The sequence below is a fragment of the Desulfobacterales bacterium genome (assembly GCA_034003325.1).
GTDB lineage: Bacteria > Desulfobacterota > Desulfobacteria > Desulfobacterales > JAFDDL01 > JAVEYW01.
Genome location: JAVEYW010000001.1, coordinates 91,509 through 149,179, shown reverse-complemented (window position 1 = coordinate 149,179; position 57,671 = coordinate 91,509). Strand labels below are relative to the sequence as shown.

The window sequence follows — 57,671 nt, the reverse complement described above, 5'->3', positions numbered from 1 at the left end:
TACCATCAACTTTTTTTTCAGCAAGACGATTCATGGTATTAAAGATGTCGCCGTGCATTTTTTGCAGGATCAATACGACCATGATAAGAACCGGCAGGCGGCCTATGCGAGCCTGAAAAATGATCAATGCCTGAAATGTCACCGGAACATATTATATATTCCGAACCGTCGGGGGGCGATGCTGGCCCATAAGACTGTGTTGTACCCCCGGCCCGGGTATGAGAAGAAATGTGTCGATTGTCATCGAGACCTTGTACATAATGAAAGTCCCACATACCGGTATAAGCAATACTGGAACAGTTACCGGGCGCAGCGGCTTTGATCCGCCGATAAAATAGAAAATCGGGTTAGGTCGGGTTACCCGTGAAATCAGGGTTTTTTTGATGCTTACCATATCGAAGAAGGGAATGGAAAAAATGAACCGTTGGATTGTAAGGGCGATGATAATCAGCGTCGTGTTTGGCATTTATGCGGCAGTTTCCCTGTTCTCGAATGAAGCGTTGGCGGAGAATTTGCCGAAAGAAAAAGCGTTTCGAATCGAGCGAAGCATGCCCAAGGAGGCCATGGCCTGCATCGCTTGCCATCGCCAGGAACACCCGGGGCTGTTTTCGGACTGGGCCAAGAGCCGTCATGCCAATGCCAATGTGACTTGCCTGGATTGCCATATGGCTGAGTCCTTTGACAAGGATGTCAGCGTTTCCCATTATAAGCAATACGAACGGGCGGACGCGCCTTACGGTACCGCCGAGTACAAGGTGCCGGTGACCGCCGTGGTGACACCGAAGGACTGCTCCCGGTGCCATCCGGATGAAGCCGCCCAATATGCCCGAAGCAAACATGCCAACACCATGGAGATCATCTGGAAAATCGATCCATGGCTGAACCAGGGAATGAACAGTGATTTTGAGCGGGCATCCGGGTGCTATCACTGTCATGGCACCATTTTGAGCATGAAAGACGGGATGCTTGATCCGGAAACATGGCCCAATGTGGGGGTGGGACGAATCAATATGGACGGCAGCAAGGGATCTTGCACAAGTTGCCACACCCGGCACATGTTTTCAGTGATGGAAGCTCGAAAGCCCGAAGCCTGCGGGCAGTGTCACCTGGGGCCGGATCACCCGCAGATAGAAATATTCATGGAATCAAAGCACGGCGATATCTACACGGCCCATGGGGATGACTATAACTGGACCGCCGCAGCCGGCACCTGGACGCCCGGGGTGGATTTCAGAGGCCCCACCTGTGCTTCCTGCCATATGTCGGGCGCGGGTACGGTGTTGACGTCTCATGACGTGACCGAGCGGCTTTCCTGGGAAACTCAGGCGCCCCTGACCATTCGGCCGGAAGAATTCAAGCCCTTTCCGGCCAAAACCAATTGGCAGGTGGAGCGCGATAAAATGAAGGAAGTCTGCATGCAATGCCACGGCAAAACCTGGGTGGATGCGCATTATGTGCAACTGGATAAAACGATTTCGGAATATAACGAGATTTACTACAAGCCGGCCAAACAGATATTTGACGCGCTCAACGAAAAAGGGCTGCTGGATAACACGCGCATGTTTGACGAGGCGCTCGAAGTTGAATTTTATGAGCTTTGGCATCATGAGGGCCGTCGCGCCCGGTTCGGCGCGGCCATGATGGCGCCGGATTATGCCTGGTGGCACGGCTTTTATGAATGTAAAAAACGGTATGTCGGGTTTATGGAAGAAGCAAACGAGCTGATCAAACACAACCAAAAGGCATACAAGGCGGAAGATTTCCCCAATGCCACCGGAAAGACGACCAAGCCGGCCATGCTTTTTCCGGCTAACCAGCAGTAGAATATAACATGCTACACCTCATGAAATGGCCCGCTTGCTGTCGGTTACCATCAAGCGGGCTTTTTTAGGGAGGGCATGGCGTAAGCGTGTTGAGGTTATTTTCTCTCAGGTATTAAACAAAATAAATCAATGAATTTAATATGAAAAGAAAAATTTTGTTTTTATGCCTATCCATTTTATGGATAAGCAACTTTAATTCAGCCTTGGGTTCGATGACTGCGCCGGGGCATCCCTTGGCGGTTGGAGAATTTTTTCCCGATATTTCCCTATCGCCGTTATTCGAAGAGAACGACCGGGCCTATCTGGGTATTGCAAAAGGTCAGTATTTTACGGTCAACGATATTCAGGCGGATTTGGTGTTGGTGGAGATCATGAACGTTCATTGTGCCAGCTGTAAAAAGCAGGCGCCTGTTCTCAATGAGCTATTTGCACTGATAGATGCGGATCAGCAGGTTCGCTCAAAAATTAGAATACTGGCCGTTGCAGTGGGAAACACCGATAAGGAGATAGCCGTATTTAAAAAACGTTTTAAGGTGCCGTTTCCCCTTGTCGGAGATCCAAATTATATGGTTTGGGACGCGACCGGAAGAAGCGGCACGCCACTGAGTATTTATGTGAGGCGAAACCGAGACGCAAAAACTGCCGTAGTGGTCGGATCCCATTTGGGCTTTCAAGCGCAGGCCAAGTTGCTGTTTGACGAAGTTCTCCCCTTGTTGAAAACAGAGCCGTCCGCATTTATCAAAAGCACCGGGATTGACTCAATAGCCAAGACGGAGCCCACCCCCCTTTTTTCCGAACAAAAGATGATGGAACTGATGGTAATGGCTATCTTTAAAACAGGTGTCGCTTTCGATGAGATCAAGAGCGTTGCGTTAGAGGACGGAGGTGCCATTTATATCAGCAACGGGAAAAAAGACGGCAAGCCGGTTCGGTTGTTTATCAAGCCGGTTTATCGATTTTTGCCCTGCGATGCCTGTCATGATGCACAGTTTTTTTATATTTTTCAGAGTGATGGAAAAATTGTGGATTTCGTACCCATCCAATTGACCAAATACGGAAATCAGCCGTTTACGGAAAAAGACACGAACAAGCTTCGCGGTCGGTTTGTCGGAAAGAACATTTCCGACCTGTTTGTGTTTGACCCGGCTGTGGATGCCGTTTCCGCCGCCACAATCACCTCATCGGTCGTGTATAAAGCGTTTAGCGAGGGGAAAGCGTTGTACGAGGAATTAAAAAAACAAGGGCAATACTAGAATACGCCAAATGTCAGCCTATCTAACATCGTCCGTCAAAACCGGTTCTTTTAATAGAAGCGTCACCGCTTCCGCAGCGGCTTGTGCGGTTTCCGGAAAGGCTTGCGTCAGGGTTCGAATGTGGCGCAAATGGTCTGCGGTTCTTAGAATCAGCATGGCCAGGTCCCCTTCCTCCATTTCCGCGGTTGGCGCCAGTTTGTCCCATGGGTAATGACGAGCCCAGGCATACACCGCCGCTGCCGGTTTGATCAGCAACGGGCGGACTGAAAATCCGAGTGCCGTCATTTCCGCAGCCAGCGGCGTAAGCCCCCGCTTGACCGACAGAAACGCGCTAATCAGCTTTTTGGGCAAAAGCGGGCGAATCATTCGATCCTCGGTTTCCCGGTCATACACCAACGCCGCGATGAGCCCCGCCAGCAGGGCAGGATCAGATGCGGGCAACAGGCCCAGTTGAAGGCCCTCGGCAATCAACAATGGCTGATCGACCCGCAGTTGGGACGCCCAGATTCCGTCCTCGGTCAGCATGCCGTTTTCCGTGACATAGCCCTTGTCCGACAACAAACTCAGGTGGCGAAGAAAATCCTGCCACAGAAGGTTTTCCGTGCTGTCCGCGGTTGGCGAAAACCGTGCCTTTCTTCGGCGGCTTTGATAATCGGCAAAGGAGCGGGTCAACAGGTTCCGAATTTCTTCAGGCGTGTGGGAAAGCAGAAGGTTCAGCGTCATGGAGAAGTTAATCCGAATCTGGCTGTCCACATCGGACGGCGGCGAGGCCAGCAGATCGGCGGTGAGGGGAATGTCCAGAAATTTGCTCGGTGCCGCCAGGGCGAACCCGATGTGATCGATGCCGCGCCTGCCCGCCCGCCCGGTCATTTGATGAAACTCCGTGGCGCTCAGCGGCATGAACTCCTTGCCGTTAAACCGGTCCGTATTAAAAAAAACAACCGTTCGGGCCGGAAAGTTCATTCCGGCCGCCACCGTCGAGGTGGCAAAGACCGCATCGAGCAACCCTTGTGTCATGAGATTTTCAACGAGAATTTTCCAGATGGGCAACTGACCGGCATGATGCGCCCCCACGGCCAGGTTTTCCAGATGGCTTCGCTGGCGGTGGTGCGCGATGCGGGGGCTTTGGGCGGCAAACTGCTCGATCACATCGCTGATGGCGAATTTGCGTTCCGGTTCGGGAAGCGGATTTTCCAGGCATTTTTCAAGCGCCGCATCGCAGTCCGCCCGGGATTTGAGAAAAAAAATTGCCGGCAGCAGGTTATATTTGCGCAACACCCGAAGCATGGCGCCAAACGGCGGCAGTTTGCCGCGAGGGGATAGCTGCGGCCGGGGTTTTTCCGTTAAATATTCCCGAACCTTTTTATGAAGCCGCTGTTTTTTTCCCTTGGCGCTTTGACCGAAAAAGGGCAACAGCTCACCGGAAGGGTGGAAAAACAGCGGATACAGCGGAACCGGCCGGTCGTTTGACTGAACGATTTCACACGGTTTTTTCCGGATCGATTGCAGCCAGCCGGCAATCTGATCCGCATTTCCGATGGTGGCCGAGAGCATTAGCAGCGAGATTCTTTGCGGAAGATAGATCATCACCTCTTCCCAGACGACACCGCGCTCTTGATCGCCCAGAAAATGGGCTTCATCGAGAATTACCAGATCCGTACTCAGGGTGGCACCCTGGCTCATGGCATCGTAAAGCTGATTTCTCAGAATTTCCGTTGTGCCGACAATCATGGGAGCGCCCGGGTTTTCTTTTCGATCCCCGGTGAGAATGCCGACATTTTCGGAGCCGAAAATCCGGCTGAATTCAGCATATTTTGAGTTGCTGAGTGCTTTGAGCGGCGAGGCGTACCAGGATTGACCGCCGATCTTGTGAATCCGCTCCATGGCTTTTTGAGCGATCCAGGTTTTCCCGGCTCCCGTGGGCACAGAAACCAGGCAATCGGAACGCTCGATTGCGGCCAGGGCCGCGAGTTGAAATGGATCGGGTTGAAACGGCCGTTGTTCCGGTGTGCCGATCTCAGCGAACACCTTTTTCAGACCGGCATCCGCTGCCGGCTTTAAGGGGTGAGGCGCGGGTGTGTCCGGTGGTTCGTTTCGATAACGGTGGCGGCGCGGATCGCGCTTCTTGATGCCACTTCGCACCCTCGGCGGCCTGTTTTCGTGCGATTTATAATTTGGCAATGATCTCTTTCACGCGCATTTTTGCCGTTGAGTCCACGTCAAACGGTGAAATCCCTTTCACATCTGCCTCGATCAGCGCATCATCATACGGAAGAAAGGCCAAAAATTCAAAATCCGGCAAGCCTGCCCGCAAAAAGGCCTCATCGCTTGCATTTCGAATTTTATTGCCGATCAAAGCGATATTTTTCAGGCCGATATCATCGGCCAGATGGCGAATATGTCCTGCGGTTTCAATGCTTCTGCGACCGGGTTCCACCACGACCAGCAACTTATCGACGGCCCGGGCTGTTCCCCGCCCGAGATGCTCGATGCCGGCTTCCATGTCCATGATAACGACTTCATCCCGGGATAGCACCACATGCGTTACCAACATTTTAAGCAAGGTGCTTTCCGGGCAGATACAGCCCGTGCCGCCTTTTTTAACGCCGCCCAGCCGCATCAATTTAATGTTACCGAGCCGTGCGGACAGGGCATCCGGCAAATCGTCCACCTTGGGGTTTAATTTGAAAAACCCGCCGATGCTGCCGGGTTGCGCCTCGGTTCGCTCATAAATAAGCTCTTTCATTTCGGATATGGGGGTGATGGCCTCGGCATTTTTGATGCCTACGGCCGCGGCCAGATTGGCGTCCGGGTCCGCATCGATCGCCAGCACATGTTTGCCCGCCTCATCGAGGGTTCGTATGAGTAAGGAGGAAAACGTCGTTTTCCCGACGCCGCCTTTTCCGCTGATGGCTATTTTCATTTAAATTCCCTTTCGCTAAAGAATATGGGCGAAACCGCCGTGCTACCATAGCACAGGTTTGGTTTCCGTAAAACATTGGTTATGGTATTGGAAAATATAATGGTCTATAACAGCCTTGTCGAGCCGGGCGCGTGGAGAAATAAATCGTACGCTGAATTCAACGACGGATAGGCCTGTAACCCGGCCGGGACGATGAACAGGGCCTCATGCCCCAACGGGGCTATGTAACATAGCCCAGGGTTGCGGCGAAGCCGCTACCCTGGGAAACGAGATATGAACCGGTTTGTCAACAACCCCAACGGGGTTGTGTCGGTGGAAGGACGTTGATATGCCGCAGTTGTTGTCCGCCGTTCATATTCATTTGGTGTTTTCAACGAAAGGCCGCGAGCCGTTCTTGCGGAATGCGCAAGTGCGGAAGGAAATGCATGCGTATTTGGGTGGGATTTCGAAGGAACTGGATAGTCCACCGGTTATCGTGGGGGGCACGGAAGATCATGTACATCTCTTGTGCCGGTTGGCCAGAACCCTTTCACAAGCCGATTGGGTAAAAGAAATCAAACGGGTGTCAAGCATCTGGATTAAACAAAGAGAGCCAGCATTGGCGGATTTCGCGTGGCAGGGAGGATATGGCGCGTTTTCAGTCAGCCCATCAGCCATGGACCCTACACGCGCATACATATCCAACCAGCGGGAACATCATAAAAAGCGAACATTTCAGGAGGAATATGGCGCACTTCTCCGTAAAAACGGTTTGCAATGGGATGAACGGTTTATCTGGGACTGACACAACCCCCGTTGGGGTTGATGGTTAATTGGTTGGTTCATCGTTTCCCCAGGGTAGCGGCTTTGCCGCAACCCTGGGCTAGTTGACAGAGCCCCCTCGGGGCAGGGGGGTAAAGCCGGGATTGTCCATAACAAATAGAATTTTAATGTGATTTATATCATGACAAAATCACAGTGGGCGGTTCGGTCCCGGGAATTGATTCGAAATCGGCGGCAGGGTATTCAAAATAATTTTGTCTTTTTCACCCAAAAAGAAGAGAACACAGAATAAAAATCATGGCGCAACATCAGATTCAACCGGCTGTCCCCCTGATTCTGGCGCCGGCGGGCAACAGACCGGCCTTTCTGGCGGCCATTGCAGCCGGCGCGGATGCCGTTTATTGCGGCCTCAAAGAGCTGAGCGCCCGCATGGGAGCGGTCAATTTCACGCTGGAAGAACTGGCGGCGCTGGCGGGGCTGGCCCGTGATAACGGGGTAAAGGTCCATGTCACCCTCAACAGCATGCTGCGCCCCACGGAAATAGCGGCAGCCGGTAATCTGGTGGCGCGTTTAAGTCACCATGTGCGGCCGGATGCGTTGATTATTCAGGATCTGGCGTTTGTGCCGCTGGCCCGTCAGGCGGGGTTTAAGGGGCAGTTGCACCTGTCCACACTGGCCAATGTCAGCTTCGGCCGTGCACTGGCGATGGTTCACCGGCAACTCGGTGTGGACCGGGTCGTGTTGCCGCGTGAACTCAACATCGATGAAATAAAAGCCATGGCGGCAGCCTGCCCGGACGGACTCGGGCTGGAGCTTTTTGTCCACGGGGCGCTTTGTTTCGGTGTTTCCGGCCGATGCTACTGGAGCAGTTATATGGGGGGGAAGAGCGGGCTTCGCGGCCGCTGCGTGCAGCCCTGCCGAAGACGCTACACAGTGGCAGGGGGGCAGCAGTCCGGCCGTTATTTTTCCTGCCAGGATCTGAGTCTCGATGTGCTTGGCAAGGTGCTCTTGTCGATTCCGCAACTTCATGCCTGGAAAATTGAAGGCCGACGCAAGGGTCCCCACTATGTTTATTATACGGTTCAGGCTTACCGGATGATTCGCGATGAGGGGCAGAATCCGCAGGCCAGAAAAGCGGCCCTGGAATTGCTGGACCAAGCCCTGGGCCGGCCGGGCACGCACTATAATTTTTTGCCGCAGCGGCCGCAGAGTCCGGTGGACGCCGATAAACAGACCGGGTCCGGCATGCTGATCGGAAAATGCCAGGGGCCTCGCAATAGCCCGTATATCATTCCCCGGGAACCCCTTTTTGCAGGGGATCTGCTGCGAACGGGGTATGAGGATGATCCGTGGCATAGTCTCCATAAGGTGAAACAATCCGTTCCCAAACGGGGTCGTTATTATCTGAAAGTCGCACCCGGAAAGGGGCCGGAAACCGGAACGCCGGTGTTCCTCGTGGATCGGCTGGAACACGCTTTGGCGGAAAAGATCAAGGCGCTGGAAAGCGAACTACCGCCGGTGGCATTGCCGATCGATTTGCCTGAAAAACGGTTTTCATCCGCCGAACGACGAAGAAAACGACACGAAGTAAGAGAGATGATGGTTTTTCGGCAGCCCGGCCCGGCCCCGGTGAATACCCTGATCGGGGCATGGTTGTCTGCTGAGGCGATTGAGGCGGTTCGAAAAGATCAAAGAGTCGATGTGTTCTGGTGGTTGCCGCCGGTGGTGTGGCCTGCCCATGAAGAGGCGCTCATTCAATTGATCGACCGGGTGATTCGCGATGGCGCTCGTCATTTTGTACTGAATGCGCCCTGGCAGATCGCGTTTTTCAGCCCGGCCGCTCAATACGATTTTTGGGCCGGCCCCTTTTGCAACGTATCCAATCCGCCGGGAATCGATCTTTTAAGGTCAATGGGGTTTTCCGGTGTCCTGGTGACCCCGGAGCTGGGTGAAAAAGAGCTGTTGCTGCTTCCGGAACACAGTTCTCTTTCCATCGGTATGGTTATATCCGGGCATTGGCCGCTGTGTGTTTCCAGAGGCGTTTCCAATGCGTTTCACTATGGCAGCGCTTATGTCAGCCCGAAGGGCGAGCAGGCCTGGGTTCAACGCCACGGGCCGGACAACTGGGTGTTTCCCAACTGGAAAATCGATTTGAGCGAAAAGAAGGGCCGGCTCAAACAGGCGGGTTTCGAGATGTTCGTTCATTTGCAGGAACCGGTGCCAACGGGCATATCTCTCAAGCAGCGGCCCGGTCTGTGGAACTGGGAGGTGGGGCTGCAATGAGTCCCGTAAGGCCATTCTATCTTTTTTTCTTTTCCAGGTTTTCCTTTAATTGTTTTTCAAGATCCGCGAAAAGGCTTTTTTTCTTTTCCTCTTGCTGGGTTTTGAAGGATTCGACTTTTTCAAAGATGCCTTTTCTGGAAGTTTGAAAGGCCGCCAGATCTTTGGCTAGATCGCTTTCCTTTTTCCCCTTTGGTATCGCTTCGATTTTTAAGTGATCACCAATATAGATGCGCGTTCCGAAAGCGCCTTCAACAATGTCAATAATGCCCAGCGCCTTCATTCTTCGGCAAACCAGGTACCCCTGCTCCGGGGTGAAGCGCAGCATCTCACAGACCTGCTCAACGGACGGTGGTACTCCCTGCTGATATTCGAGCACTCTGGCTGCTGAGACGACCAGATGGGCACTGGCATATATATTTCCAATAATTTCGTTGTGTTGCATGCTTAATAATTCCATTTCGGGTTGTTTTTTTCCCCGAGCGCCGGCGGGATAAAAAAATGTATCGTCCCATGCAGTGGCCTTTTAACCGGTTGATTTCGGCATATATATACCCCATTGCGTGTCTTGACAAGGGCGCCTGATAGGGGTTAGTAACATGCATTAACCGTTTGTCAAGAGGACGAAGCACCGACTGCAGGGCAATCGCATGTAGAAATGAACAGCTAGGAGCGAAAGCCTTGAGGGGGATCGGATGGAAGCTGCGGCACTGTTTGAACGCGTTCCGCGTGAGTTTGCCGCAGCTGGAATCCGATTTTTCTCAAGGCTGAAGCGGGCTATGGGTTATATGCGATTGCCCTGGCACCGACTACCACCGCATTTGTTAACACTTCGCCCGGGCATTTTAACCGCCCAACAATAAGCAGTATAATTTTTTTGAGAAAGAATAGGGAGGCGTGTATGACCGAGATAATCAATGTGCTCGCAAGAGAAGTTTTGGATTCAAGAGGCAACCCCACCGTGGAAGTGGATGTGATGCTTGCCTGTGGGGCGGTGGGGCGCGCGGCGGTTCCCTCCGGAGCCTCCACCGGTACGCGAGAGGCGCTTGAGCTCAGGGATAATCAATCGGATCGGTTCGGTGGAAAGGGCGTTACCAAAGCGGTTGAAAATGTAATTCACAGTATTTTGCCTGCGGTTCAGGGCATGGATGCCGCTGCTCAGGTGGAACTGGATCGGCGAATGATCGAGCTGGATGGGACTCCCAACAAATCCAAGCTGGGCGCCAATGCGATATTGGGTGTTTCGATGGGGGCTGCCCGGGCCGCGGCGCTTGCTTACGGCATTCCGCTCTACCGGCACCTCGGGGGAATCAATGCGCGATACTTACCGGTTCCCATGATGAATATTCTCAATGGCGGCGCCCATGCCGCCAACAACCTTGATATTCAAGAATTTATGATCATTCCGTTTTCTGCCGCCTCCATTCGATCGGCCGTGCGCATGGGCGCGGAAACCTTTCATAGTTTGAAAAAAATCCTGAATGGAAAAGGGTTAAGTACGGCGGTAGGGGATGAAGGCGGATTCGCGCCGAATCTGGAATCCAATGAAGCGGCCATTCAACTGATCATGCAGGCGATCGAGACGGCCGGATACCGTCCTGGTAAGGACATCGGTCTTGCGTTGGATTGTGCGGCCAGCGAGTTTTTCGTGGACGATGCCTACCATTTGAAATCCGAGGGAAGGACGTTATCCGCTGCGGAGATGATCGATTATTATGCGCAACTGGTGGACAAATACCCCATCTTTTCAATCGAGGACGGACTGGCCGAAAATGATTGGGATAATTGGGAGATCATGACGGATCGGCTCGGCGGCTCTGTCCAACTGGTGGGGGATGATGTTTTTGTCACGAATCCGGAGATCTTCAAGAAGGGAATTGACCAGGGCGTTGCTAATGCCATTTTGATCAAGCTCAACCAGATCGGCACGGTGACGGAAACCCTTGATGCGATTGAAATGGCCAAACAGGCCGGTTATACGACCGTTATTTCTCATCGATCGGGTGAAACCGAAGACAGTTTTATCGCGGACCTGGCCGTCGGCGTCAACGGCGGGCAGATCAAAACCGGCTCCATGTCCCGATCCGATCGGGTGGCAAAATATAACCAGTTGATTCGAATCGAAGAAGATCTGGGACAGGCGGCCCGTTTTTCGGATAATATCTTCGTTCCGGAGTGATTGCGCGAGTTGGGGCGACCCGCCGGTCGCCCTTAAACGAGATTCAAAAAACAATTGAGGATGTTAAAAAGCGATATCAATAAAGGCGACTCGGATTGACCGAAACCGAACAGAACGAAGGGTGGAAAATGAATAAAAACACCAAGTACATCTTTGTGACCGGCGGCGTCCTCTCTTCGCTCGGCAAAGGGTTGGCGTCCGCTTCTATCGGTGCGTTGCTGGAGTGCCGCGGGTTGAGCGTAACCATTCAGAAGTTGGATCCCTATATCAATGTGGATCCCGGAACCATGAATCCCTTTCAGCACGGTGAGGTGTTCGTAACGGAAGATGGCGCAGAAACGGATCTGGATCTTGGTCATTACGAGCGCTTTACCCATGCCAAGCTGGGGCGGGGCAACAATTTCACCACCGGCAAGATCTATGATGCCGTCATTAGCAAGGAGCGCCGCGGGGAATATCTGGGGGGAACCGTTCAGGTCATTCCACATATTACGGATGAAATCAAACGGTGTATTCGGTTGGCCGGCAAGGACGTTGATGTTCTGATCGTGGAGATCGGCGGAACGATCGGTGATATCGAAAGTCTGCCGTTTCTCGAGGCGATTCGGCAATTCAAGGCTGAAGCGGGAAAGGACAATGTGGTTTATATTCACTTGACCCTGGTGCCGTATATTGCAACGGCCGGTGAGGTAAAGACCAAACCGACCCAGCACAGTGTCAAAGAGCTTCGCGGTATCGGCATTCAGCCGGACATTTTGCTGTGCCGGACGGATCGGTATCTTACCAAAGAGATCAAACGCAAGATCGCCCTGTTTTGTAACGTCGAAGAAGATGCGGTGATCACGGCCAAGGACGTGGAGTGTATCTATGAGGTGCCGATTGTCTTTCACAAGGAAGGGCTGGACGACAAGATCGTGGAGTTGCTTCATATCTGGACCAGAGCGCCGAGATTGACGCCGTGGGAGGCACTGCTTGAAAATATACTGAATCCAAAGGCCGAGGTGACGATTGCCATTGTCGGAAAATACGTGGACCTGACGGAATCTTACAAAAGCCTTAACGAAGCCCTTGCCCATGGCGGGCTTCCGAATAAATGCCGGGTACGATTGACCTTTGTGGATTCGGAAAAGGTCACGAAAGAAAATTGCGCCGAATTGCTGGCGGGAGCGGACGGCGTGCTGGTGCCAGGCGGGTTCGGTTCAAGGGGGATCGAGGGAAAGATCTGCGCGGTTCAGTATGCCCGTGAAGAAAAGATTCCCTTTTTCGGTATTTGTCTTGGCATGCATATCGCCGTGATTGAGTTTGCAAGGCATATCGCTGGAATGGCCGGCGCGCATAGCGCCGAATTCGATGAGAACTCTCCCTTTCCCGTTATTTATCTGATGATGGAATGGTTTGATGAAAAAACTGGCACCCTGCAAAAAAGACACGCCAATTCCGACAAAGGCGGCACCATGCGCCTGGGCGCTTACCCCTGCCGGCTGGTACTGGGCTCTTTGGCTGAAAAAGCGTATGGCATGCCCAATATTTCAGAGCGTCATCGCCATCGGTACGAATTCAACAACGAATTCAGGGAGCGACTTGAGCAAAACGGGTTGACGGTAAGCGGCACCTCACCCAGCGGAGATCTGGTTGAGATTATCGAACTATCGGATCATCCCTGGTTTCTCGGGTGCCAATTCCATCCCGAGTTCAAGTCCCGCCCGATGGATCCACACCCGCTTTTTACCTCATATATTAAAGCCTGTTTGGCGTATGCCCAACGCCGAAAAGAAGCATAGGGCGGCGCTTACCTAATCGAGACGCCTGCAGAGGGTTTTCGAGTGCTTTGGCACGCGGAGACCCTTTTCCATTTGCCATCCGCCTGATTTCGCATTCGGGGGTTTTTTGCAACGGATGACAAATTGTGTCACCGGCTTGCCAATAAATGTAATAAAATGCCACAGGTGTGTGAAAAAGATTACCATATACGCCCCAGTGGGAATAGGAATTTATTTACCCACAAAATGATCCTGTATGGAAAACAATCCCAGATGGAGATCGAATTAATTGTATGAATTTATGTTAAAAAAATAGCAAAAGCCCTATTCGGATGGGTTATTCCTGAACAGTCGTGCCGATCTTCGTTCGACAAGGCGGCATGCAGTTTGCATTCGAATGCAGGGTATCCTTTTCGGTTGATCATAAATGAAGCTGTTACTTGCTACCGCCTAGTTGATTAAAATGAAACCAACGATAAAACCGCATACAATTGTAGTGTTAGAGCCCAATGACGCGCGGCGGAATTATCTTCGGTCGCTCGTTACGGGATGGGGGGATACGGGGGTATGTTTTGAAAAAGAAACCATATGTTTGGATAATTTAGCGCTGCTAAAGCCCCGTGTGTTTATTATAGGGCATTTGAATACTGAGAGAACAACGCGGCTCCTGTACGCTGTGAAGCTGATGGATTTTAAACTTCCGGTGCTGGTGTTAACAGGGGAGGCTGAAATTTTGACACTGATCAGTGTCAACGGTTTTGAAAACACAAGGGGCCTTTCCCCTGCAGCGACCGCCGAAGACATTAAAGATGCGGTTGAAAATTTTAAGCATCTTGAAAGAGAAGCCCCTGATCCTCAAGGCGCTTGGCATTGGCCGATGATTATCGGCAGTGACCCTGACATTGTTAAAATAAAAAAGTCTATTTTCGAGATCGCCCGTTCGGGTGAGGCCCTTCTTATTCAGGGCGAGCGGGGCTCGGGAAAGGATTTGGTTGCGCGCGCGGTTCATTTCTGGTCTAACCGGAGCGAGGATGAGTTTATAAAGGTTGACAGCGGAGCGGTCACTCAGGATATTTTCCAGAACGATCTTTTGAAATGGTTTGAAATCCGATCGGCGTTTGATGAGAAGGTTGGGGCCGGGCAGGCCGAGGTATATACCGGAAGAACCATATTTTTTGATGAGATCGGCCAACTGGCCGCTGATCTTCAGGGCGCCTTGCTTCGCCTGTTTGAGGCGTTGGAAGGGGAGTTGACCAGCCGCCTGTTACCTCCCGCAACGATGCGAATCATTGCTTCAACCAGTGATGATCTGATTAGCCTTACAGAAACGGGTCGATTTCGAAAGGATCTTTTTTACCGGTTGAATGTATTTATGATCGAAATTCCGCCGCTTCGTGAACGACGCGGAGACATACCGGTCCTGGTTGATTTTTTTACCGATAAATATTGCCGGGAAATCGGCAAAGGGCACTATGAGGTCCCCCGAAAAGCACGGGCGCTTTATGCTGAATATGACTGGCCCGGAAATGTACGGGAGATTGAGACCGTGGTAAAACGTTCCGTCATCGTCGGGGATGAGGGCGGTTTTATCGAATCTCTTTGCCGATGTATTCAGGGCGGCAAACAACCGTTTTGCACTGCCGGGCGAAACGAAGGGGTTCCGCGGCGTTTCGATACGACGGAATTAAGATCCTACATGAAGGACTTAACGCAAATTTCATTAAAAGAAATTTGCAGAGAGTTTATTATGCGAGCGGAAAAACGAGCGATGAAACAAGCCCTCGATCAAACGCGCTGGAACCGGAAAAAAGCGGCCGGATTGCTGAATATTAGCTATAAGTCCCTTCTTAATAAAATGAAATGTTATGATTTGACGGTTTGAGGTGGTGAGTAGGGAGCTTAGAGCGGAGAGCATAGAGCATAGAGATTGGAGCGGTTAGGGATGTGGTTATGCATGCATATTTAGGGGAGCCTTTATGGGAAAAGTATTTGATGCGTTGAGTAAATCCAACAAGGAAGCGGTTATTATAACTGAAGGGCCGGGGCCTCCGGAAGCAAGGCCGGTTGTTGCGCCGCGGCCGAGCGCCGGGGACGCGCCCATCGATTTGGGAAAGCCTTTATATAAGCAAAATCATATTGATGCGAACCTGGTGGTGCTGAATGATCCGCAATCTTTTGAAGCCGAACAGTTTAAAATATTGCGCACCAATCTCTTGTTTCCGGTTTCCGGGGTTCCTCCTAAAACCATATTGGTGACCAGTGCCGTTCCCGGTGAAGGCAAATCGTTTGTATCCGCGAATTTGGCGATCAGCATTGCGCAAAATATTGAAGAACACGTATTGCTGATGGATTGCGATATTCGCCTGCCATGCCTGCATCGACGTTTCGGCTTCGACAGTGTGCCCGGGCTGAGTGAATATCTTTCCGGGAAAATACCGCTTTCATCCGTCATCCTGAAGACTCAAATTGCAAAACTGAGTCTGTTGCCCGGCGGCACCCCGCCGCACAATCCCTCGGAGCTGCTTTCATCGGAATCCATGGCGGAGCTGGTTGAAGAGGTCAAACACCGCTATGCGGACCGATACATTATCATTGATTCCCCGCCGCCCAATTATACCGCTGAAACCGCAGCGCTCGCCCGCCAGATTGACGGTATTGTTCTGGTTGTCAATTCGGGAAAAACACCCCGGGGATTGGTAGAGGATCTCGTGAATTCGCTCGGAAAGGAAAAGATTCTCGGCGTTGTGATGAACCGGTTCGATTTCCGGGGTTCAAGATACTATGGATATGGAAAATACGGAAAGTACGGGTCTTACGGCACCTATGGGATTCGTTAAAATCAAAAATTTTTAATGTTGAATACTGAAGTTTGATTGAAGGCGTTCGACCATTTAAAATTATTGCATGAAATCAACCGTTATGATGCTCAGATTGTTCAAACAATACTACCCCATCAGAAACATATTTTTCATTTTCGGGGAGTTTATTATGATATACGGGTCGGTCTTGCTGGCCGCCCGAATCATGCCCTTGCCGGATTCAAGTGAATTGACGATGTGGGTTTGTTTGAAGGCGTTGTTGATTGCAATCATATGTCAGATTTGCCTTTTCTACAATGATCTTTACGATTTGACGGTTATAGACAGTTTTTCCGAGCTTGGCATACGACTGCTGCAGGCGTTGGGGGCGGCATCAATATTTCTCGCGCTCATCTATTTGGTGTTGCCGACCGCCATCATCGGCAAAGGCATATTTGCCGTCAGTGTCGTTTTTGCTCTTTTTCTAGTGGTCTTCTGGCGGTTTTGCTATACCCTGATGCTTAACCGCGGCATGCTCGATCAAAAGATCATCCTTCTGGGATGCAGTGAACTTGGCGTCAACATTATCTATGAAATCGAAGCAAAAAAAGATTGCGGCTACAAGGTGGGCGCTGTCGTCAGGGGGCGTCATCGGGATATGGAAAGCCACCAGGCAATTCCCCCCGGCCTGATGGTAAAGGATGACTATGATGGCCTGAGCGAACTGGCCAAGGAACTCGGAATTCAAAAAATTGTGGTCGCACTTCAGGAAAGGCGGGGCTCTTTTCCGACCCGAGAACTGCTTAAATGCCGGGTGAATGGAATAGAAGTAATTGAGGGGAACTCGTTCTACGAAATGCTGACCGGAAAGCTTATTGTGGAGCAAATTAACCCGACCTGGCTGATTTTTTCGGACGGATTCAAAAAAAGCTGGGGGCGTCGGACGTTTAAGCGAATAACGGATATTTTGTTTTCTCTGACCCTTCTCATTCCGTGTTTGCCGGTGATTTTAATTGTGACCTTGCTGATAAAAATTGATTCCAGGGGGCCGGTATTTTTTTCTCAAGAAAGAATCGGAAGAAACCGAAAACCTTATATGGTGCACAAATTCCGATCCATGGTGGCGGATGCGGAAAAACTAAGCGGACCGGTGTGGGCGCAGTCGGAAGATGATCGCGTTACCCGGGTCGGCCGTTTTATTCGTAAATGGCGAATCGATGAGCTTCCTCAGCTCTGGAATGTGCTTGTCGGTGAGATGAGTTTTGTGGGGCCCAGGCCGGAGCGGGAATTTTTCATTAAAAAACTCGAAGACAGTATTCCCTATTATGGGGAGCGGTTTTCAGTCAAACCGGGTGTCACGGGATGGGCCCAGGTCAGCTATGGATACGGTGCTTCCATAGAAGACGCCATCGAAAAGCTGAACTATGATTTGTTTTACATTAAAAATATGTCCGTTTTTATGGATATTATGATTGTTTTGAAAACGATAAAGACCGTGCTTTTCGGCAAAGGGGCGAGGTAGGCGCGTTTGTCGGGGTCCTAAGATCAAGGAAATGAGGACTGATGCCTTAGACTCTCTATCTGAAACATGCACGAAAAACGGCATCATCAGGAGGGGCGTAGGTCGCCAGGCGGACCAGTTTCCCAGCTGCCAAGCCGCCCAGCTTCCGGCTTCTCCAGATTAGAGCTGAACAACGAAACAGCCGGCTTTTATTGATAGTAATTTCTGTATATTCAACAAGTTGAATTGGAATGCCCTCTGGAATCGACCAGGCGGAGCTATATTCACCCAACCCAACGGTGTCCCGATGAACCCAATGAACTCAAAAGCCCTTATAACCGGTGGCGCCGGCTTTATCGGATCGAACCTTGCGGATGCGTTGGTGGCAAGAGGCTGGGGTGTGACCGTATTGGACAATCTGAGTACGGGGCACCTGTCGAATCTGGCGCGTGTGAAAGATAAGATCACCTTTATCGAGGGGGATATTCGGGATTCAAAAGCGGTTAAGGCAGCCGGCAAGGGATGCGATGTCATATTTCATCAAGCCGCGGTGGTGTCCGTCCCCCAAACGGTTCAAATGCCGGTGGAATCGGCGATGGTCAACGACATCGGTACGCTGACGGTGCTGGAGGCCGCTCGTAAAAACGGCAGCAGGCGAATCGTCCTTGCCAGCTCCTGCGCGGTATACGGGGATGAGCCCACGTTGCCGAAAACCGAAGCCATGCCGCTTAAGCCCATGAGCCCTTATGCGGTTCAGAAAATGGGGGGGGAGTATTACGCTCGACTTTATCATGAACTTTACGGCGTTGAGACGGTCTGCCTTCGTTATTTCAATGTCTATGGCCCGCGGCAAGACCCGTCCTCACCATACTCAGGCGTTATTTCAATCTTTCTGACGCGGGTCGCTGAAAAAAAGCAGCCCGTCATTTATGGTGACGGTGATCAATCAAGAGATTTTATTTTTGTCCAAGATGTCGTGAAAGCAAATATACTAGCTGCTACGACTCCGGGGGTAAGCGGAAGCGTATTTAACATTGGTACGGGTCATGCCGTCACCGTCAACCATCTGTGGGACAGCATTTGCAGGCTGGAGAACGTTCAAATTGACGCCATTCACCAGTCGCCCCGGCCCGGAGATATTCGGCATTCTCTGGCGAATATTGCGTCGGCAAAAGAAAGTCTCGGATTTTCTCCGGATTATGTGTTTGAAGACGGCCTCGCGCTGACGTATGGGTGGTACCAAAAAAGTGCCGTGAGCTGAAATCTGATTCGAATGGGGATATCAAACCCAACAAACCCAAGGAACCCGAATGAACTTTAAGTTTAATAACGTCTTTATCACCGGCGCGGCCGGTTTTATCGGTTATCATCTTTGTGAAAGTCTGCTCCGGCAAGGGGTGCGTGTCACCGGTATGGATAACCTGAACCCGTATTATGATATTCAACTTAAAAACGATCGACTGGCGCGTCTTGAATCGCAAGATAACTTTTCCTTCATAAAGGCTGACCTGGAAGACAAAAAACGATTGGAGGCATTCTTTAAAGAAAACGGTTTCGATGTGGTTGTCAATCTGGCGGCTCAGGCCGGTGTTCGCTATTCCCTTACGAACCCTCAAGCGTATGTGGATGCCAACATTGTCGGGTTTGTCAACATTCTGGAATGCTGCCGGCACTATGGCGTAAAGCATCTGGTGTTTGCCTCTTCCAGCTCAGTGTATGGGGCCAATACCAATATGCCCTTTTCCGTTCACGATAATGTGGATCATCCGGTATCCCTCTATGCGGCCACCAAAAAGGCAAACGAACTCATGGCGCACACCTATAGCCATCTTTATCATCTTCCCTGCACCGGGTTACGGTTTTTTACCGTTTACGGTCCATGGGGGCGACCGGATATGGCTCTTTTCCTTTTTACGAAAGCGATCTTTGCGGGTGAGCCGATCAAGGTTTTTAATTATGGGCGAATGAGACGGGATTTTACTTATGTGGATGATATTGTTGAAGGCGTTGTCCGGATAATGGCGCGCCTGCCCGAGCCGAACCTTGCATGGTCCGGTGAGCATCCGGACCCCGGCACCTCCTACGCCCCGTATAAAATCTATAACATCGGCAACAATCAACCCGTGGAATTGAATCAATTCATAGAAACGATTGAAACCGTCATCGGCAAAAAAGCGCAAAAAGAATTATTGCCCTTACAGCCCGGGGATGTGCCGGCGACTTATGCGAATGTGGATGACCTGATGGCGGATGTGGGGTTTAAGCCGGCGACTCCGATCGAAGAGGGGATCGGGAAGTTCATTGCCTGGTATAAAAACTACTATGGTGTTTCTTGAACCCGATTAACCCCGCTATCAGAAACATGCACGCTTTTGTGTGTATATTCGCTGAAGGTGAAGGATGGCTTCCATGCATCCCAGCATCTCAGCGTCCAAGCTTCCGGCTTTGCCGGGTTAGGATCTTACTTTCATGAGATTAACCGTCGTCGGTACCGGCTATGTTGGTTTGGTAACAGGCATTGGGTTTGCAAATCTTGGCAATGATGTCACCTGCCTGGATGTGGACCATGAAAAAATCGCTATATTGGAAAAGGGAGAACTGCCGATTTACGAGCCCGGTTTGGGAGAAATTTTCCAGCGCAATATAGATGCCGGGCGCATCAAGTTTACCACGGACGCCATGCACGCGATCGATGCCGCCGAGATTATTTTAATCTGTGTCGGCACGCCGTCAAGTCCCAACCGGGCTGCGGATTTATCCGCGGTTGAGGAAACAGCAGCGGCCATCGGCCGCCATATGAAAGATTATAAAGTAATCGTCAATAAGAGCACAGTGCCGGTGGGGACGGCGGAACTTGTAAGACAGATCATCAAACAGAATCAAGCCGTGGACATCGCGTTTGATGTGGTGTCAAACCCCGAGTTCTTGCGCGAAGGCGCTGCGGTAAAGGATTTTGAAAATCCGGATCGTATCATCATCGGAACGGATACGAAAAAGGCCGAGGAAATCATGACCTCCCTTTATCGGTCTGTGGTCAGAACGGGGCGTCCGATCATGGTGACGGACATAAAAAGCGCTGAAATCATAAAATACGCTGCGAACGCCATGTTGGCGACCCGTATCAGCTTTATGAATCAGTTGGCCCTTCTGTGTGAGGCAGCGGGAGCGGATATTCAATCAGTGGCCAGGGGAATCGGCCTGGATGGTCGCATCGGTTCAAGATTTTTGCATGCCGGTTTGGGCTATGGCGGCAGTTGCTTTCCAAAAGATGTAAAAGCCCTGGTTGCTACGTTAAAAGAATATGGGTGTGAAGCGGACTTATTCGAAGCAGTTGACCGGATCAATGAAAAGCAAAAATTTCTTGCGGTGGAAAAGCTTGAAAAGGTGTTGGCTATTAACGGCAGCCATGTCGCCATATGGGGGTTGTCCTTCAAACCCAAAACCGATGATATCCGCGAGGCTCCGGCGATCAATATCATACAGACGCTTCAGCACATGGGCGCCAATATTCATGCGTATGACCCGGTGGCAATGGAAACCGCCGGGAAAGTCCTTGCCGATGTCAACTACTTCAAAAATCCATATGAGACGATCAGGGATTGCGATGCCCTCATCATCGCGACGGAATGGGATGAATTCAGAAATCTTGATATGCGGGCAGTGAAAGTGCTTTTGAAAAACCCCATCATTATCGACGGGCGAAATATATATGACCCGAAGGAAATGCGGGAACACGGCTTTATTTATATGGGAATCGGCCGATAGTCTCTTTATATCGCTCACAATTTAACCAATCGAGGTAATAAGTCATGAGAAAAAAATGTTCGATTCGGGGATGGTTTGTGATTTTTATCATTGTAACGTTGTTCCATTCAGTCGGATTGGCTGAAGAAATAAACCCTTCTACCAATAAAGAGGAAGCACTCGTAGCAGATCCTCTTGGGTATAAAATCGGGATTGCGGACGTGTTAGAGGTTTTTATATGGAAAGAACCCGAGTTGTCCAGAGAGGTCAAGGTTCGGTTGGATGGAAGAATCACTTTTCCGCTCTTAGATGATGTTGATGCGGCAGGATTAACGACCTTCCAGCTTAAGCAGATCATCCAGAAAAAATTAGGCGAATTTGTCGAATCCCCTTTTGTCACGATTACCCTGAAGGCTTCCGGAAGTCAGAAATTCTATATTCTGGGCGAGGTGGCTCAAACGGGTGAATACCCATTGGAAAAGGACTTGACGGTGCTTCAGGCCTTTGCATTGGCAGGGGGTTTTACCGAATGGGCCTCGAAGAAAGAGATTCTTCTTCTTCGCAAGGAAAACGATTCATATAAAGCAATTCGAGTGAATTACAAGGATATTGCGAATAATAAAGATATCAGCACCAATATTCCCATACAGGCTAACGATACGATTATAGTCCCGTAAAGGCTGGGAGGCTGGGAGGCTATGAGGCTGGGAAGCTATGAGGCTGGGAGGCTGGGAGGCTGGGAGGCTATGAGGCTGGGAAGCTATAAGGCTGGGAGGCTGGGAGGCTGGGAGGCTATGAGGCTGGGAAGCTATGAGGCTGGGAGGCTGGAATGAAGCTGGGAAGCGACCGAATCTTAGCGTGCAAGCTCTTAAACGTCCAAGTATTCTTACATTATGAATAATAAAATTTTGATCCATCTCATTGCGGCGGCGCGACCCAATTTCATGAAAATCGCGCCGCTCTACCATGCGCTGAAAAATGAAGACTGGGCCGATCCCAGAATTGTTCACACCGGCCAGCATTACGATTTGAACATGTCCGATGTGTTTTTTCAGGATTTGGGCTTGCCCGAGCCCCATTTGCATCTTGGGATCGGCAGCGGCAGCCACGCTGAACAAACCGGACAAGTCATGATTGCCTACGAAAAAATCCTGTTGGAAACACGCCCCGATCTTATCATCGTCGTGGGCGATGTAAATTCCACCATGGCCTGTACCATCGCCGCCACCAAAGTAACGTATCCACAACCGACCACTCAGGCCTCAGTCCTCAGTCCTCGGCATTTCCCCCGCCCCATCGTCGCCCATCTCGAAGCCGGCCTCAGATCCTTTGACCGCACCATGCCGGAGGAAATAAACCGACTGGTAACGGATGCGTTGGCGGATATTCTCTGGACGCCATCCCCGGACGGAGATGCGCACCTTACCAACCAAGGTGTTCCGAGCAAGAAAATCGTTCGCGTCGGCAACATCATGATCGATTCTCTTGAGATGCTTCGAGAGAAAATTGAAGCTGCGGCGGCATATCGGGAATTCGGTCTTGAACCGGGGCAATATGGAATGGTAACCCTGCATAGGCCTTCCAATGTGGATGACAAGGAAAACCTGAATTCTCTTTGCCGGCTGCTGGTTCGTATGTCAGAACACACGCCGCTTGCTTTCCCCGTGCATCCCAGAACCCGAAAAAGCCTTATGACCCACGGGCTGGTGCATTTATTGGAAAATGATTCACGAATCCAACTGCTTGAGCCCCAGAGCTATGTTCGTTTTATGAGCCTGGTGTTCAATTGCCGGTTTGTTATTACCGATTCAGGCGGTGTTCAGGAAGAAACCAGCTATCTTGGCATCCCCTGTTTTACCATAAGGCCCAACACCGAACGGCCCGTTACCATTACAAACGGCACCAATCGATTGTGTACCCTGAACGATATCGAGGAACAGGTGAATCATGTATTACATGGTGCCCGAACAACGGCTGGCCCAATCGAATTTTGGGACGGTAAAACCGCCGATCGAGTCGTCGAATCCATAAGAAAGGCCTTCAGCGTGCGTGCTTAAATGCTGGAATGCTGGGCAGCTTGTCGGCAAGACAGCCAGGCGGCAGACAAATCAGCGGCGAAGCTGTTTGGCCCAATAAACCCAACGAACCCAAACCTGTAACCCCAAGGAACTCCCCATGATAAAAGCACCGGAAAACATGATCAGGCCTGCGGAAATTATCAATATCATCGTGCGCCGACGCTGGTTCATCATCATTCCATTTTGCCTTTCGACTATCGTTGGGAGCTATTTGGCATTTACAATGCCGAAAATTTATGAGGCCAGCACCTTGATATTGGTTGAACCTCAGCGGGTGCCCACGAATTTTGTCCAATCGGTAGTAAGTATGGATATTTCCGCGCGGTTGCGGACCATTTCCGAGCAGGTCATGAGCCGTACCAACATCGAACGCATCATTGGTGCTTATAAAATGTTCACTCAGCCTGAACATTCCGATATGTTTATGGAAGACAAAATAAATAGCGTGCGAAAACGAATTGAAGTAAATGTCAAGCAGTCCAGCACGTTTTCCATTTCGTTTAGAGATTCGGACCCTGAAAAGGTAAAAAATATTGCCAATGCATTAGCGACCTATTTTATCGATGAGAACTTGAAGGTCAGGGAAGCCCAGGCCGTCGGAACCAGCGTGTTTCTGGAGGATGAACTGAAAACCATGCGCGCCCGGCTTGAAGACAGTGAACAGCGGCTGAGGGCTTATCGGCAGATGCACATGGGAGAGTTGCCGGACCAGCTCACTTCAAATCTAAGCGTATTAACTCGTTACAGCGAGCAACTGATTGAGAAGCAAAAAGCGCTTCGGGAGGCCAAGGCTTCATTGGCCACTGCTGAAAGGCAGATTTCCGAAACCCAGCGTATGCAGTCGTCCATGCCCATGTTTGATGATTCGTCATTAGCAGACCTTGGTACTGAAAACAGTGGTGAAATAGGCACATTGAAAGAACAATTGGCACAATTAAAAATCCGGTATAAGGATCGCCATCCGGAAGTGCTTCGTCTTCAAGGCATGATCAGCAAGCTGGAAGCTGAAAAAGCAGCTGAACCAAACGAGATGAAAGAATCGGAACCGGTAGAGAAAGATATTGTAATACCCCAGGTCGATTTTATGGCCTTGCAGCGATCACAACTTGAAGATAGCCGCCGCCAGATTGCTATTATGGAGGCGGATATAGCTGTTTTAGGGCAAAAGATCGACGATTATCAAAAACGGGTGGAAAACACCCCGAAAAGAGAAGAAGAGTTGCTGTCGATCAAAAGAGACTACGAAAATGTTAAAGGAATCTATGAATCTCTGCTCAAACGCAAACTTGAGGCTGAAATATCGGTCAATATGGAAAAGAAACAAAAAGGCGAGCAGTTTCGTATTATCGACCCGGCCCGTTTACCCGAAAAGCCGATTTCCCCCAATATGCCCCGGTTGTTTATTATGACCCTGGCAGCTGGCTTGGGATTGGGTGGCGGGTTGATATTTCTGATTGAGTTTCTAAATACAACTTACAGAAATAAGGAGGACATTGAGTCAACCCTCAATGTCCCGGTTCTGGCGGCGATCCCTCGAATTTTACAGCCGAAAGATAAGCGGAAACAAAAGCTGGAATTGGGGTTTTGTGTCGCCTCGTTATGTTTTTCAATAGGCTTATTTATTTGCTTTGCCGTAATAACCTCAAAGGGACCGGAAAAAATTATCGCCTTTGTGAAAACACTAATATAGAGAGTTCCTTGAGCTGACCGATAATACTGACTCTTTTGCCTTAGAGCCTTCAAGCTTCTGGCGAAGCCGGATAAGGACGCTTTTTATGAAACAACCTGACGGATTATCCTTTACCCGCTGCGTGCTGATTTCAGTGCTGATGCTTTTGACCATCGGGTTTTTATCTTTTCTCAGCCGAACCGAAGCGGTTCCGCCCAAAAAACCCTTAACCGATTTCCCCAAACAAATTGATGCGTGGAAAGGTCAGGAGGGTTTCTTTGACGAACAAGTTTACGATGTCCTCGGCGTGGATGATTCGACACTGATTTCCTACCAGGACGCGGAAGGCAAGTTCGTTCAATTATATATCGGGTATTACCAAAGCCAACGAGAAGGGGATCTGATTCATTCACCCAAAAACTGTATGCCGGGTTCAGGCTGGGAAATCGACAGAACCTCCATAGAAGAATTGGCATTGGCGGGCAAGCGTCCCCAAACCATAAAGGTGATCAAACTAACCTTGAAAAAAGGACCGTCCACACAGGTCGTGCTGTATTGGTTTCAGTCACGGGGGCGATTCATTGCATCGGAATACTGGCAAAAAATATATCTGGTTTGGGATGCCATCTTTGAAAACAGAACAGACGGCTCTTTTATTCGCTTAATTGCACCTGTCGGACCCAAAGGCATGGACTACACAACCGATTATCTGAAAACTTTTGCGGAGAAAATCATTCCGATTTTACAGGAATATTTGCCTGGAGAAAAAGCAGAAATGCTGGGAAGCGGAAAAGCTGGGAGGCGGAAAAGCTGGGAGGCGGAAAAGCTGGGAAGCTGGGAGGCTGGGAAGCTGGGAGGCTGTGAAGCTGGAAGGCTATAAAGCTGGAATGCTTGGAGGCGATGAGGCCGGGAAACATTCCATAGCGTATTACTTTTTTTGGATACCAATTGTTAGGTGGTATAAACGCGCATCTTGGCAACGGCCAAGGCCTTTAGCCTCCCAGCCTCCCAGCCTCCCAGCTTTTCTGCCTCCCAGCCTCCCAGCCTCCCAGCTTCCCAGCTTTTCTGCTTCCCAGCTTTTCCGCTTCCCAGTTTTATTGCCCAAAGAACCCAACAACCTTAAAGACCTCCTATGAACCCAATGAACTCAAAAACCGCCACAGACTACAAGCAATATCTATTCGTTGGTTTGGTGTGTATCAGCTTCCTTGCCCTTTACCATCATGTGATTTACAAAATGGTGATAGATTGGACGATTGATGATAACTATTCGCATGGCTTTTTAATCCCGGTCATATCCGGATACCTTATCTGGCAGGACCGAAAGCGATTGGCCGAGATACCTATCTCCCCCGCCAATTCGGGATTAATTTTCCTGATTCTCAGCCTTTTGTTTTTTGTGGCGACATATCTCGGGGCCGAGCTTTTTACCATGCGCCTTTCCATGCTCTTTGTGATATGGAGTGCGATTATCTTCCTGGCAGGATGGTCCCTTGCCAAGGCGGTTTTTTTTCCGATAGGATATTTGTTGTTCATGATTCCCTTGCCCGCTATCATTTGGAATAAAGTTGCCTTTCCCTTAAAACTCTTTGCGACGAAAATGGCGGTTTCAGTGATTCAAGCCGTTAATATTCCCGTATACGCCGAAGGAAACATCATTCATCTGGCCAACACAACCCTTGAAGTGGTGGACGCCTGCTCAGGGCTAAGGTCCCTTACATCCCTGTTGGCGCTCAGTGCGGCCTTTGCGCTTATTTCCGAGCACTCAAGGTTAAAAAAAATCGTTTTATTCCTTTCGGCGATTCCCATTGCCATTCTGGTTAATATTATTCGTCTTTCTTGTACCGCTGTCCTTGCCAGATACTACGGGGCGCAAGTCGCGGAAGGGTTTCTTCATGAAATGTCAGGCATAGTGATCTTTTTCCTGGCGTTGATATTGACGTACTTGGTGCATTTGTTACTGCAAAAAGCTGGAAGGGCAACCGCTTAATCCGGCTTTGCCGGAAGCTGGAAGGCTGGAAAGCTGGGAGGCTGGGAGGCTGGGAGGCTGGGAGGCTGGGAGGCTGGAAAGAATAAAAGCATTGAATCCAATTTGCGTGTTGTTTTGACTTGTGGGCCTGTTACCCCATGAACAAATGGAGTAGAACAATGAAATTAAGAGTCTGTTTATGTGTTTTTGCTGTTTTTTTCTGTTGTATCGGTTCTGTGGCAATCGGCTCGGTTCTGGAAATTACCCCGAGAGTGACCATCAGTGAATCTTATACCGACAATGCGTCCTTAACGGAAAACAATGCGGAATCGGACTTTGTCACGACCATTTCCCCTTCAGTTAACATGGCGTATTCGGAAAAGCATGCCAGCGTGAGGGTTTTCTACGATTATGAGTACGAAATTTTCGAAAGTGAAACGGAAAATAATTCAGAGACTCATAATGCCGGGTTAACGGGATGGGCGGATATTTCAAAAAACACCCGGCTCCAAATTGCCCAGACATTTTCACGGATTGAAGACCCGTTGAGAGAAAGAGATCAAATTCTATTTCCGGAAGAGAATATCATCATAACGCCCGATACCATTCTCAGGCGATCCCGCGAGCCTTATTACACCTATAACAGCAGTATTGATTTACAACACCAATTTGGTGAAAGAGATTATATTAATTTTAGTTATATTTTTGGCTTGAGGGAAGATAAATCCGAGGACGGAAATAATTACAAAAGACACACCCCCGGCGTTAGCGTGAGTTACTGGCTGACGCCGCAATATGGGATGGATGCCAGTGTCGAGTATACCCGGGCAATGTATGATGAAAACAATACCTCTGTGAATACCGATGATTTTAATAATTCCGACGATTTTGATGATGTGTCGAGTAACGTCAGCTTCTACCGGAAACTTACCAGGCACCTCGATGCTTATTTGTCATACGGCCACACAGTTAGAATGTATAAAGGGGATAGCGTAGAAACTGAATCGGATTATCAAATTTATTCACCCTCCGTGGGTGTATCCTATCAACCGGATAAAAACACATCCGTCAGGCTTGGGGTCGGCTATTTTTATCAGGATTTAGAAACGGAGGAGGATGAAGAGGGGCCTTTTTGTGACGCCAATATCACCAGAAATTGGCAGTTTCCAAGAGGCACGTTTAGCTTGACGGGATCAAGCGGCATCGACCGGAACGAATTCGGATCGGAGAATCGGGGCTTTGAAAGGTACTACGATTTAATCGGTGCCTTGTCCTATGGCCTGACAAAGCATTTAAGCAGCACGCTGAGCGCTTCGATCCGAAGAAACGAATACATTAATGATGATGAGGATCTCGTTGATAACCGCCTGATTACCAGTGCCGGGCTGATCTATACTCCAAGCCGGCGGTTAACGACTTCGGCGAATTATACCTACAGCATGCTGCTTTCGGAAAGCGATGATGCCAATGATAAAAGCGGACCTGAAGATGATCAGAGTTCTTTTAACTGGGACCTGACCTATACGGCAAGGCCTTGGCTGTTTCTAGGCCTTGGCTATTCTTACAGGGATTTGAACTCAAATGATTCCGGAAGAAGCGCCTATACGCTTAATGATGAAAACCATACAGAAAATCGTATATTTATCAGTGTGACTGTAACGCCGGAGCGCCCGTATCGGAAGATTTTTTAACCGTGTTTGACACAATTCTCCTGACGATAGATGTTGAAGACTGGTTTCAGGTTGAGAATTTCAAGTCGGTCATTCCTTATGCCACCTGGAACGACCGCGAACTTCGGGTGGAGCGCAACACCCATCGGCTTTTGGACCTTTTCGATGCCGTCGATTTAAACCCAAAAACCACCTTTTTCATTCTGGGGTGGATCGCAAAACAGTTACCGCACCTGGTCAAAGAGATTCATAACAGAGGCCACGAAGTTGCATCCCACGGCTTTGCGCATGAACTGTGCACAAAGATTCAGCCATCTGAATTTAAAGAGGATTTAATCGGCAGCAAGCATTTTCTCGAAGACCTTATCGGCGCGCCGGTCATCGGCTACCGAGCACCCAGTTTCTCAATAAATATGGATTTATTGAGAATCATTGAAGACTGCGGATACCAATACGATTCCAGCTACAATTCCTTTGGGATGCACGGTCGATATGGAAAGGTTGATTTTTCAGGTTTTAGAAAAACGGGCATCGCTTACGCTGTTTCCGATTCCTTTCACGAATTGCCGGTAAGCAACTTAACCCTTAACAAACATGTTTTACCTTGGAGCGGCGGGGGGTACTTTCGATTGATGCCGTTTTCACTGTTTAAACTGGGGGTAAAAAAGATTCTCAACAATACGAGCGCATATCTTTTTTACATGCACCCCTGGGAGATTGACCCGAATCAACCACGGGTAACCGGCATTCCTCGTAGCTACCAATTTCGGCATTATGTGAATCTGCAAAAGACATACGCAAGGCTTTACCGGTTCATCAAGGCGTTTAATCATTGTCAATTCATAACCCTTCGGGATTACCTTAACATGACCTTGTGCCCATTACGCCATGATTAAAAACAAAAAATTGCCCCCAAATATTATGGCGCTGATCCCCAACGCGGTGGAATATCTCAACTCGTTGCCATTTGTTAGTTTTTCTTATCTATTCGGAGGTTTAACAAAAAAAGGCCTTTTGCCGCTAAGCGATGTTGATATTGCGGTATTTTTATCCCCTCAGAAGAATATACCCGAACGAAAGCTGGAAATACTCGGCGGCCTGATCGATACGCTCAAAACCGATGAAATAGATCTTGTTGTTTTAAATTGCGCGCCGTTACCCCTGAAAATGAGAATTTTGTCACATGGTAAACTGTTAACGGACAAAGCGCCTTTTATTCGGCATGCCTATGAATCCTTGACCATGAGGGAGTATTTCGACTTTTCATACATCGAAAAGAACATATTAAAACGGAGGTTTCTCAATGGTTGATGAAACCTTGATACTGCGAAAACTATCTGAACTTGAAGAATATTTAAGGCAAATACAAGAATTCAAATATATCAGCATCTCTCAATACCGAAAAGACTGGAAAATTCAAAGGATTATCGAGAGAACATTACAGATGATGATCGAAACGTGCGCGGATATTGCGAGCCACATTATTTCTGATAAAAAATACCGGATTCCAAACAGCTATGTTGAAACCTTTGAGGTTCTTTACGACAACAAACTGATCAATAAGAATCTTTTTGAAACAATGAAAAAGATGGCCAAATTCAGAAATGTCGTTGTGCACCACTATGATAACGTTGATGCAGAAATCGTTGTCGCCATTCTGAAAAAAAATCTGACAGATTTTACCACTTACAAAACTGCAATCATTCAAGCGCTAAAAAACTCCTGAGCCAAACTGAATGAGGCCATGGCGAGTTCAATGCTTTTAACCCCTAATATTGAAACAAGATTCATTCAAGAAACGGAAAGCGATGCCTGGGATGCGTATGTTCAAAACCACCCAAACGGTACGTTGTTTCATTTAACCGCTTGGAAAGAGGTTGTTGCGCTCACTTTTGGACATAAAAGCTATTATCTTGTAGCCACCGGCATGGATTATGGCGAGACAGGTGGCCCGCCTCAACGCGCAACCATTATCGGCGTTCTTCCTCTTTTTCGAATAAAAAGTCTTTTGTTCGGAGATTTTTTAATCTCCGTCCCCTTTGCCGAAATCGGAGGCCCCCTCAGTGATTCAAAGGAGGTGGAGGGGGTGCTATTAGAAAAAGCGAAAGCCCTAGCAACCGAACTGGGATGTGACTACCTGGAGCTTCGTAACAGGACACCCATTGACGGGCTTGCCACAAAAGATTTGTATTACAATTTCAGGCGAGAAATATTCCCGAATCTCGATGAAAATTTAACGGCCATCCCTCGAAAAGCCAGGCGAATGATTCGCCAGGGGGAAAAATATGGTTTGACAGCGGAATTCGGTTCTCACCTTCTTCACGAACATTACCAACTTATGGCTGAAAGCTACCATCATTTGGGAACCCCCATTTTCTCCAAAAAATTGTTTGAACATTTTGTAAGCCTATTTGACGACAAGGTGGAAATCCTTGTGATTCGCGATAAGGACAAGATCCCAATCGCCGCCGTCATGTCCTTCTTTTATAAAGATCAAGTCGTGCCGTATTGGGCGGGATCCAAGCCCGAATACCGTAAATTCGCACCCAACGATTTCATGTATTGGCAACTCATGAAATACGGCTGCGAGAACGGCTACAAAGTATTCGATTACGGGCGCAGCAAGATGGGAACCGGTTCCTTCAATTTTAAACGCCACTGGGGTTTCGAGCCAACGCAACTTGCCTATCAGTATCACCTGGTCAACGCCACGGAAATGCCGAACCTCAGCCCCGCCAACCCGAAATACAAGCGAAAAATTGAAATGTGGCGGAAATTGCCGCTTGGGGCTACGAAAATCATTGGGCCCCGGCTTGCGAAGTATTTGGCGTAAGAGGCTGGGAAGCAAAGAGGCTGGGAGGCAAAGAGGCTGGGAAGCAAAGAGGCTGGGAAGCTGGGAGGCAAAGAGGCTGGGAGGCTGGGAAGCTGGGAGGCTGGGAGGCGGCTGGGACGATGGTGGCATTAGCGTGTGGAGCCTGGAGGGATCATTAAAAACAGTAAATCAATTTTTATAGCCATTGGGCTGATGGTTCTGATCTTTATTTCGTCATCCATTCCGATGAATGATTCTGACGGGTTTCAGTGGGTCCCCTATATTGAACCGACGCTTCAGAACTTATTGCACATCCCTTTATATGCCTTGTTGTCGTTTCTGTGGGTGGGAGGGCTAAGAGAGAAAAAATTATCCCCCCGGGTTTCGATTCTGCTGGCAATTTTAGTTTCAACGGGGTTCGGGTGTTTGGATGAAATCCATCAGGCTTTTGTCCCCGGCAGGTATGGGGGAGGAATGGATGTGTTGCTAAATGCTGTTGGTGCGGTTGTGGGAGGGGTTGTGAGGCTGGGAGGCTGGGAGGCTGGGAAGCTATGAGGCTGGGAGGCTGGGAGGCTGGGAGGCTGGGAGGCTATGAGGCTGGGAAGCTGGGAAGCTGGGAGGCTATGAGGCTGGGAGGTGGGGCATGGTTGAAGACAGATGGAAAAAGCTGGATGTCTGGAAGTTGGGAGATGAATTGGCCTATAACGTTTACCTGGTTTCAAAGGGTTTTCCAAAGGAAGAGCGTTACGGGCTCACTTCCCAGGTGAGAAGGTCTGCATTATCCATCCCAACAAATATTGTGGAAGGATATTCCAGACGAGGGGATAAAGAACTTGCCAATTTCATCAATATCAGCCTGGGTTCTTTAGCCGAAACGAAGTATCTGCTTCATTTTGCCAATCGGCTCGGCTATGTCCTCGATGATTCTTACTCCAATTTAGTTGAAGGATATGGCAAGCTGGGTCAAAGACTTTGGGCTTTTTACCAAAAAATTTTAAACCATAAATGCTGACAATTAGATATTTCCAATGGTGCTCTTTTGTTTTTAGCCTCCAAGCCTTCCAGCGACTCAGCTTCCCAGCAAAAATAAAATGAACATTTTATTTTTATGCCATCGCATCCCCTATCCCCCCAACAAAGGGGATAAAATCCGCTCCTTCAACGAGATAAAGTATCTCTCAAAGGGCCACCAGATTGATTTGGCCTGTTTCGCAGACGACCCAAACGATCTGCAATATCGAAAAGATCTGGAGGCTTATTGCCGACATATTCACGTAGAACCCTTAAACAAGCTTTTATCAAAAATAAAAGGGCTGTTCAGTCTTCTAAAAGGTGGCGCAATATCCGTGGGCTATTTTTACAGCAAAAAACTCCAGCGGGTGGTCAACCAGTGGTGCATAGAAACCCCCTATGATGCCGTTATCTGTTTCTCCTCCCCCATGGCCGAATACATGCTGAACTCAAATACTTGTAAGCAAGAATGCCTCTCGGCTGTTTCGCCTCCCAGCGTCCCAGCGTCCCAGCCTCCCAGCCTTTTAATTGATTTCTGCGACCTAGACTCCGACAAATGGCGCCAATACGCGCAACAATCAAAACTCCCAATGAACCTTATCTATAAAACAGAATTTGATCGTCTTCTTGCCTACGAAATAAAGATTAACCAAACCTTCGACCACTCGATCTTCGTTTCCCAAAAAGAAGCCGACCTCTTTAAAACCCTCTACCCGACAGCCCGAAACCTCTCCGTCATCCCAAACGGAGTAGATTCAACCTATTTCATCCCCAGCGCTTCTGCCTCCCAGCTTCCCAGCCTCCCAGCTTCCCAGCGTTTCTGCCTTCCAGCTTCCCAGCGTTTCTGCCTCCCAGCTTCCCAGCGTTTCTGCCTTCCAGCTTCCCAGCGTTTCTGCCTTCCAGCTTCCCAGCGTTTCTGCCTCCCAGCTTCCCAGCGTTTCTGCCTCCTCTTCACCGGCGCAATGGACTACCAAGCCAACATCGACGGCGTCAGCTGGTTTTGTCGCGAAATTTTCCCGGCGTTGCGAGCGGGTAACCCCGATCTGCAATTTTTAATCGTCGGCAGCAACCCGACAGCGCAAGTAAGGGCATTGGCCGACGCTGACGGGATATCCGTAACCGGCTTTGTGGACGATGTCCGCCCTTATTATGCCATGGCCGACATTTGTGTTATCCCCTTGCGTATGGCCCGCGGCGTCCAGAATAAGGTCCTTGAGGCCATGGCAATGGGCAAACCCATTGTTACCACCGCCGCCGCCGTTCAAGGGGTCTCGGCCACCCCCGGGGAACACCTGGTGGTTGCCGACTCGGCGCTGTCCTTTGCGGAGGGGATCAAGGCGCTTTTTAAGGACAACGCCCAACGGGAGCAACTTGGCAACGCCGCCCGGGAATTTGTCATGAAACACTATGACTGGACCGCCAACATGAACCAACTGAACCGGCTGATAATCGCCGGTCAAATTGCCCTGAGCGCCCCGGTAACCCAACGAACTCGAAAAACCCTATAAACTCCATGAGCCCAAAGAACTCACCCCTTCTCACCTGGGACAAACATATCGACCCCGCATATCTGGCGCAATTGCTTGAAGGTAAAGCCGAGCGTCACCCCGGCGACAAGAACGAACTTTACCGCAAATTGTTGACCGGCTGCGACTGGTATACATTGCTCCGGCTCATCCCGGCCGACCGATTAAAAACGGAGGTTCTCAGTGAAGAGGTGCTCAGCGGGCTTTTCCCCAAAGCATTAAAACTCAGATATCTTTATGCCAAAGAAATTTTATCCAGATAAGCTGTACCCGTTCCAGGATGCTGTTCTTCGAGGCGAAAGAAAATGAAAATCCTCCACATTCTCGACCACAGCCTCCCGCTTCACAGCGGTTACACCTTTCGAAGCCAGAACCTCTTTCGGTCGCAGCGGAAAATGGGATACCACCCGGTCATTCTCACCTCCCCCAAACACGAAGCGAGCTGGAAAGGAGAGAGCCACTCGAAAGAAACCATCAACGGCTTTGATTATTACCGCACCGGTGCCGTAGGTGGAAGCCGCCTGCCCATCCTGGGCGAACTTCAGCTCATGGCCGCCTTAAAAAAAAGATTGCAGGAAGTAATCGTGCTTGAAAAGCCGGACATCATCCACGCCCACTCCCCGGTCCTGAACGCGCTACCCGCGCTCAGTGTCGGCAAGGCCCTCAATATCCCGGTCGTGTACGAAATCCGAGCCTTTTGGGAAGACGCGGCCGTTGACCACGGTACCTACGCGGAAAATTCAATCAAATACCGCTTGACCCGAGCCGTTGAAACCCATGTCTGCAAAAAAGCAGCTCATATCGCCGTCCTTTGCAACGGCCTGAAACAAGACCTCATCGCCCGCGGCATCCCGTCCGATAAAATAACCCCGGTCTTCAACGGTGTGAACCCGGATGATTTCAAACCGACCCCCCCGGACGAGGAATACCAAACCGCCTGGAACCTGGAAGGCAAAAAGGTAATCGGCTTCATAGGTTCTTTTTACCGTTACGAAGGCCTCGACCTCTTAGTAAGCGCCTTCTCGCGTATAGCCTCCAAGCATCCCAGCGCAGTTTTACTGCTTGTCGGCGGCGGTGAAATGGAAAAAGAACTAAAAGCCCAAATCAACCAACTCAACACACCGCCCAGCAGCCCAGCAGCCCAGCAGCCCAGCGTCTTCGCGCCCCCTGCTCTAAGCTCTAAGCTCCCTGCTCCAAGCTCTTTGCCGCTCAGCGTCCCAGCGTCCCAGCTTCCCAGCTTTTCCGCCTCCCAGCGATTACGCGATAGCGTAATCTTCTCCGGCCGCATCCCCCACGAACGGGTCCCCGGCGTCTATGCCATGATCGACATTCTCGCCTACCCCCGTTACGCCATGCGACTGACCGAACTGGTAACACCCTTGAAACCACTGGAGGCCATGGCCATGGGCAAGGCGTTGGTGGCAAGCGACGTAGGTGGTCATAAAGAACTAATTAAACACAATGAAACCGGCCTGCTATTTCCGGCCGGCGATGAAAAAGCCCTATCCGAAGCCCTGGACAACCTGCTTTTAAACTCGCAAGTCCGCGAACGACTCGCACAAAACGGCTTAACTTGGGCGCGCCGGTATCACACTTGGGAAGCGACGACCGCAGTTTATGCGGGAATGTATGAAAGAGTGATTATCAAGGTTTAATGTTGAAAGTGGTTCACTGGAATGAGCGTTTAAAAAAATGAGACAGGTTTTTTTGAACATAAATACCAATATCAGCCGTAATTTTAGCGTATTAAAATTATTTTCGATTTTAATGGTCTTTTGCGGGCATTTTTTCCATGAAATACCGATTTTGTGGATACCCGTCACGGTAGGGTTGCTGATTTTTAGTTTTTCATCAGGTTTATTTACCTCCGTAAAATACACAGGCGCATACAGCATAAAAAAATTCTGGACCAACAAGCTTAAAAGACTTGGTGCGAGTTTCTGTGTGATCAATGCCGTGCTGTTCTTGCTTTTCATGGTTCAAAACAAGCAGGGCCTATGGTCGTGGCATACCCTGATCAATATCCTGGGGCTTAATGGGCTGCTAAACTGGTTTTATATAAACAATATTAGCCCATTCGGTAGAGGTATGTGGTTTCTCACGTTGCTTCTGCTCTTTTATCTGGTTTACCCTTTTTTAGAAAAACTCAATAAAAAAGCAATGGTTATAACTTCAATTGCTTTTGTTTTTGCGGCATATTACCTCAACGGTTACCATGGCTATGGGCATGCGTTATGGCTCACGGCATGTGGCTTTATTCTGGGAGTATTGACGGGAAAAAACGGGATGAAGATGCCGCCAAAAACCGGCAGGTTGTTTTCAGTAATTTTTTTTTTGATTATGATGGGACTGAACATTTTTTTTAAGTTCAGCGCCCTCAATTTTTTTCTGCTTCTTTTGTTTTCGGTTTCACTTATATTTTCTACCTGCGATGTAGTCATTTCTGATAAATGGTATCAAATAATGTCCCCGTTTACCGGCTGTATTTTTGAAATTTATCTTCTTCATTCGTATTTATCCGTGACGCCGACCCAAATACGAATCATTGATTTTATCATCTCTCTTACCCTAGTCGTTTTTTTGTCAAGGGGCGTTAACTTTGTTTCCCATGCGCTTGTAGCCAAATTTGAAGGTTAAAACAATGATGACCCAACCCTCCATTCCCATGGGCGGATTTTTAATTATAAAAAACAGCTCAAAAGATCTTGCGGAAATAACAAACAGGCTAAACGGTTCGGGTGCCAAAACAATCAGTTTTTCTCACTCTCAGGTCGTTTTGGCCGCGTGGAATGAGTTTCCCGGACAGGGGCTGTGGACCGATGAAAACGGTGCCGTCGCGTATGACGTTGATCTTACAAACGAAGCAGAACTTTGGCAGCTTATCGGCACACCCGAAAAACCCTTTGCGGATATAGGGCTATTGATATGGAAACTCTATCTCAAGTTCGGAATAGACTTCATCGATCGTCTTCGCGGTGCCTTTGCCTTTGCTATCTGGGATAATAAAAAAAATGAGTTAATGGTTGTCACGGATTTCTATGGTATTCGCCCGGTGGTTTATGCAACGCATTTGAATTGCTTTGTTGCCGCATCCAGAATCCGTCAGTTGCTGCTGGTGCCGGAGGTATCGCGGGATATCGACCCCGAAGCCATCTATCACTATCTTTTTTTTCAGGCTGTATGCAGCCCGGTGACGATTTATAAATCAATTCGGAAGCTGGAGCCTGGAAAGGGGCTTCGTTGGTTTAAAAAAGAAATAAGGCCTTTTACCCATTACGACATTCGGTATCAACCGGAAAATCGCATCGGAGAAGCCCATTGGGTGCGGGAAATACCCTGTCGGATTGAAGAGGCGGTCAGGCGTTACGCGCTTGTTTCGGAGCCAGAAAAAACCGGTTGTTTCTTGTCCGGTGGCACTGATTCCAGTTCTGTTGTCGGATATTTTACGAAAATCACGGGAAAGCCGGTTAAAACATTTTCAATTGGGTTCGATGATCCGAAATACAACGAGCTCGATTATGCGCGCATCGCTGTTCGCCGGTTTGGGGCAAAGCAACACGAATATCTTGTTACCCCTGAAGACGTTATAAATTTGGTGGATAAGCTGCCACAAATTTATGATGAACCTTTTGGCAATGCCTCCGTGGTGCCGGCATTCTACTGCGCAAAGACCGCTGGCGAAGCCGGCGTAAACATGTTGCTTGGCGGTGACGGTGGAGATGAAATTTTTGGCGGCAATGAACGGTATGTGAAAAATTTGGTATTTGAAAACTATTTTATGCTGCCGAATAGTATTCGTCAGAATCTGCTGGAACCGTTTCTGAATCGAATGCCGGGTAAAGGAGTTTTTCAAAAAGCCAAAAATTATGTGAAAAGATCAACTCTTCGAAATCCGAGGCGATTTTTCTCCTATAATCTACTGGAGGAAATTGGTGCCGAGGCGGTTTTTCGGCCGGATTTTCTGGAAGGTTTCAACCCCGATTGCTTTATGGCGCTGGCCCAGGAACATTATAACCGAGTGGCGCCTTCCCATGACACGGATCGATTGCTTTATATCGATATGAAGTTCACCATCACGGACAACGATCTTAGAAAGGTAACCCAGATGGTAGAAGCGGCGGGACTTCAGGTACGGTATCCGCTGTTGGACAGAGATCTTGTTGATTTCACAACTACTATTCCACCAACACTAAAAGTAAAATGGGGTAAAAATCGCTATATTTTTAAGAGGGCGATGAAGGGGTTCCTGCCGGATGAAATTATCAGCAAATCCAAGCATGGAATGGGTATGCCCATATCCAAGTGGTTCAAAACCGATCCAAAATTAGCAGAGCTGATGAGGGACACCCTTTTTTCGAAAAGCTCCAAAATTAGAGCGTTTGTAAAAATGGAATTTTTAGATGAAATCGAACGCGCTTTCAAATCAGATGATTCCGCATATTATGGAGACAACCTGTGGGTGCTTTTATTGTTGGAATCTTGGCTTGAAAAAAACATGTAACGCAACCTATCTATGAGATGGTTGCACGAAAAGTCTTGAGCTATCTGGCACCTGTGAGCAAGGTGCGGTTGAAGGATGTTTTTTTTTCATAATATCTTTTCCATCATATCAAGGCAAAAAGAACTATGCCATCACATCACGAGCTGATCGAATATACAAAATACATAGCAAATACCGCATGGGCCCGTTTTGGTTTGTTATCTGAATTAATAGGGAAGCGCATACCTTGTAAGGGAAGACCCATTCTTCTCCTTTCCATGCCGAGAAGTGGTTCTTCCTGGACTGCAAAAATTATATCACAGTCCCCAGACCTCCTCTACTTAGATGAACCTGTCACACAATCGGTACTTAAGTATGGAATAACCCCAGCGAGGTTCCATATCAAAAAAGGCGGCCATCCGCCAAAAGTGTTCGAAAAAATATTCGATAAGTCTTTTAGGGGCATTCCGTCCTTTGAAAAAAAAATTACTGACGCATCAGACTGGAGCCTTTTAAAAAGGTCCAACAAAAGATTATTCATAAAGGAAGTTACTCCCTTGCTGTGTCATTATTATATTGATAACTATGATCCTCAAATTATACTTTTGTTAAGGCACCCAGCGGGAATCGTGTCTAGTTTTCTAAGTTTATGGGCCAAATCGGACTATAAGACTTATATATTTGATGTTTCAGTCTTGCAGGCATCTGCAACAAAAGCCGCATTTATGAACATCAAAAATACAACTGATTATATAGTTATAAAATATGAAGAACTATGTGCCGCGCCGGTTGAGATGTTTAAAATGGTCTTTAACTTTCTAAAATTAGATTGGAATAATGATGTCGATAAATTTTTAAAAAACACGATGAATCCTGTCGAAAGCGAAAGCAATCATAATATATTCAGAGATACCCAGAAAATAGTATATGCATGGAAAAACAGGTTAAGCATTCAGCAGCTTGAACAAATAAAAAAAGTTTACTTTGAATATGATTTGCCGTGGTATAGAGATGAATCTGAATGGCAAATAGAGTAATCAAACAGATATAACTGCTAAAAATTAATCTTTCAAAATACTTTAAGACGTTTTTTGTCGATTGCATGGAGGAAAGTAAATGCTTGCACTATTCTTTTATAAAAACAAAATAATATTGCTCTTGGTGTTCGCATTATCCATGACATGCTTACCCATACCCGAAGCCAATGGGTTAGAAGCCGATCAGCGCGCAAAAGCTTTTGGCGGCAACATCCCTTCCGATATTACAGAATTTGAATATAAAATATTACCAGGTTATTGTGAGGCACGAAAACGAAAGGGGTATCGTTCAGCAGAGTTAGAGCGTAAGACGGAACTTTGGAAGAAAAAATTGGGCAAGGACTTTATTCATATTCATCATTATTGCAATGCCTTAAATGCAATGAACAGGGTTAATCAAGGCCTTGGCGATAGGGAGTTTCTTCTCGATTATGCATCGCGAAATTTGGACTACATGATTGAACATGTTAGCCCTAATTTTATACTGTTACCTGAGATATATTATCGAAAAGGCGTCATTTTGACTCAATTAGGAAAAGGAGACCAAGCGGTATTTTATTATGATAAAGCGGTCAGTATTATGAAACAGAATAAAAAAGTTAAAAAACATTAACGTTGTTACAATTACTTATTTGTTAATGAAAGCGGGTTGCCAATATTGAATTCCGAGGAAGGTTTATGGCGTTAAGTGGCGATAATCTGAGCAAACAAATGCAGAGTAGTGCTGCTTGGCTCTACATACAAGGTGCGATTCAAGCCTGTGTACAGTTCGGTGCGGGTATTGTTCTTGCCCGAATTCTGTCACCTAGCGATTTCGGCGTATTTTATGCCGCCACAGCTTTTTCGGCTATTATGCAAAAACAAGTCGTGTTGGGCATCCCGGTGGCATTTTTGCAAGCAAAAAGCGTGTCAAAAGATCAATGGGACTCCGCCTTCTGGGTGATGGAAGCAATGGCGGTCATTTGCACGCTGCTTATTTTTATTGCATCTGGTTTTCTCCAACATTTCTATGATGATACCCGGTTCACTCTCATTTTACAATGCATGTGCGTTAATTTTTTTATACTGCCTTATATGTCCATAAACGGCAGTATTCTTCGCCGAAAGCTGGACTATCGAACCATTAGTAGAATTCAGATAATCGTATCCTTTATTTCTATTGCGATAAGCATTGCGCTTGCCTATGTTGGCTTCGGCCCCTATTGCCTTGTGATAAGCGGCATTTTATCCTCTTTGTTCTCAACTATTCTTATGTCTTTTTCGGCACCGTGGAAACCACTGCTTGCATTTGCTTTTTCAAAAGTTAAACCGTTGATGCGTTTTGGATTCATTATACACTTAAACAATAGTATCGGTTTGTTTGCCGACCGGGTGGACAACATGATGATCGGCAGCATGCTCGGGGCGGGCAGTCTGGGGATATACAATCGTGCGTACAATCTGGCGCGGATGCCTGTTGTTGAAATTACTTCTAGACTTTATCAGCTATTTTTCACCGGTTTGTCAAAAATTCAGCATGATATTAACCACAGTGTGCGGATGTTTCATAAAATTCTTTGCGCCATGGCGCTAGTGGTGTTTCCGTTTTTGGTCATATTCACCATTAATGCCGACGCGTTTATCGCAACGCTATATGGCGACAAATGGCTTCCGGCTGCGGTACCATTGAAGGTGATGGCGCTTGGGTCGTTTTTTATCGTCATTTCAACCACCATGGGGGCGCTGGCGACCGCGCAGAACTTAATCATCAAAGAAACTCCCATCGTTGTTTTTAAAGCCGTATCTACGGTCTTGATTGTATTCATCTTTATTCGCTGGGGCTTAACGGGTATTTCCGCCGGTATAGCCATCCGAGCAGTATTGATCGTCGTGCTAATGCAAAGAATGTTGATGAGATCCCACCTAAAACTAAAAATCAAGGATATCGTAATAACCCTGGCGCCAGCAATTACGGCAAGCGCGATAGCTTACATTGTAGCTGGCGTGGTTGGTTACGGTTTAACCGGTTTTTTGCCTTCTACAAGCCCGTGGCATTTTCTGCTGATCTCTTTCTTCGTTTTCTCCGTTTATTTAGGCTGGCTGTTAATATATGGCCGTTATTTCTCGGCAAATATTGCTTTTCAGGCATGCTCAACTATGTTTATAGAACTTTATAGTCGCATGACCTATAAGCTATTTAACGTTAAACCATAAGGTTTTAAATGGCTATCGATCCTATTTCCCGCAGAATTTTTAAGAATGCCGGTTTAATTCCAATTAGTAACGGTCGTGGACCGGTTGTTTTAATGTATCATTCAATTGAAAAGGATAGGGCTTCCATCAAAACAAAATGGGCCGTTTCTCACGACAGCTTTAAAAGACAGATTCAATTTCTTAAAAATGAAGGATGGCACTCCTTTAAGGTTGAAGACCTGTTTAGTCATCCGCATTTTCCAGTTAAATCCGTTATCATAACTTTCGATGATGGCTTTAATAATAATTTCGATTTCGGATTCCGCGTTTTGCTTGATTATGGGATAACCGCCACTTGGTTTATCGTTACGAATGATATCGGAAAACAATCGAGTTGGCCGGAAAATGATATAGCGGCAAGGGATATGCTTGCCGCTTCTCAGATAGTTGAAATGACTGAAGGGAATATGGAAATCGGTTCACATACGCGGTCACACCCGAAGCTGCCTGAATTAAATTCTGAAAAGATTAATGAGGAGATTTGCAAATCAAAGGAGGATTTGGAGAACATTATTTCACGGCCGGTATACAGTTTTGCTTACCCTTTTGGCCGGTTGAACGATGATTGTGTCAAGGCGGTCAAAAAGGCTGGCTACAAGATTGCTTGCACCACAAAGCCGGGCTGGGCCGGCAGCGACACCAACCGCTTTTTAGTTCGGAGAGTCGCCATTTTCGGGCATGACAACCTCTCCACATTCGCACGCAAATTGGCGTTTGCCGACACGGAGGTCGGCTGGGTTAAGATATTATTATACATCAAAAAACAATTATGGATGAAACGCCTGGCAAGCGCATGACGGGCCCAATGGACGATACCACGGATTCTGCACCAATCGTCAGCGTTATTATACCTGTATTCAACGGTGAAGACCATGTCGCGGATACCCTGCAAAGCGTGTTGTCTCAAAGTTTTCAAGCCTATGAGGTAATTATCGTTGACGACGGGTCCACGGACGAGACCGCCAATATCATTGCGGCATATGCGCGAGAGGTCAATTCAATCCATCAGCGCCGGATAAGATACTTTTATCAAAAAAATGCTGGGTCTTCCGCGGCAAGAAACAGAGGAATAAAGGAGGCGAAGGGGGAATGGCTCGCTTTCTTGGATGCGGATGATCTCTGGCTTCCTGATACGTTAAAAAAGCTGACGGATTTTATGTGTCGACATGCTGATGTTTACCTGGTTTTTGGTGATTCCGGATCTTTTGACATAGATGGCGCTTCTTTTGCTTCCGCCTTTAAAAAATTTGGAACGCCTCATGCCACTGATCAAGGTATATTGAAAAATGCATTTTGTCAGCTTCTCGAAAGAAATTTTATATTGACGGGAACAGCCTTGCTAAGGAAAGAGGTCTTCGAAAAAACCTATCCGTTTGATCCTCGGTTTCGTTATGGTGAGGATTACGATCTTTGGACACGGATATCACTTTTCTACAGCATAGGGTGCATCAATGATATTGTAATGCATAGACGAATGCACCGGCATAATTTATCTAGAAACAATGAAGTGTGCTTTTATTTCTCACGCGTATTCTCGTTGTTAAAAACGAGACGGGAATATGGCAACCTAATTTCAATGAAAAATATTCGGATCCATAAAAATATACTAAAAATATTATGGCGAATTTTGTACTTTTATTACATTAAAAAAGATTTCAGCGGAATTCCAGAAAAGATACGACTGATATATTTCCTCGCTTGTAACTATTTCTTGGCGGGTAGGAAACCACATGGGATTTCTATGTTAAGTTGTAAAAGTGAAAAAGAGTTTATTCGGAGCTGATCAATGCCGTTAAGAATACTCATGTACAGTACTCATTTCCCGCCGCAATACAGCGGGGCCGCAAAGCAGGCAATCTCGCTTGCTAAAATGTTAAAAAGAATGGGACACCACATTGAATTTTTGACAATCGGGCGGCCGGAATTAAGCCGGCATGAAGTAGTAGAGGGCTTTCATGTGTGGCGGATAAAACCAGGCAGGGGACGGCATACCGAAATCAGTATATGGAAAAACATGTTTTTATTCGCTTACAACAGACGCCGTGACTTTGATGTGTTTCATAGTCATGGCGCTTATTATATTAACAGTATTGTCGGGCCGATTGCTGCGATATTGGGATGGAAAAGTCTTGTTAAGGCCAGTTTGGCAGAAAACGATTTGTTTGGCATCAAAGGTTCGATAACCGGTATGATTCAGTACTTTTTCTTAAAGATGGTTAATGCGTATATCGCAATCAGCCGGGATCTTGCCGCTGAATTTAAACAATCAGGATTGCCCGCTGATCGAATTCATCATATGCCCAACGGTGTTGATACAAATCGATTCAAGCCTGTTCCGCCATCCGAGAAGTATCACTTAAGAGAAGTACTTGGGTTGCCCGCTGAACGGCTGATCGCTCTTTCAGTAGGGGTCTTTGACCATCGGAAAAATATTGGTTGGCTAATGGAGCAGTGGGTGGCCAACGCAGCTCTTCATAGCCGCGCGTTCCTGTTGGTTATCGGGCCTCAAAGTCGGGAAGACCATCAGGGGAAATTTTATACCTATCTAAAAGAATTGGCATCCAATAACCCTGAACATCTCAAAATGGCTGACCCTATTGAAAACATAGAAATCTATTATCAGGCCGCGGATATTTTTATTCTTCCATCTAAAAGTGAAGGCATGCCGAATGTTGTGCTTGAAAGCTTGTCCTCGGAAGTTCCGTGTATCGTTACCGGAGTGAGCGGCGCCAATGAACTGATACAAGACGGCACGACTGGCTATCTTTTTGACCTCTCCAGACCCGAAAGCCTTGAGCGTATATTTTCCAGGATATCAGAAGTAGACATCAAATCGATGGGTGTGACGGGGCGAAAAATGATCGAGGAAAATTATTCGATCGCGGCATTGGCCAAAAAGTATGATACGCTTTACCACAACATACTGTTTTCGTAGCCGAAAATAAAATCTAGAAATTTCTATGGCAATAAAGTCGCTCAATATAATTATTTGCACGCACAACCGTGCCGAAAGCCTGGCTGAGGCACTGGAATCATTATCTGCTGTGGATCGCCCCAAGCATGTTAAAATTATAGTGACAATTGTAGAGAATGCTTGCAACGATGGGACAGGAGGTGTCATACGGCAGTTTTCCAAAGTTATGCCCGCGCCGGTTCTTCACTTGGTTGAAAAAGTACCGGGGAAAACCCGTGCTTTAAATTTGGCGTTAAGTCAATTTGATAGCGACCTGGCGGTTTTTGTGGATGATGATCACATTTTCCCCGCCAATTTTTTTCTATCCGTTATGAGTGCTTTTTCTTGCTACCCTATCTATTCCGGTTTCTGCGGCAGGATAATCCCGAAATGGGATGGAAGGGAGCCGCCATGGGTCCATGACCGGAGCGGCTATGCAATTCGTCCGTTCCCAATACCCAATTTCGACCTCGGGAATAAGATAAAAGAAATAAATGAAACCGGGTTTATCCCCGGTGCGGGTAACCTATTTCTCAGGCGTTCGTTTATCGAGAAAACAGGTTTTTTCAATTTGGATCTCGGGCCGAGCGGCCACAACCTCAGGGGCGGCGAAGATGCCGATTATATTATCAGGGGATTGCGCGCGGGTCAGCGCCTGCTATATGTGCCGGATATTGTGCAATACCATATGGTCGACCTTGCCAGATTGAAATTACCATACCTCTTTAAAAAAGCGTATCTGAGGAACAAAGTTGTGCGACAACTGGATCGGAGGGACCAGGTCGAGCACTGCATGTTCGGCGTACCGCCCTATCTTTTCAACTTGCTGATTAGAAATGCGTTTTTATTTTGTATTAACCCCGGATTGAATCAAAAGCGGTATTATTTTGTCCGATGTGGGGCAATAATCGGCGAAATACATGGTTGCCTTAATATAAAATAATCTTTTCCGATAAGGTCAGATGATAAATCAATTCAACAGCTTTCAGAAGAAAATCGTTAAAAACGCGGTTTACTATGGAAAAGAAATGGCCGTTCTTTATCGAAGCCTCTTGTACCCAATTTGGCGCCCGAAGCTTTCGAACCCTATTTTCATCGTCGGCTGCTCCAGAGCGGGTACAACGGCCGCCTATCTTGCGCTATCGCAGAGCGCCGATTTGAGATCTCTTTTCAGGGAAAGCCATGAAACATGGGAACGATTGCATCCTGCTTCGGAGAATGGATGGAATTCCCATCAGTTGACCGCAAAAGAGGCAACCGATGCGGATAAGTATGCTGTTACGCGATTTTTTTATACGCAGTTAGGCCGAAAGCGTTTCGTTGATAAAGCAAATCAGAATTGTTTTCGTATACCATACCTGAAAACCCTATTTAGGGACGCCTCCTTTTTATTTGTCAAAAGGAATGGGCCCGATAACGTGAATTCACTTATCCATGGCTGGGCGAGACCCGGCGAATACGGCAAATGGGCGTTGGACTTGCCCGAAAAGGTAGCCGTAGACGGGGGTAATTACACCACCTGGTGTTTTTTCCTCTTTGAGGGTTGGCGAAATTATTTAAGGGACAGTATCGAAAATGTATGTGCGCAACAGTGGATCGCCGCCAATACGGCCGTTTTGAGGGCAAAATCCTTGGTGCCGGCACCAAAATGGGTGGAGGTCAGCTATGAGGACATTCTCTTAAGACCTGTTGAAACATTTTGGGATGTGTTTTCGAAACTGAGCATTCCGTTTACCCCAGTAATTGAAAAATACTGTTCATCGCTAGTGCAAAACCCGACGAACGCATTTTCAAAACCGCGTTTGAATAAATGGAAGGAAGAAAACCCCGAACAAATATCTAACATATTGCCATTACTTGATGATACGATGGGAAAATTGGGATATAAGGGTTATTAGCGGATGTATTGGAAAGGGTTAATAAACCGTGCGTGATTTATTGGTATTGTTGTTTACGGTATCCTCGTCCTTCATCGCCTTATTTAAGCCATGGATCGGGGTGCTAGCCTTGGCGGTAATAGGCTATTTAAATCCGCACCGATATGCCTGGGGATTTTCCGTTACCATGCCGATATATTTCATCGTCTTTTCCGCAACCGTAATCGGCATGTTTCTTAACCGAAAGGAAAGCAGGGCGTTTCCGCTGACCAGAGAAACGATGTTGTTCATTTTACTAATGCTCTATTTCACCCTAACAACTTATTTGAATCCGGATCATCCATTCGCTGCCCAGAGCCAGTGGGAAAAGGTGATGAAAATTTATATTGGTATCATCCCCACCTTCTTTTTAATAAGGACAAAAGAACAACTAAAATTTCTACTATTTGTAATAGCAATTTCCTTCGGCCTAGTGGGCCTTAAAGGGGGGATATTTGCTATAGGAACAGGCTTTTCCCATAAGGTATGGGGGCCGCCATATAGCTTTTATGCGGATAACAATGACATCGCGCTCGCCCTGAATATGATGTTGCCGGTATTTTTATTGTGTGGGCGAATATCCACCAGCAAATGGCTGCGCATAATGTTTCCGGTTATGTTTATTTTTTCCGTTTTTTCAGTTATTTGCACATGGTCAAGGGGGGGATTGCTAACCTTGGCCGTTACAGTATCGGCCATACTGCTGAGGCAAAAAAGAAAGAGATGGCTTTTGGTTTTGATTCCGGGATTATTATTGGCCATCCCTGTCGCCTCAACCCACCTGCCGACAAAGTGGTTTGACCGGATGCAAACAATCGAAACCTATGACGAGGACGCATCTGTTTTAGGGCGATTCGAGGCCTGGAACTATGCCTACCTCAGAGCGAATATGTCCCCCTTTTCCGGCGGCGGGTTTGAAACTTTTCGCGGCTTGGCGCATGATGCACACAGTGCGTATTTCGAAATATTGGGCGAACATGGATATGTTGCGCTGCTGCTGTGGCTCAGCTTGTTGTTTGGGACGATGATAGCCTTGGAGAGAGTCAACCGAAGAGCTGCCAAAAGTGGAAAGGATGGTTGGATAGGCGACGCTGCCATTTCGGTTCAAACCTCCCTTTTGGCGTATGCTGTCGGGGGGGCTTTTTTAGGTGTCGCCTATTGGGATTTGTTTTACCATCTGAATGCGATATGCGTGTTGCTGAAAATTTTACAGCGAGAAGAAAAATTCGCTGAAGAAAAAGAGATCCAAATGACCCGCGAGGTCATGCAGGCCGGTTGAGACCTGACAGGCACGCGACCCAAACCGACTTTTTGGAACCGTGGAAATTCGCATTGGCGGCAGTTTAATTTTTTGGGATTCAAGCGAACCGGTTGAGCTGATGGCTCCATATAACTTCAAGAATGAATGATAGCGGCAATCCTTTTTTGAATGTGGTTATCGTGGCGCCCATCCCACCGCCCTTTGGCGGGATGGCAAACCAGGCGTTCTTATTAAAAAAATTGCTGGAAAAGGAACGGGTTTGCGTCACGATTATTCCCACAAACAGGTCAACCGAGACGATTGAACGGTTTGTTGGAAACATTCCGGCAATAAGAACCCTGCTAAGAGAGGTCGTGTTTCTTTGGCGATTGATTTCCGGTTGCCGGCCCACCGCTATTATTTATATTTTAGGATGTTCACATCTCTATTATTTCTTCAATGTCATCCCCGCTGTTATTATAGGGAAAATTTTGTCCAATCGTGTGATCGTCAACTATCGGGGGGGAGAAGCCGAAGATTTTTTCCATAATTTTGGAAAGAGATTTCTATGGGTGTTGAAACAGGCCGATTTTGTTACCGTTCCAAGTGCCTTTTTAAAAAAAGTTTTCGAGCGCTTTGGAGTGAGATCCTTGGTGTTGCCCAATATCATCGATCTCGACCTTTTTCAGCACCGAAAGCCGAGCCAAAGAAGAGGGGACAGGTTCATATGTACCCGTAATTTCGAACCATATTACGATGTTGAAACCGCAGTTCGCGCCTTCAAGCTCGCCAAGGAAAAAATTCAAGGCGCCAAATTGACCCTAATCGGAGATGGCAGCCTGCGGACGGCTATTGAGCATATCATTAAGGCGCTTTCACTGGAAGAAGATGTCACGCTGTTAGGGAAGATTGATCCGGCAAAGATTCCGGCGCATTTGGCGCAATCGGATATTTTTATCAATCCGTCTCGAGTCGATAATTATCCCAATTCTATCCTTGAAGCCTTTGCGGTGGGCGTGCCGGTGGTGACGACCTCTGCAGGTGGTATTCCCTATCTGGTGCAAGATCAAAGAGATGTATTGATGGTCGACCCCGGGGATTACCAAGCATTGGCGATGAATATGGTTCGTCTGGCCGGCGATCGGGAATTGTGCCACAGGCTCTCGATATCTGGAAAAGAGACCGCGGACAAACATAGCTGGGAGAAGATTTGGCCCCAGATGAAACATATCTTTTGGGAATTAGTTTGAAGTTGGCGAGTTAACGCATACCAATTGAAAGAGGAAATATGTTCGTCGAAAATTTTAAGGACGTCGTTTTAGTTATCGGTCTTGCCAGAAGCGGCACATCATGGCTTGGGAAAATTTTAGAAAGTGACCCGCATGTGATGTACCGGTATGAACCCAACAATTTGAAGAAGTGCGACCTTTTTATCCCTTTACAGCAACTCATTGAAAAAGAAGGGTGCACGAAGAAAGCTTCGGCCATGTTGGTCGATGCGTTTAAAGGCACGGCGTTGTTGAAAAACGCACATACCACGGGGCATAAAACGCCCTCTAAAAAACTGTTTATGGACCTGAATCTATATCCCCTGACGAAACTTTTCCCTTTGATACTGAGTGACCGGTTCTTCAAGCTGTTTTATAAAAACAGAGGGATAAAATTTGTTTCCAAGATAGTCGAATTTGACTGGGGGATCGATTGGATTTCAAGCGCGCTGGGCCGGCCCAAAATCATATTCATCATTCGGCATCCATGCGGAAATGTGCTCTCATACGTGGAGGGGAAAAAATATGGGATGGGGAAACAAGGCGTTGAGGGATGGGCGAAAATCTGGCGATCCGTTCACGAGGAACAGGGGTTGCCGGACAGGGTGTCCATCCCCAATTTCAAACTCGTAACTTATGAAGCGCTTTGCCTTGATCCCATCGAGAAATCAAAGGAAATATTTGAATTCCTGAACTGGGACTTCACCGAAAAAACAAAAGATTTTCTGCTTAAATCAACGGACCGGGAAACGGATGGCTATTGGGGCATTCGGAAAGACCCGGTTAAAACAGCTTTTAAGTGGAAAGAGAATTTGGCCCGGGAAGAGATTGAAAAAATCTACAGCATTGTCGGGGATTCTAAGTTGATGACACTCTGGGATACCCCATAGTGCCGTATCAGCATGGATATTAAATAGCCATGGCATGTGCAATGTGTCACAGCCGCCCTCGTTCGTGGGGATTTGTTCTTATCGGTCTTTTCATCACCTGTGCAGGAATCACCACAGGGGTGTGCGCTGAAAATCGAACGAGAATTTTGGCGGATATACCCACCGGGCGCGCGCTTTATGCGGAGCACATTGCCTATACGAGAATTTCCGTTCCCGAAGGCCTTGGCGGTCCGGCCAGAGAAGCGTGCCGAGGAGACTTTGCGGTAATGGCCATGGGTCCAAATGGAAGCATGTTTGTGGCCGAACCGCAGAATGCCCAGGTTCATTGGATTTCGTCTGAAGGTACGGATTACATCATTGCGGGCACCGGCGAAAAAGGCTTTCGGGATGGCCCGGGCGATCAGGCAAAATTTGACTTCGGTTATCGCGCTTATAATGATTTAGACATAAAAACAGATCAGTTCGGCAATGTTTACGTTTCTGATATGATGAATAAAAGACTTCGTAAATTGACCAAACACACCGATGGTTCCTGGCACGTTACAACGGTTTCGGGTGGGGGGACGCTTAAAACCAAAGCTGTGTCGAAATCATCTTGGGTTAAAGCCACTGATTTGGAGGAGGGGTGCGCCACCAATTTTGCTGTAACCCACGATGGCAAGGCTTGTTATTTTGCGGGGGCAGGTGGGATATGGAAAATAGTGGTCGATGAAAAAAAGGCGATGCTGATTGCCGACGGCGACGATTTGCGGGCGGCCGGGCTCAAGCAATTCAGAGCAGGGCATGTTGGCGGGGCCCATGTGACGACGGACGGTATATTCTTCTGGATGCCCAATGGCGGAAAAGAAATTTGGTCGCTGAATGAAACCTCAGGAGAAATTAAGCGGTATGCGGGGGGCGGATTAAAGCGAATGGATGGCAAGGGGCTTTTAGATTCCGGTTTTCACACCGTATTTGCCGTTTATTCCCCGAATGCAGGTGTTATTTATACCGGCGGCGGCGATGAATTTAATGTCCGCAGAATCTTTGCGGGGGAGGTGCGGCATCTTTACAAAGATGGTGTTTTTAGACCCGTTCGGCAAAAGGCCATGCTAAAGGAAGCTTGGGAACTCGGATCCGTTAAGGCAATCGATGCCCAGGGGCGGCTGTACTCAACACCTTCTCCTTATAGTTGGCCCAGTTGGATGGTCAGAACCACCTTTTCAAACCGGTAGCCTGATGAATCCTTGGCTGGTTCTCATACTCATTTTCATATTTTTTCAAGATGCGGTTGCAGACCATATCGGGCCGTTGGAAATTCTCCCGTCCCTGAAAGCGGCGCCTGAATGTCGCGCGCCCGAGATACGCCAAAACAACCCGTGCGTGGCGTTCGGCACTTCCGTCTATCTCGTGGCCTGGAGGGATGGCGCTCGGCAACCAGTTGAAGATGCTGCCGATATTTATTGCGCGCGGATTGATCCGGCCACGGGATCATCGCTGGATCCCGATGGCATCCTTGTCTGTAATGCGCCGAATGTCCAGGGATACCCATCGGTCTCCTTTGACGGAAAGCGATTCCTCATTGTATGGGAGGACTTTCGAAATGGAAGGGATTACGACATTTATGCTGCGGTTGTAGACGAGAAAGGGGTTGTGTCAAAAACAAACGGGATGCCGGTAAGCACAAAATCCGGCAACCAGGCCCGGCCATCCGTATCGTACGGCAAGGGCAACTATTTTGTTGTTTGGATGGATGCCAGAAATTATCCCGTTTACAGTTTGGTTGGGGCAAGGGTGAGCGATGCCGGCGCTTGCATCGACCCGGAAGGTATTTTTCTGGATGGTGAATCACCCGATAACATTCAAAAAGTCCTGCCCGAAAACGGGAAATGGCTGGGGGATGATGAGTATTGGTGGGCTGATCTCAATTCAAGGGGGAATCCATCCATTGCCTGCCGTGGGAATGAGTGTGCGGTCGCTTATCGGATTGAAGCCGGAAAATTTGGTAAAACCCAGGCGGCAATGCTGGCGCTTGACCCCTCTTCCGGAAAATTGCTTGAACGTCCCCTGGTGTTTGAAGGTTCCTGGGTTGTGGATAAACCCGGCATTATAGGCACAGTCAAGGGGTGGGGCGTGGCTTTCAATCATTGGATAGGCGGTTGGAACTGCGAACCGACCCTTTCTTTTGTTGAGGTGCGGGGAAAATGGCCCCAACGCCTCACTTTTGCGGAAAAAGATAAGCGGGGCAACCTTTTTTTCCCCCATGAAACGCTTGAAAAAGGATACGCTGTAGGAAAAGGGCAGATTTCCCCTTTTCAGGCGGCGATGGCATGGAGTGGCAAATATGCGTTGTTGTCGATGGAGTTCGGGTGGCGTACGGCTGATCCGCCCACCCCCCATTCGGCCATTCTCCTCAATTATTACAACCCAGCCGATGATGTTTCAGCGAATAAATTTATGAACAAAAGCTTGTGGTTGGATAAAAGCGAACAACGAGCCGGAAGCAGTGTGGCGAATCCAGCGCTGGCATCCGGTCCGAATGGCGAGTGCTTGCTGGTATATGAAAAAGACACCGGCTTGAATAGCCGCTTCGTTCTATCCCGCATTATTAAAGGAAAGTAACCCCGATGTTTGCTTTTATGAAGTGTTTTTGCCGAAGGATTTTTTGAATGGATATGCCATTGGTGTCCGTAATTATTCCCTGTTTCAACGGTGAAGTTTTTCTCCGTGATGCCATTGATTCGGTATTGCATCAATCCTACGCGAATATTGAAATCGTTGTGGTCAACGACGGCTCGACAGATAATACGGCAGGCATTATGGCGGGGTACGGGAAGAAAATAAAACCCGTGCACCAAAAAAACCAAGGACATTCATCGGCGAGAAATTCGGGAATCGCCAATTCTACTGGCCGCTATATCGCATTTTTAGATTGCGATGACTATTGGGACCACCGGTTTGTCGAGTTGATGCTGGCGGAAATAGTCGAGAAAAAAGCGGCCATTGCGTATTGCGGTTGGCAACGCGTCGGCAATAAGCCGGGGGAGCCTTTTATCCCGCCGGATTATGAAAACGATCAAAAGTTACACAGCCTGTTTCGATTTTCAGCTTTGTGGCCGATACATGCGGCGTTGGTCCAAAGAGATTACCTGCCCGAACCGGCATTTAACACTGCGTACCAAGCTTGTGTAGATTATGACCTCTGGCTGAGAGTGGCCGGCACGAATCCCATCTGTTTGGTCCCTGAAGTATTGGCTTTTTATCGATTCCACTCCCACGGGCAAGTGACCTCGAATCAAGCCCGTAGCGGTTATTTTAATTTGTTGGTAAAAGAGCGCTTCTTGTCGGATTTTCCGGATATTGCAACCGCATTGGGTCCTGATCGAATTCGTGAATATTGCGCGGGCGCTTATCTGAAACGCACCTATCGATGCCTGTGGGAAGGGGATATTCAGGCTGCCCACGAAATGTTCAGGTATGCCGTAAAGCGCCGAATGATCACGAGTAAAGATTGGAAATACGCGCTTCCCGCCTTAATGCCGTTAAAAGCCTATCGGCAGCTGGCGGACTGGCGCGGATTGAAGGGGGAAGGATGAACAGCCGCGATCGGTCTCCGGTTTTTCTTTTTTGTAGCGGCCATCGAAGCGGCAGCACGCTTTTACAGCGAATCCTAATTGAAAGCGGCGAAATAATGGTTTGGGGTGAAACCGGAGGCGCCCTGGATTATCTGTTTTTAGCTTCGGAAGGATACCGTCAGATGCTCGGTGCCGGCGGGGATCGCTTTCGATTTGGCTTCGGTGGTAACGGGAACCAGCAGAGGGAATCATTTTTAGCTGCCGGGGAAAACAGGGCGCATTTGTGGATTCCCTGCATCAATCCCCCCCAGCAGACCATTATGCGCGGGTTCAGGCGGTTTATTGATGAACTGTATGCCCAAAGCACGACAGACTTGGGTTACCAGCGTTGGGGCGTGAAAAAGGTTCGTTCCGGATTGGAGACAGCCCTTTTTATGCGAACCCTGTTTCCGGAAGCACGCTTTATTTTCCTCGTGCGCAATCCGGTTGCCTGTATGTTGTCCATCAAGCGGCATAAGTGGATGGACCATCCAACGGATAGAAAAGCATTGGATATTTATATTGCCCAATGGATTAAGACGGCGGGAAGCTTTAAGGACGCTGATTTCGGATTTCATATTCGGTATGAGGATCTGGTTGCCGACACCCAAAAAAGGAGCGCGCTTTTCGATTACCTCGGCATTCGCGGCGTGCGCCATGATTTTTTCAGCCGGTCCCGGCCCAAAGGGAAAACCGATGATCTTATGAAGCTTGGTTTCATGGAAAAACTCAAAACCAATCTCAAAACAGCCGATATCGCAAAATATTATGGGTATGCTTGAGAAGAAGCGCTTCTTACGGGGGGTGTCGTGATTATTGACAGGTTACTCTCAACGCCCATGGTACCTTGGCGGATTCGGAATGCGCTTACCAATTACCTCGAAAATTCCCTGTATTTTTCCGCACCGGTCCTCTATCGGCTGCTTAAAGTGGGAAGATGCGCCGTGCCACCGCTTGCGTTGACAACAGGGCCTATGCATCATTTTTTCGGCTATTATGACAAAAGCCCCTGGTCCGGTGATTTTCGATTTCTGCTTGCGCATGCCGCGGACCAGGGATTTTCCATGCCAAAGTCCGGTGAAAAGTGCAAAATTGGCATCGTGCCCGCAGACGGGGGGGATTTTCACCCCTTGGCGGACAGCATGGCATGGAATTATCAGCAGGGCGCTATGCTCCAATGGTTTCCCAAGGATGACACAAAGGTATTTGTTTTCAATAGCCGACAGAAAGACCGTTTCATCAGCATTATGCAGCATATCGACCAGGGGGAGATCTCTCGTTTTGATAGACCGGTTTATGCGCTGCATCCAAACGGAAAGCAGGCATACAGCCTTAATTTTTCGCGCTTGGCGAACCTGAGACCGGATTATGGTTACGCTGGTGTTCCAGACCCTTTTGCCGACAGTCATGCACCGAAGGAAGACGGCGTTTTTCTGATAGATTTAGAAACTGACAGTTCCCGGCTGATTGTACCCCTGAAAGTGTTATCGGAATTCAATATATCGAATTCGATGCGGAATACCTACCATTGGGTCAATCATATACAGGTAAGCCCAAATGGCGAGAGATTTGCGTTTTTACACCGCTGGCGCATCAAGGATGGTAAACACCGGTCTCGCCTTTACTGTGCGCGGGCCGACGGCGACGAGCTGAGCTGTATGCTTGATACGGGCATGGTGAGTCATTATGACTGGATTGACGAAAACCAGGTAATCGTTTACGCAAGCGGTGAAAGATACGATTGCTACCAGGTAGTCGATAGTAAAGGGAGCATCCGGTGTGAAGTCCCAGCAGCGATAGCGAGTGGTGATGGTCATTGCACCCTTTCGCCGAATGGCCGGTACATTTTAACTGACACTTATCCAAATTCGTATCGAAAGCAAATTCTGTTCATTTTTGATTTTTTTAATCCCAACAACAAATATGTACTAAATTCCTTCTGGTCATGCGATAAGGCCAGGGGATCGGTGCGCTGCGACCTTCACCCGAGATGGCGCCAGGACGGTCGTCAGATTTGTATTGATTCCACCCATGAAGGCAGCCGTCAAATGTATTGCCTAAATGTCCCTTCCTTTTTGTCGGATCATGCAGGATAATATTAGAAACTCCTTGTGTTATGCCTGTCGATGGCTTTCAGCCTAAAACCCCTTACCCGAACGGTCGAGTTATTATGATGCCATACCCTTATGTATCTGTGATTATACCTGTGCTAAACGCGGAAAAACACATCGATGTTTGCCTGAATGCTTTAAAAGAGCAAACTTATCCAGAGGATAGCTATGAAATCATTGCGGTGGATAACGGCTCCAGTGACAACTCGTTTCAAAAACTGTCAAATCGAGGAATTAATGTCGGATTAATCAGGAAAAAGGGCCGGTCACGAGCTCTAAATAAAGCATTGGAGATGGCACGTGGGGATATCATATGCTCAACCGATATATCATGCATTGCTGATCCGGATTGGATACGTTCTATTGTCAAATCTTTTGAAAACCCTGAGGTTGGATGTGTTGCCGGGGAAATCAGGCTAATTAAATATCCCAAAAACAGAGTGATTGAATTCCAAGATAGGGTAAATTACATGTCGCCGATGTACGCGGCTGAGAGAGTGTCGCTTCCTTTCTTACCCTATGCCGACGGTGCCAACGCGTCATTCAGAAGGAGTGTTTTTGAAAAATTGGGCTTTTTCGATGAAGCGTTTTTCAAAGCCGCGGATGTTGAAATATGCTACAGAATTTTAATGCTTTCGGACTATAAAATCGTTTTCGATAAAAATGCCGTTGTCTGGGAATATGGTGAGCCCTCGCTTTTTTCACTGCTAAAACAAAGATACAGAATCGGGTTGGGCCAAATATTAATCGAAAAAAAATATAACGCTCTTTTTCACAAAAAAAAATTAAGCCTGCGGAAGTTTTATTGGGCTGGCGCGGAACTGTTGGCCGGCATATCCCGAATCGAGGGGATCAAGAGCCATATGTTATATGATAAGTTGGTATTTCTTTTAATGCGCCTATGGCAAAAAATCGGAAATACCTATGGTAGGATAAATCTAAAAAATTATAGAATTGAAAATTTCAATCCTGAACATGTGAAAAGGTTTGCGGATGAATTTGACCGTGAGAAGGTTAAAAAGAGGATAATGGTGAAGGCGTAAAAGATTCGGGAGATGTGCCAGCCGTCGGCCCCTTTTTGATCTCATGGGGGCTTATATAGAATAGGGCTTAAATATATTGAAAATTTTATTGGTATTGGTCGTTGTGTTTTGTGGGCTATTTCCAGAAGCCGCTAACGCCGATAATCATATGACCGTGGATGAACGGTTGGTCGGTGATAACTACCGGTTGCAGCATCCCCGGCTGCCACACCCCGAGTTCCCGGAATTGTTGGAGAAGCACTATAATATACACCGCAAAAAACAATATAAGGATGTTCGCGAGCTTTTGCTGGTGTATCTTGCAACAAAGGAACCGGCCCTTTTGGTGAAGATCAAGCAACTTGTGAATGCGGATCTGCCGGGTTCCGTGTTTAATAAAATTAACGAACTGTCGTTGGCATATGATTGGGCCTATAATGACCTTGATAACGAAACCAGGAAACAGTTTTTGGAGAGGATTACGAGATATACGAAGTTCGCCGTTGAATATTATAAAAAGCATCGGATAAGCCCTTATAATGACGTCGGATATGTGCGGATAGGCTACAGTTTCGTCGTGGGTGCGATTGTCAGCTACCCCGATCACCCTGACAGTGAGAATCTTATCCGGTTCGCAAAGAAAGTACTATTGGATATATATCTTCCTGTTTGGAAGCAGATTATGGGTGACGGGGGCGGTTGGCATGAGGGGATCGAATACTTGCATGTGGGCGTCGGGAGAGTTGTTGCCCCGGCATTGCACGCATGGGGATACGCAACCGGTAATGATTTGTTTCAACAAAACAAATGGCTGGAAGAATTGATCTACTACCCCATATATACCACGCGTCCTGACATGACGCCGCTTAGGTTGGGCGATATAAACGATGCCTCGCTTTCTAGGTTCAAGGGGATGTGTGCGTTAGCCGCTATTTACGCCAATCCATACGGAATTTGGTGGCTCACGAATGGGAAAGGGTTTGATGAGAAATCAAATTGGACTGATTGTGTGTGGCCGTGGTATGAAAAAGTTTCTCCTGTACCGATAATGGCCGATGTAAGCAATCTCCCTCTCCATCGCCATTTTAAAGGTATCGGTCTTGTAACGATGAGGGGTGGATGGAGTGAAGATGATGTTTATGGCACGTTCAAAGTCGGTGACAATTACTGG

The 57,671-nt window shown here is 48.0% G+C and carries 49 protein-coding genes (2 of these 49 cut by a window edge); 46 read left to right on the top strand and 3 right to left on the bottom strand.

Annotation, left to right across the window (positions count from 1 at the left end; all coding sequences use genetic code 11):
* From RBT11_00655 to RBT11_00645, 3 genes are all read left to right on the top strand, one after another.
* Positions 1-322, top strand: the 3' portion of a protein-coding gene (locus RBT11_00655) for a NapC/NirT family cytochrome c (protein MDX9785264.1). Its footprint begins 230 nt before the window's first position; 322 of the gene's 552 nt are visible here — the last part of the coding sequence; its start codon lies off the left edge, out of view; it ends in the stop codon at positions 320-322.
* A gap of 94 nt (positions 323-416) precedes the next feature.
* A complete protein-coding gene (locus tag RBT11_00650) occupies positions 417-1,823 on the top strand; it encodes a multiheme c-type cytochrome (protein ID MDX9785263.1) in 1,407 nt (468 codons plus the stop codon).
* A gap of 233 nt (positions 1,824-2,056) precedes the next feature.
* Positions 2,057-3,076 (top strand): hypothetical protein, encoded by a 1,020-nt coding sequence (locus tag RBT11_00645; protein MDX9785262.1) that lies wholly within the window; start codon positions 2,057-2,059, stop codon positions 3,074-3,076.
* An 18-nt stretch (positions 3,077-3,094) separates the two neighbouring features.
* On the opposite strand, the gene RBT11_00640 is transcribed toward RBT11_00645, so the two are convergent.
* On the bottom strand, positions 3,095-5,218 hold the full coding sequence (locus RBT11_00640) for a DEAD/DEAH box helicase (protein MDX9785261.1): 2,124 nt from the start codon (positions 5,216-5,218) through the stop codon (positions 3,095-3,097).
* A gap of 25 nt (positions 5,219-5,243) precedes the next feature.
* Positions 5,244-5,999, bottom strand: a complete 756-nt coding sequence (locus RBT11_00635; protein MDX9785260.1) for a carbon monoxide dehydrogenase accessory protein CooC — start codon at positions 5,997-5,999, stop codon at positions 5,244-5,246.
* Positions 6,000-6,327: 328 nt separating this feature from the next.
* On the opposite strand from RBT11_00635, the gene RBT11_00630 reads away from it, so the two are divergent.
* Positions 6,328-6,783, top strand: a complete 456-nt coding sequence (locus RBT11_00630) for a transposase (protein ID MDX9785259.1) — start codon at positions 6,328-6,330, stop codon at positions 6,781-6,783.
* Between the two features lie 275 nt (positions 6,784-7,058).
* Positions 7,059-9,044 carry a peptidase U32 family protein gene (locus RBT11_00625; GenBank protein ID MDX9785258.1) on the top strand — a complete coding sequence of 662 codons (1,986 nt, stop codon included), beginning with the start codon at positions 7,059-7,061 and terminating at the stop codon, positions 9,042-9,044.
* A 16-nt stretch (positions 9,045-9,060) separates the two neighbouring features.
* Here the strand turns inward: RBT11_00625 and RBT11_00620 are convergent, their stop codons facing one another.
* The gene (locus tag RBT11_00620; protein MDX9785257.1) at positions 9,061-9,486 is read right to left on the bottom strand and encodes a hypothetical protein; all 426 of its coding nucleotides are present in this window, start codon (positions 9,484-9,486) and stop codon (positions 9,061-9,063) included.
* 456 nt (positions 9,487-9,942) lie between these two features.
* On the opposite strand from RBT11_00620, the gene eno reads away from it, so the two are divergent.
* The 41 genes from eno to RBT11_00415 all read left to right on the top strand — a co-directional run.
* On the top strand, positions 9,943-11,220 hold the full coding sequence (eno, locus tag RBT11_00615) for a phosphopyruvate hydratase (GenBank protein MDX9785256.1): 1,278 nt from the start codon (positions 9,943-9,945) through the stop codon (positions 11,218-11,220).
* 128 nt (positions 11,221-11,348) lie between these two features.
* Complete coding sequence (locus RBT11_00610) at positions 11,349-13,001, top strand: CTP synthase (GenBank protein ID MDX9785255.1); 1,653 nt, start codon at positions 11,349-11,351, stop codon at positions 12,999-13,001.
* A gap of 664 nt (positions 13,002-13,665) precedes the next feature.
* Positions 13,666-14,862 (top strand): sigma 54-interacting transcriptional regulator, encoded by a 1,197-nt coding sequence (locus RBT11_00605; GenBank protein MDX9785254.1) that lies wholly within the window; start codon positions 13,666-13,668, stop codon positions 14,860-14,862.
* A gap of 94 nt (positions 14,863-14,956) precedes the next feature.
* Complete coding sequence (locus tag RBT11_00600; GenBank protein ID MDX9785253.1) at positions 14,957-15,817, top strand: polysaccharide biosynthesis tyrosine autokinase; 861 nt, start codon at positions 14,957-14,959, stop codon at positions 15,815-15,817.
* Positions 15,818-15,968: 151 nt separating this feature from the next.
* Positions 15,969-17,300, top strand: a complete 1,332-nt coding sequence (locus tag RBT11_00595) for a TIGR03013 family PEP-CTERM/XrtA system glycosyltransferase (GenBank protein MDX9785252.1) — start codon at positions 15,969-15,971, stop codon at positions 17,298-17,300.
* Positions 17,301-17,586: 286 nt separating this feature from the next.
* Positions 17,587-18,540, top strand: coding sequence for an SDR family oxidoreductase (locus RBT11_00590; GenBank protein MDX9785251.1), 954 nt, complete (start codon positions 17,587-17,589; stop codon positions 18,538-18,540).
* 49 nt (positions 18,541-18,589) lie between these two features.
* Complete coding sequence (locus RBT11_00585; protein MDX9785250.1) at positions 18,590-19,615, top strand: NAD-dependent epimerase; 1,026 nt, start codon at positions 18,590-18,592, stop codon at positions 19,613-19,615.
* A gap of 133 nt (positions 19,616-19,748) precedes the next feature.
* Positions 19,749-21,044 (top strand): UDP-glucose/GDP-mannose dehydrogenase family protein, encoded by a 1,296-nt coding sequence (locus RBT11_00580; protein ID MDX9785249.1) that lies wholly within the window; start codon positions 19,749-19,751, stop codon positions 21,042-21,044.
* 77 nt (positions 21,045-21,121) lie between these two features.
* Positions 21,122-21,700: a polysaccharide biosynthesis/export family protein gene (locus RBT11_00575; protein ID MDX9785248.1), complete on the top strand. Its 579-nt coding sequence runs from the start codon at positions 21,122-21,124 to the stop codon at positions 21,698-21,700.
* Between the two features lie 216 nt (positions 21,701-21,916).
* Positions 21,917-23,080 carry a UDP-N-acetylglucosamine 2-epimerase (non-hydrolyzing) gene (wecB, locus tag RBT11_00570; protein ID MDX9785247.1) on the top strand — a complete coding sequence of 388 codons (1,164 nt, stop codon included), beginning with the start codon at positions 21,917-21,919 and terminating at the stop codon, positions 23,078-23,080.
* Positions 23,081-23,198: 118 nt separating this feature from the next.
* Positions 23,199-24,791 carry a GNVR domain-containing protein gene (locus RBT11_00565; GenBank protein ID MDX9785246.1) on the top strand — a complete coding sequence of 531 codons (1,593 nt, stop codon included), beginning with the start codon at positions 23,199-23,201 and terminating at the stop codon, positions 24,789-24,791.
* Positions 24,792-24,876: 85 nt separating this feature from the next.
* Positions 24,877-25,650 (top strand): EpsI family protein, encoded by a 774-nt coding sequence (locus RBT11_00560; GenBank protein ID MDX9785245.1) that lies wholly within the window; start codon positions 24,877-24,879, stop codon positions 25,648-25,650.
* 261 nt (positions 25,651-25,911) lie between these two features.
* The gene (locus tag RBT11_00555) at positions 25,912-26,760 is read left to right on the top strand and encodes an exosortase/archaeosortase family protein (GenBank protein MDX9785244.1); all 849 of its coding nucleotides are present in this window, start codon (positions 25,912-25,914) and stop codon (positions 26,758-26,760) included.
* 158 nt (positions 26,761-26,918) lie between these two features.
* Positions 26,919-28,430: an outer membrane beta-barrel protein gene (locus tag RBT11_00550; protein ID MDX9785243.1), complete on the top strand. Its 1,512-nt coding sequence runs from the start codon at positions 26,919-26,921 to the stop codon at positions 28,428-28,430.
* A 2-nt stretch (positions 28,431-28,432) separates the two neighbouring features.
* Positions 28,433-29,305 (top strand): DUF3473 domain-containing protein, encoded by an 873-nt coding sequence (locus RBT11_00545; protein MDX9785242.1) that lies wholly within the window; start codon positions 28,433-28,435, stop codon positions 29,303-29,305.
* A gap of 407 nt (positions 29,306-29,712) precedes the next feature.
* Complete coding sequence (locus RBT11_00540; GenBank protein MDX9785241.1) at positions 29,713-30,135, top strand: DUF86 domain-containing protein; 423 nt, start codon at positions 29,713-29,715, stop codon at positions 30,133-30,135.
* An 18-nt stretch (positions 30,136-30,153) separates the two neighbouring features.
* Positions 30,154-31,242, top strand: coding sequence for a FemAB family PEP-CTERM system-associated protein (locus RBT11_00535; protein ID MDX9785240.1), 1,089 nt, complete (start codon positions 30,154-30,156; stop codon positions 31,240-31,242).
* 622 nt (positions 31,243-31,864) lie between these two features.
* Positions 31,865-32,233 carry a four helix bundle protein gene (locus RBT11_00530; protein MDX9785239.1) on the top strand — a complete coding sequence of 123 codons (369 nt, stop codon included), beginning with the start codon at positions 31,865-31,867 and terminating at the stop codon, positions 32,231-32,233.
* A gap of 79 nt (positions 32,234-32,312) precedes the next feature.
* On the top strand, positions 32,313-33,740 hold the full coding sequence (locus RBT11_00525) for a glycosyltransferase (GenBank protein ID MDX9785238.1): 1,428 nt from the start codon (positions 32,313-32,315) through the stop codon (positions 33,738-33,740).
* Positions 33,741-33,745: 5 nt separating this feature from the next.
* Positions 33,746-34,021 carry a hypothetical protein gene (locus tag RBT11_00520; GenBank protein MDX9785237.1) on the top strand — a complete coding sequence of 92 codons (276 nt, stop codon included), beginning with the start codon at positions 33,746-33,748 and terminating at the stop codon, positions 34,019-34,021.
* A gap of 42 nt (positions 34,022-34,063) precedes the next feature.
* Positions 34,064-35,413 (top strand): glycosyltransferase, encoded by a 1,350-nt coding sequence (locus tag RBT11_00515; protein MDX9785236.1) that lies wholly within the window; start codon positions 34,064-34,066, stop codon positions 35,411-35,413.
* Positions 35,414-35,465: 52 nt separating this feature from the next.
* Positions 35,466-36,395, top strand: coding sequence for an acyltransferase family protein (locus RBT11_00510; GenBank protein MDX9785235.1), 930 nt, complete (start codon positions 35,466-35,468; stop codon positions 36,393-36,395).
* Positions 36,396-36,399: 4 nt separating this feature from the next.
* Complete coding sequence (locus tag RBT11_00505) at positions 36,400-38,259, top strand: asparagine synthase-related protein (GenBank protein ID MDX9785234.1); 1,860 nt, start codon at positions 36,400-36,402, stop codon at positions 38,257-38,259.
* 125 nt (positions 38,260-38,384) lie between these two features.
* On the top strand, positions 38,385-39,275 hold the full coding sequence (locus RBT11_00500) for a sulfotransferase (protein MDX9785233.1): 891 nt from the start codon (positions 38,385-38,387) through the stop codon (positions 39,273-39,275).
* Between the two features lie 79 nt (positions 39,276-39,354).
* Complete coding sequence (locus RBT11_00495) at positions 39,355-39,888, top strand: tetratricopeptide repeat protein (GenBank protein ID MDX9785232.1); 534 nt, start codon at positions 39,355-39,357, stop codon at positions 39,886-39,888.
* A 65-nt stretch (positions 39,889-39,953) separates the two neighbouring features.
* The gene (locus RBT11_00490) at positions 39,954-41,468 is read left to right on the top strand and encodes a lipopolysaccharide biosynthesis protein (protein MDX9785231.1); all 1,515 of its coding nucleotides are present in this window, start codon (positions 39,954-39,956) and stop codon (positions 41,466-41,468) included.
* Positions 41,469-41,560: 92 nt separating this feature from the next.
* Positions 41,561-42,304 carry a polysaccharide deacetylase family protein gene (locus RBT11_00485; GenBank protein ID MDX9785230.1) on the top strand — a complete coding sequence of 248 codons (744 nt, stop codon included), beginning with the start codon at positions 41,561-41,563 and terminating at the stop codon, positions 42,302-42,304.
* Positions 42,277-43,290 (top strand): glycosyltransferase, encoded by a 1,014-nt coding sequence (locus RBT11_00480; GenBank protein ID MDX9785229.1) that lies wholly within the window; start codon positions 42,277-42,279, stop codon positions 43,288-43,290. The genes RBT11_00485 and RBT11_00480 overlap by 28 nt, the downstream gene beginning before the upstream one ends.
* Before the next feature lie 3 nt (positions 43,291-43,293).
* Complete coding sequence (locus tag RBT11_00475; protein ID MDX9785228.1) at positions 43,294-44,442, top strand: glycosyltransferase family 4 protein; 1,149 nt, start codon at positions 43,294-43,296, stop codon at positions 44,440-44,442.
* 25 nt (positions 44,443-44,467) lie between these two features.
* Positions 44,468-45,403, top strand: coding sequence for a glycosyltransferase (locus RBT11_00470; protein MDX9785227.1), 936 nt, complete (start codon positions 44,468-44,470; stop codon positions 45,401-45,403).
* Positions 45,404-45,422: 19 nt separating this feature from the next.
* Complete coding sequence (locus RBT11_00465; GenBank protein MDX9785226.1) at positions 45,423-46,358, top strand: sulfotransferase; 936 nt, start codon at positions 45,423-45,425, stop codon at positions 46,356-46,358.
* 28 nt (positions 46,359-46,386) lie between these two features.
* Entirely contained in the window at positions 46,387-47,655 is a 1,269-nt protein-coding gene (locus tag RBT11_00460) for a putative O-glycosylation ligase, exosortase A system-associated (protein MDX9785225.1), read from the top strand.
* Between the two features lie 122 nt (positions 47,656-47,777).
* A complete protein-coding gene (locus RBT11_00455) occupies positions 47,778-48,866 on the top strand; it encodes a glycosyltransferase family 4 protein (protein MDX9785224.1) in 1,089 nt (362 codons plus the stop codon).
* Positions 48,867-48,904: 38 nt separating this feature from the next.
* Positions 48,905-49,774: a sulfotransferase gene (locus tag RBT11_00450; protein MDX9785223.1), complete on the top strand. Its 870-nt coding sequence runs from the start codon at positions 48,905-48,907 to the stop codon at positions 49,772-49,774.
* 29 nt (positions 49,775-49,803) lie between these two features.
* Complete coding sequence (locus RBT11_00445; GenBank protein ID MDX9785222.1) at positions 49,804-50,988, top strand: hypothetical protein; 1,185 nt, start codon at positions 49,804-49,806, stop codon at positions 50,986-50,988.
* 4 nt (positions 50,989-50,992) lie between these two features.
* Positions 50,993-52,375, top strand: a complete 1,383-nt coding sequence (locus tag RBT11_00440) for a hypothetical protein (protein MDX9785221.1) — start codon at positions 50,993-50,995, stop codon at positions 52,373-52,375.
* A 47-nt stretch (positions 52,376-52,422) separates the two neighbouring features.
* On the top strand, positions 52,423-53,349 hold the full coding sequence (locus tag RBT11_00435; GenBank protein MDX9785220.1) for a glycosyltransferase: 927 nt from the start codon (positions 52,423-52,425) through the stop codon (positions 53,347-53,349).
* Complete coding sequence (locus tag RBT11_00430) at positions 53,346-54,149, top strand: sulfotransferase (GenBank protein ID MDX9785219.1); 804 nt, start codon at positions 53,346-53,348, stop codon at positions 54,147-54,149. Before RBT11_00435 ends, RBT11_00430 begins: the two co-directional genes overlap by 4 nt.
* Before the next feature lie 27 nt (positions 54,150-54,176).
* Positions 54,177-55,463, top strand: a complete 1,287-nt coding sequence (locus RBT11_00425; GenBank protein ID MDX9785218.1) for a hypothetical protein — start codon at positions 54,177-54,179, stop codon at positions 55,461-55,463.
* A gap of 20 nt (positions 55,464-55,483) precedes the next feature.
* Positions 55,484-56,521 (top strand): glycosyltransferase, encoded by a 1,038-nt coding sequence (locus RBT11_00420; protein MDX9785217.1) that lies wholly within the window; start codon positions 55,484-55,486, stop codon positions 56,519-56,521.
* 76 nt (positions 56,522-56,597) lie between these two features.
* Positions 56,598-57,671, top strand: the start of a protein-coding gene (locus tag RBT11_00415) for a heparinase II/III family protein (protein MDX9785216.1). Its footprint extends 1,221 nt past the window's final position; the window shows 1,074 of its 2,295 coding nt (coding positions 1-1,074); it begins with the start codon at positions 56,598-56,600; its stop codon lies beyond the right edge, outside the window.

Excerpts from the sequence above, each read along its gene's own strand:
- RBT11_00520 (MDX9785237.1), top strand. The coding sequence starts at position 33,746 with ATGAGCCCAAAGAACTCACCCCTTCTCACCTGGGACAAACATATCGAC.
- RBT11_00605 (MDX9785254.1), top strand. The coding sequence starts at position 13,666 with ATGGATTTTAAACTTCCGGTGCTGGTGTTAACAGGGGAGGCTGAAATT.
- RBT11_00515 (MDX9785236.1), top strand. The coding sequence starts at position 34,064 with ATGAAAATCCTCCACATTCTCGACCACAGCCTCCCGCTTCACAGCGGT.
- RBT11_00420 (MDX9785217.1), top strand. The coding sequence starts at position 55,484 with ATGCCTGTCGATGGCTTTCAGCCTAAAACCCCTTACCCGAACGGTCGA.
- RBT11_00620 (MDX9785257.1), bottom strand. The coding sequence starts at position 9,486 with ATGCAACACAACGAAATTATTGGAAATATATATGCCAGTGCCCATCTG.
- RBT11_00565 (MDX9785246.1), top strand. The coding sequence starts at position 23,199 with ATGATAAAAGCACCGGAAAACATGATCAGGCCTGCGGAAATTATCAAT.
- RBT11_00480 (MDX9785229.1), top strand. The coding sequence starts at position 42,277 with ATGGATGAAACGCCTGGCAAGCGCATGACGGGCCCAATGGACGATACC.
- RBT11_00635 (MDX9785260.1), bottom strand. The coding sequence starts at position 5,999 with ATGAAAATAGCCATCAGCGGAAAAGGCGGCGTCGGGAAAACGACGTTT.
- RBT11_00560 (MDX9785245.1), top strand. The coding sequence starts at position 24,877 with ATGAAACAACCTGACGGATTATCCTTTACCCGCTGCGTGCTGATTTCA.
- RBT11_00540 (MDX9785241.1), top strand. The coding sequence starts at position 29,713 with ATGGTTGATGAAACCTTGATACTGCGAAAACTATCTGAACTTGAAGAA.
- RBT11_00585 (MDX9785250.1), top strand. The coding sequence starts at position 18,590 with ATGAACTTTAAGTTTAATAACGTCTTTATCACCGGCGCGGCCGGTTTT.
- RBT11_00625 (MDX9785258.1), top strand. The coding sequence starts at position 7,059 with ATGGCGCAACATCAGATTCAACCGGCTGTCCCCCTGATTCTGGCGCCG.
- RBT11_00450 (MDX9785223.1), top strand. The coding sequence starts at position 48,905 with ATGTTCGTCGAAAATTTTAAGGACGTCGTTTTAGTTATCGGTCTTGCC.
- RBT11_00505 (MDX9785234.1), top strand. The coding sequence starts at position 36,400 with ATGATGACCCAACCCTCCATTCCCATGGGCGGATTTTTAATTATAAAA.
- RBT11_00465 (MDX9785226.1), top strand. The coding sequence starts at position 45,423 with ATGATAAATCAATTCAACAGCTTTCAGAAGAAAATCGTTAAAAACGCG.
- RBT11_00590 (MDX9785251.1), top strand. The coding sequence starts at position 17,587 with ATGAACCCAATGAACTCAAAAGCCCTTATAACCGGTGGCGCCGGCTTT.
- RBT11_00580 (MDX9785249.1), top strand. The coding sequence starts at position 19,749 with ATGAGATTAACCGTCGTCGGTACCGGCTATGTTGGTTTGGTAACAGGC.
- RBT11_00550 (MDX9785243.1), top strand. The coding sequence starts at position 26,919 with ATGAAATTAAGAGTCTGTTTATGTGTTTTTGCTGTTTTTTTCTGTTGT.
- RBT11_00535 (MDX9785240.1), top strand. The coding sequence starts at position 30,154 with ATGGCGAGTTCAATGCTTTTAACCCCTAATATTGAAACAAGATTCATT.
- RBT11_00475 (MDX9785228.1), top strand. The coding sequence starts at position 43,294 with ATGCCGTTAAGAATACTCATGTACAGTACTCATTTCCCGCCGCAATAC.
- RBT11_00600 (MDX9785253.1), top strand. The coding sequence starts at position 14,957 with ATGGGAAAAGTATTTGATGCGTTGAGTAAATCCAACAAGGAAGCGGTT.
- RBT11_00610 (MDX9785255.1), top strand. The coding sequence starts at position 11,349 with ATGAATAAAAACACCAAGTACATCTTTGTGACCGGCGGCGTCCTCTCT.
- RBT11_00445 (MDX9785222.1), top strand. The coding sequence starts at position 49,804 with ATGGCATGTGCAATGTGTCACAGCCGCCCTCGTTCGTGGGGATTTGTT.
- RBT11_00630 (MDX9785259.1), top strand. The coding sequence starts at position 6,328 with ATGCCGCAGTTGTTGTCCGCCGTTCATATTCATTTGGTGTTTTCAACG.
- RBT11_00455 (MDX9785224.1), top strand. The coding sequence starts at position 47,778 with ATGAATGATAGCGGCAATCCTTTTTTGAATGTGGTTATCGTGGCGCCC.
- RBT11_00470 (MDX9785227.1), top strand. The coding sequence starts at position 44,468 with ATGGCAATAAAGTCGCTCAATATAATTATTTGCACGCACAACCGTGCC.
- RBT11_00440 (MDX9785221.1), top strand. The coding sequence starts at position 50,993 with ATGAATCCTTGGCTGGTTCTCATACTCATTTTCATATTTTTTCAAGAT.
- RBT11_00530 (MDX9785239.1), top strand. The coding sequence starts at position 31,865 with ATGGTTGAAGACAGATGGAAAAAGCTGGATGTCTGGAAGTTGGGAGAT.
- RBT11_00500 (MDX9785233.1), top strand. The coding sequence starts at position 38,385 with ATGCCATCACATCACGAGCTGATCGAATATACAAAATACATAGCAAAT.
- RBT11_00555 (MDX9785244.1), top strand. The coding sequence starts at position 25,912 with ATGAACTCAAAAACCGCCACAGACTACAAGCAATATCTATTCGTTGGT.
- RBT11_00595 (MDX9785252.1), top strand. The coding sequence starts at position 15,969 with ATGATATACGGGTCGGTCTTGCTGGCCGCCCGAATCATGCCCTTGCCG.
- eno (MDX9785256.1), top strand. The coding sequence starts at position 9,943 with ATGACCGAGATAATCAATGTGCTCGCAAGAGAAGTTTTGGATTCAAGA.
- RBT11_00525 (MDX9785238.1), top strand. The coding sequence starts at position 32,313 with ATGAACATTTTATTTTTATGCCATCGCATCCCCTATCCCCCCAACAAA.
- RBT11_00430 (MDX9785219.1), top strand. The coding sequence starts at position 53,346 with ATGAACAGCCGCGATCGGTCTCCGGTTTTTCTTTTTTGTAGCGGCCAT.
- RBT11_00490 (MDX9785231.1), top strand. The coding sequence starts at position 39,954 with ATGGCGTTAAGTGGCGATAATCTGAGCAAACAAATGCAGAGTAGTGCT.
- wecB (MDX9785247.1), top strand. The coding sequence starts at position 21,917 with ATGAATAATAAAATTTTGATCCATCTCATTGCGGCGGCGCGACCCAAT.
- RBT11_00485 (MDX9785230.1), top strand. The coding sequence starts at position 41,561 with ATGTATCATTCAATTGAAAAGGATAGGGCTTCCATCAAAACAAAATGG.
- RBT11_00650 (MDX9785263.1), top strand. The coding sequence starts at position 417 with ATGAACCGTTGGATTGTAAGGGCGATGATAATCAGCGTCGTGTTTGGC.
- RBT11_00495 (MDX9785232.1), top strand. The coding sequence starts at position 39,355 with ATGCTTGCACTATTCTTTTATAAAAACAAAATAATATTGCTCTTGGTG.
- RBT11_00435 (MDX9785220.1), top strand. The coding sequence starts at position 52,423 with ATGGATATGCCATTGGTGTCCGTAATTATTCCCTGTTTCAACGGTGAA.